Genomic DNA, 54,437 nt, shown 5'->3' with positions numbered 1-54,437 from the left:
CCGGTCAGCCAGGCGTTGTCGACCAGGTAGCGGTGGCCCTCGGGGTTGGCGGTGCGCTGGCCCGGCAACTGCTCGGCGAGTGTGGTCCGTTGGGCCTCAACGCGGAACAGCGCCCGGTCCGCGTACGGGTTGGCGTGCAGCGGCGCCAGGGCCTCGGCGGCCTGCTCGGCGGTGTCGGTCATCGACACGCCCGTGACCAGCAGCACCGGCTCGTCCAGGTCGGGAGGTGTCTGCGTGAGCGCGACGATCTCCACCAGGTCCGAGACCGTGTGGTGCATGCCGTGCAGCCAGGTCATGACCTCGTCGAACAGGTCCAGCGGGTACGCGTGCACGGTGTGACCGAGGTACCTCGGCAGCGGACGGGTGCGGAGGTGGAAGCGGGTGACGATGCCGAAGAAGCCGGGTCCCGCACCGCGCGCCGCCCAGAACAGGTCGCTGTGCCGGCTCTCGTCGGCGCGCACCAACTCGCCCTCGGCGGTCACGACATCGATCGCCACGATGTTCTCCGCCGCCCAGCCCCAGCCGCGCGCGTTCCAGCCCTGCCCGCCCTGGAGCAGAAAGCCCCCGATGCCGACGGAGGGGCAGTGCCCGCCGTTGAAGAAGCGGCCGAACTCGCCGAGATACGGGTTCAGTTCATCCCCACCCTTGACGCTCGGAGTCGCCGTCACGATCCCGGTCCCCGGGTCGTACGCCATCTCGCGGAAGCCCCCGAGGTCGATCAGCAGCGCGTCCTCGCGCACCGACCAGGCGGCCCAACTGTGCCCGCCGGAACGGACGGCGACCTGCCAGCCCCGCTCCAGAGCCAGCCGTACGCCCTCCACGACGTCCTGCTCCGACTCGGCCATCAGGACGGCGGCCGGTGAACGGTCGTACGGGCGGCGGGCGTTGAAGACCCGGCCGAAGCACGCCGTCTCGAAGTCCTCGTCGTCGGGGAGGTGGAGGGTGCCCGAGAAGCGGTTCAGGTTCACGTGGGTACTCACTTGATCGCGATCGGGTTGACGGGGGCGCCCACCGCGCCGGTCACTGGCAGGGGTGCGGCGACCAGCAGGAACTCGAAGACGCCGTCCGCCGCGCAGTCCTCCGCCAGTGCCTCCAGGTCCCACATCTCGCCCAGCGGGAGGCCCATGTTGGGGATCGCTATCTGGTGCAGCGGGGACATCGCGGGCTGCGGGAATTCGTAGGGCCGTACCTCAAGTCCCCAGGTGTCGGAGGCGATCGCCGCGATCTCGGTGCGGTGCAGCCAGCCGAGGGTGGTGAAGGAGAGGCCGGGCGCGTCACCGGCGGCGTAACCGCCCCATGCGCCGAGCCGCCGTACCCGGCCGAGTTGGCCGGTGCGGATCAGGACGAGGTCGCCGCGCCGGACCGAACTCGTCGCACCCTGCGTCTCGATCGTGGCGCGTAGATGTTCCTCCAAGATGGGGAAACCGTCGGGGAGTTCACCGTGTTCGTCGCCGACCGCACGGCCCACGTCGAGCAGGACCCCGCGACTGGTGAAAGCGTCCTTCATGTGCTCGATGCCGGTGACCGAGTCGCCGTCGCCGTTGACGATGGTGCACGGACGGCCGTTCCACGCCTGCTTGTTGTCGTAGATGTGGCCGAGGCCGTCCCACTGTGTGGAGGCCTGCAGGGGCATCACGACGTGGTCGTCGGCGCCGCCGAAGCCGTGCGGGAAACCCTGGGTGCCGGCCGCCGCGTCGGAGCCGGTGTCCTTCATGTAATGGACGGGGTTGATACGGCCGCGGAAACCGCGCTGCGGGCCCGACTCGTTGAACTCCTGGGCGAGCGAGAAGGACCGCCCGCGCCGCACCAGGCCCACCGCGTGGGCGCGGATCGCGTCGTCGATGAAGTTCAGCGTGCCGAGCACGTCGTCCTCACCCCAGCGGCCCCAATTGCGGTAGGCGGAACGGGCCTTGGCAAGTTCTTCCTCGATCGGACCGAGAGCGGGGCGGGTCGTCATCGGGTGTGTCCTTTCAACAGCAGGTCGAGAGCGTTGCCCCCGGCGATCGCGGCCCGGTCGGCGGGAGCGAGCCCGGCCGCGTCCAGGCGGGCCACCGGGTCGTCGACGCCCATGTCGAAGGGATGGTCGGTACCGAGGACTACCCGGTCCGCACCCACCTCCTCGACCAGCCGGCGCAGTGCGCGCGGGCTGTACACCAGCGCGTCGAACCACATCCGCCGCAGATAGGAACTGGGCAACTCGGCGCAGCCACGCGCGTCTTCGCGTACCCGCCAGGCGTGGTCCGAACGGCCGATGTACGTCGGCAGATAGCCGCCCCCGTGCGCCGCCACCAGCTTCAGGCGCGGGAAACGGTCCAGGACTCCGGTGAAGATCAGATGTGAGAGCGCGACCGTCGTCTCCACCGGCTGACCGACCGTGTTTCCCAGGTAGTCGGTCGCCAGGCGTTCGCCGAGGGAGCAGCCCCAGGGGTGGAGGAACACGACCGTGCCCAGCTCCTCCGCCCGCTGCCACACCACGTCGTGTGCGGGGTCGGCGAGTTCGCGGCCGTCGACCGTCGTGGAGACGCTGATGCCGTACAAGCCATGGTCGTTGACCGCCTGGTCCAGCAACGCGACCGCCAGGTCAGGGTGTTGGAGCGGGACGGTGCCCAGGCCGAAAAGACGGTCCGGCGCGGTGGCGCAGTGGGCGGCCACGACCTCGTTGACGGTACGGGCGAGCCGGATCGCGAGGTCCGGGTCCGCCCAGTAGTGGTGCATCGGCATCGGGCCGACCACCTGGATGTCGACGCCCATCGCGTCGAGGTCCGCGAGGCGGGTGGTGACGTCCGTCAACTTGCTTGCCAGGCGCTGGAGTTGGGTGCGGTTGACGGCCAGGGACGCGGGCGAGTGGGCGCGCTGCTCGGCTGCCAGCTCGGCGGCGAGACCCGGGGTTCCCGCGACCAGGGCGTCGGCGGCGGGGACGGCGAGGTGGCCGTGGAAGTCGACCACGGGCGAGCCGGTCACGCCGCCGCCGTCAGGTTGTCCAGCGTCTCCGACATGATGCGGGCCGGGTCGGCGCCGGGCGTGCCGGGATGGATCTCCCAGTCGGCGAGTTGGAGGGAGTTCTCCAGGACCATCCGCACCCGGGGCAGTCGCCTGGCCATGAAGGTCTCCAGGGCCTTCTCCGTCGACTCGTCCCCGGTCACCAGCTCCGCCAGCAGCACCGCGTCCTCCATGCACATCGCCGCGCCCTGCGCGATCAGCGGCGGGCAGGCGTGCACGGCGTCACCGATGACCATCGCGCGGCCCCGGTGCCAGGGCTCGTCGACCAGGATCGCTTCGATCCAGCGGTAGTCGACCGCCGTGTCGTCGGGCAGCGAGGCGAGGATCTTTCCCCAGGTCCCGCCGTACCCGGCCCCGCGCTCGCGCAGCAGGGAGAGTGGGGCGCGCGGGCCGATGAGCGAGGTGTCGAGGTTTTCGTCGAGGAGGTATGCGTAGCACTGGTCCGGCGAGATCGGGCTGTAGCCGGCCTTGAAACGGGGACCGCCGTAGTACACCTCGGAGCAGTCCATCTCGGCCGGGCGCTCCGCCACGACCCGGAAGATCGACATGCCGACGGGGCTGGGCTTGGCGTCGATGCCGATCAGGGCGCGCATCGCCGAGTTGATGCCGTCGGCGCCCACGACGAGGTCGTAGCGGCCGGTCGATCCGTCCGTGAAGGACACGTCCACATGGTCGGGCGACTGGTCGAGCCGGTCCACGCTCAGTCCGAGGCGCACCCGCACCCCGTGCCCGCGCACCGCGTCGCACAGCGCGTCCTGCAGATCCGAGCGCAACGCGCCTGCTGTGGACGGCAGTTCGGGCCCGCCGGTGTGCGGGGTGTTCAACTCGGTGATCAGCCCGCCGTCGGCCGTACGCAGCCGCATGATGTCGAACGGCACCGCCCGGGCCAGCACCCGGTCCAGGACACCCACGGAACGCAGCGCCTTGAGCGCGTTGCCCTGGACGGTGATGCCATGGCCCACACCGAACCACTGCGGAGAGATCTCGACGAGCTCCACCTCGGCGCCCCGCTGGGCGAGCGCGAGACACAGCACGCTACCGGTGATGCCGCCGCCGACGACGAGCACCTTCTGTACGGGCATGGGCGATCCTTGCGAACGTAGAAGATGAGGAGTGGGGGTCACCGGGAGAAGCGCGGCCCGAGTTCGTGGAAGTGCTCGACGGCCGGCGGCCCGGCGAAGAACGGTCCGACCAGGGCCCGCCAGCGCGCGAAGGGCTCGGACTCCCGGAAGCCGACCATGTGTGCCTCGACCGAGTCCCAGCCGACCAACAGCAGGAAGACTCCCGGCCGTTCGACGCCTTGCAGCAACTCGGCCCAGCGGAACCCGTCCGCCTCGGCCAGCACCTCGCGGGCCTTGCCGAACACCTCCGCGAACTCCCGCTCCCGACCCGCCTCGACGGTCAGCTCGGCATGCTCGACTATCACGTTCTTCTCCTCGGGAAAGTGGGTGCTCCGAGCCTGCGTGGGCGGTCGATCCACGGTCAACGGATCGAGGCATCGGCAAGGGGGACGTCATGCATCCCGTACGGCGATGGAGCCCCGGTCGAGGGCCCGCGTGGCCGGCGATGGCAGGCATCGCGGATCGCCATTTCCGCCGGGTCCCCGGGCTGCCTAGCGTCGAGGGCGAGCCCCCACCCGTACGAGGAGAGCGCCGTGCCCGATCCACAGCCCACCCATGCCGGACCCTTCGCGCTCGGCACGTTCGCTGATCGAGGGGACGCGTTCCCCGGCCTCGTCACCGGTTCACGGGTGCGCGACCTCTCCGACCTCGTGGCGTCCGTGCGGGCGCTGGTCGAGGACTGGGGGACCTGGCTTCCCCGGCTGGATGACCTCGCCCGGTCCTCCGACGGCACCTGGCACGACCTGGCCGCCCTGCGCGTCCTGACTCCGATCGCGCCCGGCCAGATCCTGCAGAGCGGCGCCAACTACCGCAAGCACGTGGTCGATCTGGTCGCCGCCGAGAAGGAGAGCGTGCACGGCGCCACCCCCGAAGAGGCCCGCGCCGACGCCGAGTCGATGATGGACGAACGTGCCCGCAACGGCGTTCCGTACGTCTTCCTCGGTTCCCCGCGCGCGATCAGCGGCCCCTACGACGACATCGTGCTCCCCGCGCTCGGCGAACAGCACGACTGGGAACTCGAACTCGCTCTGGTCATCGGGAAGTCGGGGAAGAACATCCCGGCCGAGGAAGCGATGGACCACGTCGCCGGATACACGATCTCGAACGACCTCACCACCCGCGACCGCCTCTACCGGCCGGACCTCAAGGCCATCGGCACCGACTGGTTCACCGCCAAGAACGCCGACACCTTTCTGCCGACCGGGCCCTTCCTGGTACCGGCGGCCTTCGTCGGAGACCCCGGAGACCTGCGGATCACCCTGCGCCACAACGGAGTTGTCCGCCAGGACGAGTCGACGAAGGACATGATCTTCGACATCCCGCGGCTCATCGCGTACGTCTCCACGACCACCACCCTGCGCCCCGGCGACCTGCTGCTCACCGGCTCCCCGGCCGGCAACGGCGCCCACTGGGGCGTCTTCCTGAAGCCCGGCGACGTCGTCGAGTCGGAGATCACCGGCCTGGGCCACCAGCGCAACACCGTCAGGAGCGGACAGTGACCTTCCAGCCCATCACCCATCTGCGCCATGTCGACCTGGCCGTACCGGACTTCGCCCGCCAGCGCGCCTTCTACGGCACCACCTGGGGCCTGACCGAGGTCGCGAGCGACAGCGGTGTCGCCTTCTTCGCCGCGGAAGGCAGCCCCGAGCAGTACATCGTCCGTATCCGCGAGGACGAACGGAAGCGGATGGACCTCGTCGCCTTCGGGGCCGTCTCGCCGGAGGCTGTCGACGAGTTGCACGGACGGCTGGGGCGGGCCGGGGTCCAACTCCTCGGCGAACCGGGCGCGTTGGACACCCCGGGCGGTGGCTACGGCTTCCGGTTCTTCGACCCGGACGGGCGGGTCGTCGAGGTCTCCGCCGATGTCGCCACCCGCACCCACCGGAAGATCGAGGAGCGCGAGGCGATCCCCGTCCGGCTCTCGCACTGTGTGGTCAACTCCCAGGACCCGGAAGGGCTGCGGGACTTCTACGTCCAGCACCTCGGGTTCCGGCTCACCGACACCCTGTACTCGACGCACATGGGCGACCTCATGTACTTCCTGCGGTGCAGCCCGCTCCACCACTCCTTCGCCATCGCCCGGGGACCCCATGTCTCCCTGCACCACGCCTCGTTCGAGATGCGCGGGGTCGAGGAGTACATGCGCGGCACTGGGCGGGCGCTGCGCGCCGGGACCCGGCTCACCTGGGGGCCCGGCCGGCATCTCGCCGGTGACAACACCTTCTCCTACTTCCACGACCCGCACGGCAACACCGTCGAGTACACGACCGAACTCGCCGTCCTCGAAGAGGACTTGTGGCACCCGGGCCGTCATGACGTCGACGACCCGGTCACCCAGGACCAGTGGGGCACCGCCGACCCGATGAGCGAGTCGGTCGCCAAGGAGCAGTTCAACGACCCCGACGTGCTGTTCGAAGCGCCGCCGGTCTGAGCAGAACACCCAACCCGCATGAGAAAGGCCGCAGTTGTGGCAACGATCCTGAAGCACGCCGTGCCCAAGTCGGAGGTGGCCGCCTCCCTCGACCAGGTGCGGGAGACCGTGACCGGCGTCATCGCGGACATCCGCGAGCGCGGCGACGAGGCCGTGCGCGACTACTCCGAGAAGTTCGACAAGTGGACCCCGGAGTCCTTCCGGCTGTCCGACGAGGAGGTCGAGAAGATCGTCGCGTCGGTGCCGCAGCAGGTCATCGACGACATCCGCTTCGTCCAGGACCAGGTGCGCACCTTCGCCCGCCACCAGCTCGACTCCTTGCGGGAGTTCGAGGTGGAGACCCTGCCGGGCGTGCGGCTCGGGCAGAAGCACATCCCGGTGCAGGCGGCGGGCGCCTACATCCCCGGCGGCCGCTACCCGCTCACCGCCTCCGCCCACATGACCATCGTCACCGCCAAGGTCGCGGGCGTGCCCCGGGTCGTCGCCTGTACGCCGCCCATCCACGGCGAGATCCCGGCCGCCACCGTCGCCGCCATGCACCTCGCCGGAGCCGACGAGATCTGGCTGCTCGGCGGGGTGCAGGCGGTGGCCGCCATGGCCGTCGGGACGGACACGATGCGGCCGGTGAACCTCATCGCCGGACCCGGCAACGCCTATGTCGCCGAGGCCAAGCGGCAGCTCTTCGGGGAGATCGGCATCGACCTGTTCGCCGGGCCGACCGAGATCCTCGTCCTGGCCGACGAACTGGCCGACCCGTTCGTGTGCGCCGTCGACCTGCTCTCCCAGGCCGAGCACGGCCCGGACTCCCCGGCCGTCCTCATCACCACCTCCCGCGAGGTCGCCGAGAAGACCGTCGCCGAGGTGGAACGCCTCCTGCCCGGCATGCCCACCCGCGACTTCGCCGGGCCCGCCTGGCGCGACCACGGCCAGGTGCACGTCGTCGACACGCTCGACGAGCTGTACGCCCTCGCCGACGAGTTCGCCTTCGAGCACGTCGAGGTGCTGACCGCCGAACCCCGCCTCGCGCTGGAGCGCATGACCCAGTACGGCGCCCTGTTCCTAGGCGAGGGCACCTGTGTGTCGTTCGGCGACAAGGTCATCGGCACGAACCATGTGCTGCCCACACGTGGTGCCGCCCGCTACACCGGCGGCCTGTGGGTGGGGAAGTACCTCAAGACGGTCACCTACCAGGAGGTCACCGACACCGAATCCCAGACACTGCTCGGCCGGCTCTGCGGACGGGCGGCCCGCGTCGAGCTGTTCGAGGGACACGCGCGCTCCGGTGACGTACGCGCCGCGAAGGCCGCGGGCGACGAGCTGCCCTGGAACACCGCATGACGTTGCACGGTCGTACGGCACTGATCACGGGCGGCGGCGGACCGCTGGGCCGTGCCTTCGCGCTCGCCCTCGCGGACGTCGGCGCCCGGGTGATCCTCGTCGGGCGCAACGAGGCGGCGCTCGCGGAGGCGGCGACCCTGGTGGTCAAGGACGGCGGACAGGCCCGTACGGCCGTGTGCGACGTCTCCGACCCTTCCGCTGTCGGCGCCCTGGCCGCCCAACTCGCCGACGAGGACGTCTCGTTGCTTGTCAACAACGCCGGAGTCGCGGGCCCCGTCCGACCCCTCGTCGACATCGAGCCGGACGAGTGGGACGACGTGTTCGCCGCCAACGTCCGGGGCGTCTATCTGATGTGCCGGGCCTTCCTGCCGCCGATGCTGGCCGCCGGGCGCGGTGACATCGTCAACGTCGCCTCGGTCAGCGGCAAACGCCCGCTGCTCAACCGCACCCCCTACACCGCCTCCAAGATGGCGCTGCTCGGCCTGACCCGGACCCTCGCCGGGGAGGTCGGACCGCGGGGGATCGCGGTCAACTCCCTTTCCCCGGGCCCGGTTCGAGGTCCGCGCATGGACCGCAACTTCCGGCTCACCGCCGAGCTGACCGGCTGCACGGTCGCCGAGGCCGAACGCGACTTCGCCTCCCGGGCCGCCCTCGGCCGCCTCGTGGAGGAGCACGAGGTCGCGCAGGCACTCGTGGCGATGCTCGCGATGCCCGGCCTGTGCGGGGCCGACATCGACCTGTCGGCGGGGATGATCGCCCCGGCGTAGCCGCAGCGCGTACGGGAACGGTGAGGTGGACGGCCGACGAGCCGCCCGCCTCACCGTCGTGTCCGAGCCCGCCCACCCGCTATGACAACTCTGTGTGACCGCCATGAAATGGTCGGCGTGATCCGAGGCATCGGACTCCCATATGTGTGTGCCGCCCGCCTGTTCCCTGATTCTCATGGCTGCTTCACTCCCTCGTGCGCACCTTCGGTGCCTCCGCCGGGCCCGTCCGCACCCCGCGTTCGACGGCCTGCCGGTCACACTGCGCAACGGCGCATCGATCCCTGGGAAGGCAAGCAATGACGCTGATCACCCGACGCTCGGTCCTGATCGCCGGCACCGCCACGGCCGGAGCCGTACTGGTGCCGGCGGTCTCCGCCACCGCCGCGCCGAAGGCCGAGAAGGCTTCGGGCACGCGGATCTCGGTCGCATCCGGTGAGACGTACGAGGTCTCCGCGACCACCCGCGTGAGCGAACTGTCCATCGCGGACGGCGGCAAGATCGTCGCCCCGGACGGTTCCAGCCTCTCGCTGACCGTCGACGGCGTGGAGACCGGCCAGCTGCTCACCGCCACCGGCGCCACGGCCACCCTGATCCAGGCCGGCACCTACCGGGGCGATGTCGTCCTGACCGTCGCCGCGGCCAACGAGGTGACCTACCAGACGCTCACCTTCCCCTTCCGGCAGGCGGTGTACGTCGACGGCGACGGCGTGGTCAAGGACAAGTCCGTCCTCGCGGCCGCCCTCGGCGGCAAGCTCACCGACGCGTACGCCAGGAACGTGTCGATCACCTCGACCGGCGAGTGCTTCGACGGCGTGTACGTCCAGGACGCCACCTACACGCTCGACCGGCCCACCATCTCCCTCACCGGCAACGGCCGTTCGGACTTCGCGGGCTACGGCGCCGCGGTGGTCGGCGACGGCTCGGCCACCACCCTGGTCGTGGACGGCGCCCGGATCGACACCAAGGGAGTCGTCCGCACCGCCGTCATCGCCGACGACGGCGCCAACGTCATCGTCAAGGACTCCGTCCTCCGCGCTCGCAACGGCGTACTGCCCGCCGACTACCAGGCCACCGTGGAAACGCCGTACATGGAGTCCGTGCCCTGGATGCTCGGCCTCGACGGCAACGTCCGCGCCACCAACCTGATCGGCGCGAACAGCAAGGCCACCTACCTCAACTCCACGATCTTCTCGGAGACTTGGGGCGCTCTGTCGGTCGAGGGCGGCAGCGGACTCAAACTGACCGCGATCAACAGCCACTTCGGCAACACGGGGGAGTACGGCTACGGCACGTACGCCATCGGCGACGCGACCGTGCGGGTGCTCGGCTCCCGGCTCGACGTCGGCAGCTACGCGACCATCATCGCGGGCCCCGCCGCGGTCGTGCACTACGGCGACAGCACCAAGGCGGCCGTCTCCGCGCTCAACACCGAGCTGGAACTCGGGCTGTCCAAGGGCGAGTTGGCGTCGATCCCGGTGCGCAACACCGTCGTGAACTCCGGTCACTTCGGCTACATGTTCTTCGGCACCGGCCAACTCACCCTCGACGGCGGCACGGTGATCAACTCCGAGCGGGCGACCTTTCTCAACAAGGGCCAGCAGACCACGATCAGCGTCGACGGCTCCCAGGGCGCCCGGCTCAACCCGCGCGACGGGATCATCCTCCAGATGATCGAGCTGGACGACCCGGGCCCCGTCCCGGTCAACGGCAAGATGATGAACATCGGCGTCTACACCGAGCCGACGGGCGACCCGGCGAAGGACGCGAGCTTCGACCCGACCGCCGTGCACACCACGGACGGCGCCGCCACCTTCAACTCCATAGCCTTGAAGGGCGACTTCTACAACGGCATGCGCAAGGGCAAGAACATGGTCCTCACCTTCGAGGACGCGAGCGTCGAGGGCGTCATCTCCGCGACGACGGCCAAGCACCGCGTCTCCAGCATCGACGCGTCGACCTTCTACGAGCTGGGCATCGTCACCAACACCGTGGGAGCCGCCGTCAACAACGGCGCGATCGTGCAGCTGAACAGCGGCTCGACCTGGACGGTCACCGGTACCTCGTACCTGACCCGGCTCACCCTCGCCGCCGACGCGACCGTCAAGGCGCCCCGGGGCAAGAAGGTCACGCTGACGGTCGACGGGACGGCCACGGCGATCACGGCCGGCCAGACCTACACGGGCGCGCTCACCCTGACTGTCGGGTGAGGCACGCCGGAGGCGCGGTACTCACCCGAGCCGCGCCTCCGCCTCCTTGGCGATCTGCTCGAACTGCGCCGCCATGGCCTCCTGAAGAGCCTGGGCGCCCGACAGCGGACGGACCATGACCGTCAACTCGTCGATCAGTCCTGCCTCGTTGACGTGGATGAAGTCGCAGCCGGTCAGCTCACGGTCGCCGATCCGGGTACGGAACACCAGCGCGTGGTCGGCACCGTCCGGGTCGCCGATCTCCCGCTCGTACCGGAAGTCCTCGAAGACCCGCGCCACCCCGTGCAGGATCGCCGCGGTGATCGCCTTCCCGGGATACGGCTTGAACACGACCGGGCTGGTGAAGACCACGTCCTCCGCCAGCAGCGCCTCGACGGCGTCCATGTCCTGCGCCTCGACCGCCTCACGGAACGCACGCATCAGCTCACCTCATAGTCAATTTGTTGAGTAGGTGTGGATGAGACTAATCAACCGCTGTTAGCGTGTCCACATGTCCCTCAAGTACGCGGTCCTCGCGGCCCTCCTGGAAGGCGAGGCCTCGGGCTACGAACTGGCCAAGACCTTCGACGTGTCGCTGGCGAACTTCTGGCCCGCGACACCGCAGCAGCTCTACCGCGAACTGGAACGCCTCGCCCAGGACGGGCTGATCGCGGCACGGGTCGTACAGCAGGAACGCAGGCCCAACAAAAGGATGTTCACGCTCACCGAGGCCGGCCGGCGCGACCTCGACACCTTCGCCGCCGAGCCGCCCAGGCGCCCCACCGCCATTCGCGACGAGTTCCTCATCAAGATCCAGGCCATGGACGGCACCGATCCCGCCGTCATCCGCGAGCTGGTCGAGGAGCGCAGGTCGTGGGCGCGCGGCAAGCTGGACCGCTACGAGCGGGTGCGCGACGGGCTCCTCGGCGGGCGGAGCGAGGAGGAGTACCTCCGGGACGCCGACCGCATCGGCCCGTACCTCACGCTGATGGCCGGGATCACCTTCGAGGAGGAGAACCTGCGCTGGTGCGAACGCGTTCTGGCGATCCTGAAGCACCGGGTTGCCCTAGGCTGACCCGGATGTTCAGCCCCGAAGGTCCCAGTCTGCGTGAACTCGCCGTCCAGGCACTGTCGTCCGTCGAGCACGGCTACGACCTGCTGGCACCCAAGTTCGACCACACCCCCTTCCGGACACCGGCCCCGGTGCTCGACGCGGTCGCCTCGACACTGCGGCGCATCGGGCCCTTCGATGACGGTCTCGACCTGTGCTGCGGCACCGGCGCGGGCGCCGAGGCGCTGACGACGGTGTGCCGGAAGAGCGTCACCGGCGTCGACTTCAGCGCGGGCATGCTCGCGGTCGCGCGAGAGCGCGTGCAGAGCGACGAACCGAGCGTCTCGTGGGTGCGCGGCGACGCGCGGGCCCTGCCCTTCGGGGCCGACTTCGACCTGGTGGTCAGCTTCGGCGCGTTCGGCCACTTCCTGCCCCGCGAACTGCCGGGGCTGTTCGGCCAGGTGCACTCCGTGCTGCGGCCCGGCGGATGCCTCGCGTTCCCCCTCCTGGCGCCGCCCCGCCCCACCTCGCCCGCGTACTGGATGCTGTCCGGCTTCGACGCGGTGATGAAGGTCCGCAACGCCCTCTGGCGACCGCCCTTCGTCATGTACTACCGGGACTTCCAACTCGGGTTTGTGCGCCGGGAGTTGGAGCGGATCGGCTTCGACGTCGACCTCTACTCCCTGCCCGAGTTCGGGCACCGGGGTGACGGTAGCCCCCGCGTCCGCATGGTCGCGGCGCGACGGCTGCCGTAGCGGCTGGCGTGGGCGTCAACTCGTCGCGGACGCCGCCGACTTGATGACCTTCGTGACCAGGTCGGGGTGGGAGATCATCACCACGTGCGAGGCGTCCACCACGACCGTGTGTGAACCGGCCCGCTTGGCCTCGAAGCGCTCCAGGTCGGGCGCGATCGCCCGGTCCTGCGCCGCCACGACCGCCCACGAGGGGATGTCGTGCCAGGCCGCCGCCGTGGTGACGTCCGTGAACGCCGCCGCGCTGATGGGGCGTTGAGAGGCGCCCAGCAGTGCGGAGGTGGACGCCGGGAGGTCGGCGGTGAAGACCGCGTGGAACTTCGCCGTCTGGATGGCCAGATCGGTACCGCCCGAGCCGTCGGGCAGCGGCTGCAGCGCGTCGTTCAGCTGTGACCCGGGGAACCGCGCGGCGAGTTCGCCCAGTTGCTCGCCCTTGTCGGGCACGAAGGCCGCGATGTACACGAGCGCCTTCACACTCGGGTCGCCAGCGGTCGCCTGGGTGATCACCGCGCCGCCGTAGGAATGTCCTACGACGACCTTCGGGCCGTCGATCGTCTTGAGGAGCGCGGAGAGATAGGCGGCGTCCGAGGTGAGTCCGCGCAGCGGATTGGCGGGCGCCACGACCGTGTAACCCGCCTTCTGGAGGCGGGAGGTCACGGCCGACCAGCTGGACGCGTCGGCGAACGCGCCGTGCACCAGGACCACGGTCGGCTTCGGTGCGGTGGGCTTGCCTCCGGTGGCGGGAGCCGCCGAGGCGGGCAGAGCGGTGGCCGCGAGGGCGCCGGCCGTGGCAGCCGCCCCGAGAAGTAAGGGTCTACGGGAAATCGACATGGGTCAGCTCCGGTGAAGTCGAGGAAGGCGGTCCGGGAGTTCAGGCGTAGCGGCGCACGAACGACAGGGCGGTGTCCGCGACTTCCTGCCAGCCGCTGTCGATGGTCAGCGCGTGGCCCCGGCCCTTGATCTCGGTGATCTCGGTGACGCCCTTGTTGTGCTGCTGCTTCTTGAAGGAGGCGTTGGCGATCGACCAGGGCACGGTGTGGTCCTTCTCGCCCGAGATGATCAGGAGCGGTCCGCGATCGGGGTTGTCGGTGTCGACCTTGGCCTCGGTCCACGGGTTGAGGTTCGCCGTGGCCGCCTGGAACAGTGGGGCACCGGGCGCGGGCACCGCGAACGTCTCGTACAGCTCCCGTGCCTCTTCCTCACTTACGGCGTTGGCGAATCCGTAGCGGAACTGGTCGTAGGTCAGAGGGACCGCGCGATTGCGGTTGGCGGGGTTGCTCAGGACCGGTGCGGAGGAGCGCAGCGCGGACACCGGCAGCGGAAGCACGCCCCGGAAGGGCGCCGGGTCGATGGCCACGGACACGGCGGACAGTCCGCGCCCGGCGAGGATCTGCGTGAGCAGTCCGCCGAAGGAGTGGCCGACGATCGCCGGTTTGCGCGTCAGCGTGCCGATCAACTGCGCCAGATGGTCGGCGACTTGGCCGACCGTCTTGCCCGCCATGACCTCGGGGTGCGCGTTGGCCTCGGCGACCGTCTCCGGGTCGTCGGGCCAGGACAGGGAGACCGGCGCGTACCCGGCCTGCTCGAAGTGGGCTGTCCAGCGGTCCCAACTGCTCGGCAGCAGCCACAGACCGTGGACGAAGACGACCGGCGTACGTTCGACGGAGTTCGCCTTTTCGATCTGTTGTACGTCGATGTGAGTCATGTTCGGAAGTATGCGTCCACGGGTGTGCCGGAGTCCGGCATATGACAGCACTGGGCGGAGGGGACGCCATTGTCGCGACCTGGGTGATCTCCTACGCTGAACGGCGTGTGGCCAAGAGTGCTGTCCGGGAACGGAGTTGCGCATGCTCAGCAAGGGTGAAGCCGGCGAAGCGGTCCGCCTGGCCAAGGTCAAGACCGGTGTCACTTGGGCCCAGTTGGCCGAGGCCGTCGGCAGACCGCTCGCGTGGACCACGGCGGCGCTGCTCGGCCAGCACCCCATGACCAAGGACGAGGCGGCGACCGCCGCGGCCCTCCTCGAACTCGGCGAGGACGCCGCCCTCGCCTTCCAACTCCAGCCGACGCGCGGCGCGTTGGACGCGGCGGTGCCCGTGGACCCCACGATCTACCGGCTCTACGAGGTCATCCAGGTCTACGGCCCCACCATCAAGGAACTGATCCACGAGCAGTGCGGCGACGGCATCATGAGCGCGATCAACTTCCGCCTCGACGTGAGCCGGGTGCCCGACCCGGCGGGCGACCGGGTGGTCATCACCCTCGACGGGAAGTATCTGCAGTACCAGTGGGAGTGATCGTTGCTCCGGACTCAGTGACTCCGGCGGGAGTTGAGCCGGGCCGCCTGCCGCGTCAGATGGTCGCGTTCGGCGAGGTTGGGGGCCCTGTGCGCGGCCTCCGCGTACAGCCGGGCCGCCGTCATCAGGTCGCCGTCGCGCTCATGCAGGTACGCCGCCACCGCCGTGTGGCGGGGGAGTGAGTCGTCCAGGGCCGCCAGCGCGGCCAGACCGGCGCGCGGGCCGTCGGCCTCGCCGACCGCCACCGCGCGGTTGAGGCGGACCACCGGGCTGTCGGTCAGGGCGACGAGTTCGTCGTACCACTCGACGATCTGCACCCAGTCCGTCTCCTCGGCCCTGGGCGCGTCCGCGTGCAGCGCCGCGATCGCGGCCTGCGCCTGGAACTCGCCCAACCGGTCGCGGGCCAGGGCGAGTTGGAGAATCGTGACGCCCTCGGCGATCAACGTGGTGTCCCACCGGCCGCGGTCCTGCTCCGCGAGCGGCACCAGGCTGCCGTCGGGCGCGGTCCGGGCGGCGCGGCGGGCGTGGTGGAGCAGCATGAGCGCGAGCAGCCCCGACACCTCGGGGTGGTCGATCACGCCCGCGACCTGCCGGGTGAGCCGGATGGCCTCGGCAGCGAGGTCGACGTCACCGGAGTAGCCCTCGTTGAAGACCAGGTAGAGGACGCGCAGCACGGTGGCCACATCGCCGGGCTGATCGAACCGCACCCCGGACACGGTGCGTTTGGCCCGGCTGATGCGCTGCGCCATGGTCGCCTCGGGCACCAGACAGGCCTGGGCGATCTGCCGGGTGGTGAGCCCGCCGACCGCGCGCAGCGTGAGCGCGACCGCCGACGACGGGGTCAACGACGGGTGGGCGCACAGGAAGTAGAGCTGGAGCGTGTCGTCCGTCGCGGGCGCGGGGCCGGGTGCGGGCTCCTCGTCCACCAGGTCCTCGCGTCTACGGCGGGCCGTGTCCGCCCGCGTCGCGTCGAGGAACCGCCGCCAGGCCACCGTGACCAGCCACCCCTTCGGGTCGCGCGGCGGATCGTCCGGCCAGACACGGACCGCCTCGACGAGCGCGTCCTGCACGGCGTCCTCGGCCGCCGCGAAGTCTGCTCCGCGGCGGACGAGGATGCCGAGCACGCTCGGCGTGAGGCTCCTCAGCAGGACCTCGTTCACTTGAAGGTGCAGTCTGTGGTGGTCGAGTGCACGCCCAGGAACGGGCGCAGCTCCAGCCACTCGTGGATCGGCTTGCCACCGGCTCCGGGCGCGGCCGACAGCTCACCGGCCAGCTCCACGGCCCGCTCGTAGCTGTCGACGTCGATGATCATCCAGCCGGCGATGAGGTCCTTGGTCTCGGCGAACGGTCCGTCGGTGACCGGCGGGCGCCCTTCGCCGTCGTAGCGGACGAACGTCCCCTCGGGGGAGAGGGCCTGGCTGTCCACGTATTCGCCGGTCTTCTCAAGACGGGCCGCGAAGTCGTTCATGTACTGCACGTGGGCCGTGATCTCCCCGGGCGCCCACTGGTCCATGGGGACGTCGTTCACGGCGGCGGGGGCGCCGCGGTAGTGCTTCAGCAGCAGGTACTTGGCCATGGTCGTTCTCCTCGGTGCCGGCACGACCCATTGTGGTCGCGTTCACCTCGGGGACGGAGCCGGGCGCGGGTTCTCGACATCGGCGAGCGGATTTCTTCGCGCGAGTTTCGCGGGCTCTGCGGGGGAGGGGTGGAAAGGGAGGCGTACTCACTCCTCTTCCCTTCTTAACGTATAGCGCACCGGGGGGCTTGCGGCAAGGCCCCCGGTGTACCGCAGAATGTCCGGCCTGAGGGCATGACCTGCGGAAATGGGAGTCGCGAATGCGTGTGTTGTTGACGACGTGGGGATCGCGCGGGGATGTCGAACCCGTCGCGGGACTCGCGGCCCGACTGCTGGAACTCGGCGCGGAAGTGCGCGTCGCCGCGCCGCCGGACGAGGAGTTCGTGGAGCTGCTGGCCCGGGCCGGTGTGCCGCTGGTGCCGCTCGGTCCGTCGGTGCGCTCGGTGGTGACCGCGGCGAAGCCGCCGACGGCGGCCACCGCGTTCCGGCTCGCACCCGAGCTGGTCGCCGCCCGGTACGAGACGCTGATGCCGGCGGCCGAGGGGTGCGACGTACTGCTGGCGAGCGGTCTGATGCCGACAGGCGCCCGCTCGGTGGCCGAGAAACTGGGCATCCGCTACGTGTTCGCCTGCTTCCACACGGCCGGTCTGCCGTCGTCGAAGCACCGGCCGCTGGCGCGGCCCGGCCATCAGTCCTCGCCGGACGAGACCGACATCAAGGTGCTGTGGGACGAGGACGCCCAGCGCGTGAACGCCCTCTACCGCGAGGCCGAGAACCGGCACCGGGCGGCGATCGGCCTGCCGCCGGTCGGCAACGTCCGCGACCACGCGTTCACCGAGCGGCCGTGGCTGGCCTCGGACCCGGACCTGTTCCCGTGGCAGGACCAGACGGATCTCGACCTCGTCGTGACCGGACCGTGGATCCTGCCCGACGAGCGCCCGCTCCCCGCGGATCTGGAGGCGTTCCTGAAGGCGGGCGAGCCGCCGGTGTACGTGGGCTTCGGCAGCATGGCACTGCGTACCTCGCCCGACATGGCCCGGGACGCCGTCGAAGCGGTGCGGGCGCACGGCCGCCGCGTCGTTCTCGGCCGCGGCTGGGCGGAGCTGGCTCCGATCGACGACCGGGACGACTGCTTCGTCGTGGGCGAGGTCAATCACCAGGCGCTGTTCCGCCGGGTGGCCGCGGTCGTGCACCACGGCGGTGCGGGCACCACGACGGCGGCCACGCAGTCCGGCGCACCGCAGGTGGTCGTGCCGCAGATCGTGGACCAGCCATACTGGGCCGCACGGGTTGCCGAACTGGGCATCGGCGTGGCACACGACGGGCCGACGCCGACCTACGACTCCCTGTCGGCCGCTCTCACCACCGTCCTGACCCCGGAGGTCCGGGCCCGGGCACGCACGGTGGCCGGCATCCTCCGCGCCGACGGGACGACAGTGGCCGCGAAGATGCTCCTCGACCCGGCCGGCGGGGAAAGGCCGCCCACGCGCGCGTGAACCGGCCGAACCCCGCACACGAGAAGCCGAACCCCGAACACGAGAACCCGTACGCACCGGTCCACACGACCTGCCGCCCGCACGGCCGTGCGCGACCTCAGAACGGAATTGATGCCGTGAACCCCCTGACCACCAGCGCCTTCGACCTTCCCGACCGGCTCTCCGCCAAGGCCGACCCGGCGCTGATCGCCGGTGACGAGCGGCACTTCGTGGCCATCGCGGAGTGCCTCGACCAGGCGATCGCGGAACTGACCGAGCAGCTCGACGCCGAGCGCAGGGCGCCGGGCGGCATCGGCCGGGCGGCGATGGACCGGGACACGGAGATCCACCGGCTCACCACACGCCTGCGGACACTGCGTCGCTTCGGCCTGGACCTGTGCCTCGGCCACATGGTCGACGCCGACACCTCCGAGCCCGTCTACATCGGGCGGCTCGGTCTCACCGACAGCACGGGCCGACGGCTGCTGCTCGACTGGCGGTCACCGGCCGCCGAGCCGTTCTTCGGTGCCACCCATGCCAACCCGATGGGCCTGGCGAGCCGCCGCAGGTACCGCTGGACGCGCGGCCGGATCAGCGACTACTGGGACGAGGTGTTCACCGCGGACGGCTTCGCCGGGCACGCCGCGCTCGACGACCAGTCCGCGTTCATCGCCAGCCTCGGCGGCAACCGCTCGGGCCGGATGCGCGATGTGCTCGGCACCATCCAGGCCGACCAGGACGCCATCATCCGCGCGGGATCACGCGGCGCGCTCGTCGTCGACGGAGGACCGGGCACCGGCAAGACCGTCGTCGCTCTGCACCGCTCCGCCTACCTCCTCTACTCCGACCCGCGCCTCGGCCACCGCAGGGGCGGTGTCCTGTTCGTCGGTCCGCACCGGCCCTACCTCGACTATGTCGCCGACGTCCTCCCCAGCCTCGGCGAGGAGGGCGTGCAGACCTGCATCCTGCGGGACCTCGTCGACGAGGGCGCCGCCGCGGGCATCGAGGCAGACCCGGAGGTGGCCCGGCTGAAATCGTCCGTGGAACTGGTGCGGGCGATCGAACCCGCCGTCCGGTTCTACGAGGAGCCGCCCACCAAGGGCATGAACGTCACCACCCACTGGTCCGACATCTGGCTCAGCGCCGAGGACTGGGCCGTCGCCTTCGAGGCGGCCGAACCCGGTACCCCGCACAACGAGGGACGCGAGCAGGTCTGGCAGGAACTGCTCACCATCCTGGTCGAGAAGCACGAGGACACCACCCCCGCCCAGGACGGGGCGGTCACACCCGCCCTGCTCCGCAAGTCCCTGCGCCAGAACCGCGAGTTGCTCACCGCCTTCAACCACGCGTGGCCGCTGCTCGAAGCGGCCGACCTGGTAGGGGACTTGTGGACGGTTCCGGCCTATCTGCGCAAGTGCGCCCCCTCGTTGAGCCGCGAGGACGTCCAGCGGTTGCAGCGCGCGGACGCCCAGGCCTGGACGGTGTCCGACCTGCCGTTGCTCGACGCGGCGCGACAGCGGCTCGGCGACCCGGAGTCGGCGCGCCGCAAGCGCCGGCAGGAAGCGGCCGTGGCGGCCGAGCACTCCCGCCGTACCGACGTCATCGACAGCCTGCTGCAGAACGTCGAGATCGACGAGAGCGAGGGCGCGATGGGCATGCTGCACGGGCAGGATCTGCGCGACGCGCTCATCGACGAGGCCGCCCAGCCCGGCATCGAACCCGACCTGCTCGCCGGGCCGTTCGCACACATCGTCGTGGACGAGGCCCAGGAACTCACCGACGCGGAATGGCAGATGCTGCTCCTGCGCTGCCCGTCCCGCAGCTTCACCATCGTGGGCGACCGCGCCCAGGCCCGGCACGGGTTCACCGAGTCGTGGCAGGAGCGGCTGAAGCGGATCGGGCTCGACCGGATCAACTTGGCCTCCCTGACCATCAATTACCGCACCCCGGAAGAGATCATGACGGAGGCCGAGCCGGTCATCCGCGCCGTGCTCCCGGACGCCAATGTGCCGACCTCGATCCGCGGCAGCGGCATCCCGGTCGTCCACGGACCCGTTGCCGACCGGGAGTTGATCCTCGACACCTGGCTCGCCGAGCACACCGAGGGGATCGCCTGTGTGATCGGGGACCCCGGCTTCCGGGCGACTTCGCGTGTCCGGTCGCTGACTCCCGAGCTGTCCAAGGGACTTGAGTTCGACCTGGTCGTGCTGGTCGACCCGGAGAAGTTCGGCGAGGGCATCGAAGGGGCCGTCGACCACTATGTGGCCATGACCCGGGCGACTCAGCGGCTCGTCGTGCTGACGAGCGCGTAACGCCGGTCGGCGCGCGGCGAGTTCGGCGCCCGGCCCGCCGCGCGCGCCATGCTCCGGCCCGGGGTTCAGCCCGCCGACGGAACCGTGAACTCGTAGATCAGCGCGTCCTGTTGGGCCTCCACGACCAGGTCGGTTATCTCCAGCGGGCGCGCGTACTGGTCGTGCACGCGGCGGGTCACCCGCACCGAGGGCGCGTTCGGGACCTGGGTGATGGCGTCCCGGTGGTGCAGGGTCAGACCGGCCCGGCGCATCCAGTCGTAGGCGCGCCGGAGTTGGGCGGAGGCGGAGCCGTCGGCGCGGTCGCGGTAGCGGGCGAGTTCCTCCACCTCGGCCAGCGCCACCGCCGAGAAGGACGTGACGGCCGTACGCAGTCCGCTGCCGTCGGCCGCCGCGGACGCGTAGCGGTGCACGAGGGTCGGGCGGTGCGGGGCGATCCTCAGGGCCTCGGCGTGTTCGGGCGGGGGAGTCTCCCAGGTCACAGAGGTCCGGTCGAAGCCGGTCGGGTCCATGCTGCGGGCGCCGACCGGGAAGGTGAGGGAGGACGGGGACTCGACCGGCAGACCGGACAGGGTGGCGTGGCTGCCGCGCCGGTCGGTGGCGACCAGACCGTCCCTGCGCAACACCTCCAGCGCCTGTCGTACGGTCTCCCGGCTGACCTGGAACTTTTCGGCCAACTGCCGCTCGCCGGGCAGGCGTTCACCCGGCGGGATGGTGCCGTCGTGCAGCTCGCCGAGCAGTTGGGTGGCGACCTTCCCGTAGAGGGGCTGGTCGTCGGCGGTCGGGTGGTGGGGGGTGGTGCGGGCCATGCCGCGCCTCCTGAGGGTGACAAGACTGAGGGCAGAACTGGTGACGAAACGTGGCCGTGCGGGCTCGTTGCGCGACCAGATCTAGCATTGGTCTAAACCACTAGGGAAGAGCGGCAGGGCAGTTAGGCCGAAACCGACCCGCGCCGATCACGCCTCACAGTGCCTCGTACAGGGCGTCGATCAGCGCCAACTTCCTTGGGTCGTCGGCGATATGAGGCCCCATGCGGTTCATCACGTAGCCCAACGACACCCCTGCGTCCGGGTCGGCCAGACCGCAGGAACCGCCGAAGCCGTCGTGTCCGAAAGCCCTCGGGTCGGGACCGTACGAGCCGTTCGGGCCACTGAGCCACAGACCGAGCCCGAGCTCCGTCTCGTGCGCGAAGCCCGCGCCCAGCACCAGATCACGGCAGCTGCCCTGGCCCTCGCGCACCCGCTCGGCCGCCTCGGGGGAGAGGACGCGGCGGCCGCCGTAGGAGCCGCGTCCGGCGAAGACGCCGTAGAGCGCGGCGATCGCACGCGCGGTGCCGTGGCCGTTCGCCGCCGGGATCTCCGCGGCCCGCCACTCCGGGGTGTTGGCCTCGGCCGCGCCCGCGATCGGGTTGGTCAGCGCGGCGATCGCGGCGGGCGCCAACTGGCTGAAGATCGCGGCCTGTTCACTCCTCGACGCGACAGGCGGATGCACCAGCTCGGCCGCCCGGCCCGCCTCCTTCTCCGGCAGTCCGATGGTGAAGTCGATCCCGAGCGGGCCGGTGACCTCCCGCTCCAGGAAGGCGCCCGGGAGCAACCCTGAGACCCGGCGCACGACTTCGCCGACGAGGAAGCCGTAGGTGAGCGCGTGATACCCGGACCGGGTCCCCGGCTCCCACCAGGGCTCCATGGCGGCAAGTCGACTGGTCGTCAACTCCCAGTCGTAGAGCTGAGCGAGGGAGTGCGGCTCGCGCAGGCCGGCCAGTCCCGCGCGGTGCGACAGTAGGTGTCGTACGAGAATGTTCTCCTTGCCGGCGGCGGCGAACTCCGGCCAGTACGTGGCCACTTGGGCGTCGAGGTCGAGCAGGCCGCGGTCGGCGAGGATGTGGGCGCACAGGGCCACCGGGCCCTTCGTCGTGGACCACACGTTGACCAGAGTGTCCTGCTCCCAGGGGCGGGTCCGTGCGGCGTCGGCCCAGCCGCCCCACAGGTCGACCACGGTCTCGCCGTCCACGGTGACGGTCACGGCGGCGCCCAGTTCGTCCCGGTCCCGGAAGTTCTCCTCGAACGCCGTGCGCACCGCCGCGAAGCGGGGGTCGCAGTGGCCGTCGATGGCTGGCTGGTGCTCGGACATGGTGCCTCCGTGGTCCGCCGTGGCTCCGGGCCGCGACGCTGCGGCCCGGACCCCCTGAACATACCGACTGGTCGGACTGGGTGGAAGGTGTCGTACGTTCAGTCGAGGAACAGCGTGCCCGAAGGCTCCCTGTGACCCGGTTCCGTGTGCCAGTAGTCGCGGGTCTCGACAGCCAGCCCGGACTCGTCGAAACGCGCGAAGACACAGCCGGCGAGCGTGGACGGCTCGCCGTCCTCCTCGGACAGCACCCTGAACTCGGCCACGGCGAGGCCGTGTTGACCGACGACCGGCGCCGAGAACCGCACGTCGCCCACCCGCTCCGCCGCGAACGACCAGCGCAGATACGCGGCCAACTCGGCCCGCCCGCGGTGCGGTTCGCGGAACGGCATCGAGCGGTGGACGCAGTCCTCGGCGTACAGCTCCAGCAGCGCGTCCACGTCGTGCTCCGCCCAGGCGCGGGCCCAGACGCGCACGAACCGTTCGGCGGCCTCACCGGTGTTCATCGCGAGCCCCTCAGACGTACGACCGCAGCCAGTCCAGCTTGGCCGCCTCCTGGTAAGGGCCGCCGCCCTCATGGTCGTTGAAGTCGTACACCTCGATCCGCTTGTCCTCGTGCGCCCAGGCGTTGAACGCGGCGAACACGGTCGAGGGCGGGCAGGTCTCGTCCTCCAGGCCGGTCGAGAAGAGGGCGGGCGCGCGGCCACGGGCGGCGAAGTGGACGCCGTCGAAGTACGAGAGCGTGCGCAGCACGTCCTCGGTGTGGCCACGGTGGGTCTTGAGGTAGTTGCCGATCTCCCGGTACGGGTCGCGATTCGTGAGGGTCACCGCGCGCGGGTAGTCGCACAGGAACGGCACGTCCGGCGCGACGGCGGCCAGGTCCCCGACCAGTCCGCCGACGGCGATCGTGATGCCGCCGCCCTGGCTCGCGCCGAGCGCCACCGTGCGAGACGGGTCGACCGCCGGGTGCGAGCGGGCCGCCTCCACGGCACGCACCCCGTCCGTGAACACCCGGCGGTAGTAGTAGTTCTCGGGGGCGTCGACGCCCCGGGTCATGAAGCCGGGGTATGCGGGCGCCCCGCCCACCGGGTCCGGGGTGCCCCCGCCGCCGCCCCATGCGCTGCCCTGGCCGCGCGTGTCCATGATGAAGTGCGCGCGGCCGGTCGACGCCCACAGCAGGTTCTCGTGCGGGAGCCCCCGTCCGCCGCCGTATCCGACGAACTCCACGACCAGCGGCAGGCGTTGGGCCGCGCCGGCCGGCAGCCGCAGCCAGCCCTTCACCGGGTGACCGCCGAACCCGGCGAACGTCACGTCGTACACCCGCACCGTGGACAGCCCGGTGTCGACCTCCTCGAAGCGGGCGTCGAGATCGTGCTCGCGAGTCTCCTGGAGGGTCTTGGACCAGAAGGCGTCGAAGTCCTCGGGCTCGGCGGACGCGCTGCGGTACTCACGGAGTTCGCCGAGCGGAAGGTCGAACAGGGCCATCGATGACCACCTTTGTGAAGGGTGAGCGCGGATGATCACACCGTACGTGTGACATCGGAGGACTCGCCAGACTCGTGCGGCGCCCCGCGCCTACCATGTCGGCATGTCGTCAGCCGTGGATCTGCTGGTCAAGGACGCCGAACTGCTCGTCGTGGACGGTGAGCGGGAGATCCCGGGCGGCTGGGTCGCCGTCACGGGTGGTCGGGTCACCGCCGTCGGTACGGGAGGGTCCGAGCCCGAAGCCGCCACGACCGTCTCGGCCGCCGGGCGGCTCGTCACCCCGGGCCTGATCAACACGCACCACCACATCTACCAGAACCTCACCCGCTCCTACGCGCCCGCCGTCAACGGCACCCTCTTCGACTGGCTGACCACGCTCTACCCGCTGTGGGCGAGCCTCGACGAGGAGGCCGCGTACGTATCGGCGTACGTCGGTATGGCGGAACTCCTCATGGGCGGCTGCACCACCTCCTCCGACCACCTCTATGTGCATCCGCGCCCCTACCTGGTCGACGCCGAGATCCGCGCCGCCCGCGACATCGGCTTCCGCTTCCACGCGACCCGCGGTTCGATGACGCGGTCCGTCGAGGACGGGGGACTGCCGCCGAGGAGCGTCACCCAGAGCACGGACGAGGTGCTCGCCGACAGCGAGCGGCTGATCAAGGCCCACCACGACCCCGAGCCCGGCGCGCTGATCCGGGTCGCGCTCGCACCCTGCTCGCCGTTCTCGGTCACCAAGGACGTGATGACGGCGACCGCGGAACTCGCCGAGCGGTACGACGTACGGCTGCACACCCACCTCGCCGAGGACCGGGACGAGGACACCTACTGCCTGGAGACCTACGGCTGCCGGCCCGTCGAGTACTTCGAGGACACCGGGTGGATGAGCGACCGCACCTGGGTCGCGCACTGCATCTACCCGAACGACGACGAACTGCGCCGTCTCGCCGCCGCCGGTGTCGGTGTGGCGCACTGCCCCAGCTCCAACATGCTCATCGGCGGCGGCACGGCCCGGGTGAAGGAGATGCGCGAACTCGGTCTGCCGGTCGGCATCGGCTGCGACGGCTCCGCCTCCACCGATCACGCCTCGTTGTGGATGGAGACCCGGGGTGCCCTGCTGCTCGGCCGCTACCGGGGCGGCCCCGGCGCGATGACCGCGCGCGACGCCCTCGACATCGCGACCCGCGGCTCGGCGCGCTGCCTGGGCCGCGCCGACGAGCTGGGGCACCTGCGGCCGGGCGCGTGTGCCGACCTGGTCGTCTGGGACCTGCACGAGGTCGCCCTGGCCGGCGCGCTGAGCGACCCCGTCGAGGCGTGGCTGCGCTGCGGGCCGGCGCGGGCGTGGACCACGGTCGTGGGCGGGCGGGTCCTTGTCGACCGTGGTGAACCGGTGCTGCCCGCGCTGGGGGATGTGCTGCGGGACCATGGGCGGGTCGCACGGCGGATGCAGCGGGGGGTGTAACGGCCGTACATGTGCGGGGCTTCGCTTCAGGGTTCTCGCGTCACGCCCGCCGTCGGGTCCACTGCGGTTCGGTGAGCGCCCAGTCCCGTTCCCACTCGGCCAACCGGTGGCGCAGCGCGACCCGTCGGGTCACCGTCGACGCGAGCAGCACGAGCCCGACCGCACCGCCCGTGGCCCACATGCCGACCGTCAACGTGTGCTGCCAGACGGCCACTTCGCCCGGCGGCGGTGCCACACTGCGGCCCTTGGCGTCGAACCACACGCTCACCACGTCACCGCGACTCGTCCCCGCGGGGACCGTGGCCGTGGCCGTACGGGTTCCCTTGCCCGGTTCCGTCCAGCGCACCGCCACCAGGAAACTGTTCGGGTGACTGCCCTCCACGGCGGGGAGTGCGGCGGGCGGGGCGCCGATCACCTTCGCGTGGACGCGATGGCGGTCGGCGCGCGCGGTCGCGGCGACGGTCCGGGCCTGGTCGTGGGCCCACAGACCCGCGGCGGCCCCGGCCAGGGGCGCACAGACGAACAGCAGGACGGTGACGGCAATCGTCGTCCACTTCTCCACGACATCCGACCGGCGCCGCAGCGGATTGTGCCGGCTGCGCCGACTCCGTACCCGGTTCCGCACGTCGACCTCCTCGCCGTCACCGGAGCCGAGAAGCGCGAGGAATCCCGCTCTCTCGACACCGCGCACGCATGCGAGCGTCCACACAGCAGTCGTACCCCCTCAGGGGCACTTCCCTCAACCGGAGCCGGAGAGATCGCCGGGCGCGAGCCTCAGCCGAAGCGCTCGATGCGGATGCGGTCCACCGGCTGGCCCGCCTCCACCAGCAGTCGTGACGCGTGCTCGGCGAAGCCGTTGGAGCCGCACACATAGGCCTCCCACCCGCCGGGAGGCTGCTCGGCCAGGAGCGGCGCCAGATGTGCGGCGGCCATACGACCCACCGGTACACCCGCCGGCGCGGTGCGCGTGAACACGGTCGTCGTCTCGGCGCCGTACTCCCGCGCGTAGATCAACTCCTCGGGGCCGCGCGCCGACACCACCAGCCGCAGCGGTACGGACAGCCGCCGGGTCCGGTGCTGCCGGAGCATCGACATCAGGGGTACGACTCCGGAACCGGCGCCGAGCAGCAGCGCGGGCCGGTCGCCGGGCCAGGCGAAGAAGCCGCTCAGCGGGCCGCGCACCTCGACCTGGTCACCGGGCTCGGCCACCGTGTGGAACCAGCCGGAGACCTCGCCGCCCTCGACATGGTCCAGGGTCAGTTCCACATGCCCGGTGTCGTCCGGGTGGGAGGCGATGGAGTAGTGGCGCTGCGCCACATAGCCGTCCTCGGCGCGCAGCCGCAGCATCAGGTGCTGGCCCGCCAGATGGCCGCTCCAGGCGGGCACCGCGAACCGGAACGTCGAGGCGTGCGGGGTCTCCCGGCGGATCTCGGTGAGCGTGGCGGTCTGCCACACGGCGGCGGCCCGGTTGCTCACGGCGATCCGTCCCGGCACCGCGAACCTGGTGGTGGGGGCGAAGGTGTCAGTCACCGGAGTACCGCTGTTCCTCCCAGGGGTTGCCCCGCGCGTGATAGCCGTTCTGCTCCCAGAAGCCCGGCTCGTCGTGGTCGAGGAGACGCAGGCCCGCGATCCACTTGGCGCTCTTCCAGAAGTACAGGTGCGGCACCAGCAGCCGGGCGGGGCCGCCGTGCTCGGCGGGCAGCGGCTTCCCGTCGTACTCCCAGGCGATCCAGGCACGGCCGCCGGTGACGTCGGAGAGCGGGAGGTTCGTGGTGTACCCGGTGTGCGAATAGGCGACCACATGTGTGGCGGACACACGGGGCCGCACCACATCGAGGAACGCGTCCAGCGAGACACCCCCGAACCGCACCCCGAACTTCGACCAGCTCGTCACACAGTGGATGTCGCCCTCGTACGCCGACGCGGGCAGTTCATGGGCCTGCGTCCAGTCCCAGGTGTGCGGCTCCGCCACCAGTCCGTCGACACGGAAGGTCCAGTCGGCGGGCGCGAGGTCGGGGGTGACCTCGGCGGACAGGACGGGCCAGTCGTCGCCCGCGTCGTACTGACCGGGCGGCAGGCCGGCGTCGGGGACGCGGGGGCGTCCGGTGAAGCCTCGGGTGACGTGCATACGGGTGGAGCCTCCAGGTCGCTGCGGCGCGGGTCCGCCGGGCGAGCGTGATCAGTGGGTTCTCGTTTCAACGGTACGCGTCCACCGGGTATGCCCAGGTCCGAGGGGTACCGCCGATCATTGCGGCCGTATGAACTCTCCGGGCTCCGGGGAATAGCCGCCCGGCGGGCGACCTTGGTCTTGAGTGCCGGCGATGTGGTGACTGCGAAGGAGAGTGAGGGAGCAGATGCCGAAGGCGTACGTCTTCACGCGTTACGGGGGACCTGAGACGGAGGCGCTCGTAGAGGTCGACCGGCCGAGTCCCGGTCCCGGTGAAGTCCTTGTCGCGGTGCGCGTGGCCGGGGTGAACCCCGTCGACTGGAAGCTGCGCACCGGCTACCGGCGGCCCGGCGAGACGGACACCCGCACGTTCCCCGCGGTCTTCGGCAACGAGGTCTCCGGCGTCGTCGAGGAGATCGGCGCGGGCGTGGACGGCATCGCCGTCGGCGACGAGGTCTTCGGCAACACGGTGGCCGGCGGCTACGCCGAATACGCCCTGCTCCCCGCGACGATCACCGCGCACAAGCCCGCGGAGCTGTCCTTCCGGGACGCCGCCACCCTGCCCGTCGCCGCGGCGACCGCCTACGACGGCGTCCGCCAGCTCGACCTGCCCGCCGGCGCGACCGTGCTGGTCACCGGCGCGGGCGGCGGCGTCGGCTCGGCGGCCCTGCAGATCGCCCGGGCCCTCGGACTGCGCGCCGTGGGCGTGGCGAGCGAGGGCAAGAAGGACTTCGTGGAGTCGCTGGGCGCGGTCCACGTCCCGTCCGGACCGGACCTGGCCGTACGGGTGCGGGCGGTCGCCCCGGACGGTGTCGACGGCGTCTACGACCTCGTCGGCGGCGAGGTGCTCGCCGAGGCCGCGACCCTGCTCACCGACCCCGCGAAGCTGGTCACCGCCGGGGCCCCCGCCCCCGAGGTCGAGAAGCTCGGCGGCGCCCGGGTCCAGCGGGCCCGCGGCACGGCCGTCCTCGACGCGGTCGCGCGGCTTGTGGTGGGCGGCGAGCTGGACCCGCACGTGACGCGGACCTTCCCGCTCGATCAGGCCGGCGAGGCCCTGCGCACCGTCGAGGACGGTCACGCGCGCGGCAAGATCGTGATCGAGGTCACCGCATGAGCACGTTCGACGAACGCGTCCTCGACAACCCCGCACGCGCCGCCCTCACCGGCCCGCACGCCCACTTCGCCGAGCGGCGCGGCCGGGTCCTGCGCTACCCGGTCGACGTGACCCCGTGGCTGGCCCTGCCCGACGAGCCCGACGCCGACGACTGGGCGGACGTCGCCGCGCTCGCCGGGCCCGGCGCGGAGATCCCGCTGCTGGGCTTCCGGGGCCGGGTACCGGACGACTGGGAGATCACGTTCGACATCGACGGTGTGCAGATGGTGGACGACGGGATGGCCGCCGCACCGGATCCCGAGGCGATCGTCCTCGGTCCGGTCGACGTCCCCGAGATGCTCGATCTGGTGGAGCGGACGAAGCCGGGCCCCTTCCTGCCCCGGACCGTGGAACTCGGCACCTACCTGGGAATCCGCCGCGGCGGTGCCCTCGTCGCCATGGCGGGCGAGCGTCTGCACCCGCCCGGCTGGACCGAGATCAGCGCCGTCTGCACCGACCCCGCCGCCCGCGGCGAGGGACTCGCGAGCCGCCTCATCAGGGCCGTCGCCCACGGCATCCGCGAACGCGGCGAGACCCCGTTCCTGCACACCGGCGCGGGCAACGCCACCGCGATACGGCTGTACGAGTCCCTCGGCTTCCGGCTGCGCCTTCACACCGCGTTCCTCGCGGCACGGGCGCCGGAGCACCTGACCGAGACCCGGGCCGTCGGGGTGTCGTAGGAACGGCTCCTCAGCTCTTCTCGGCGGGAGCCTCGCCCGACCACGCGTTGTAGCGCTCCAGATAGCCGGCGAACCGCCGCAGATCCTCCTCCGGCCAGTCCGCCAGCCGCTCACGGAAGGCGGCCTGGCGGTTCGCCGTGACCCGGGCGAGGATCCGGCGGCCGGCCTCGGTCAGATGCAGGACCTGGACCCGGTGGTCCTCGGCATCGGGACGCCGTTCGATGAGGCCGGCCCGCTCCAGGGCGGCGACCTGACGGCTGACCGTGGACTTGTCCAGGGCGTAGTGCGCGGCCAGGTCGGTGGCCCGACGGCCGTCGCGCTCCTCCAGATGACTGAGCAGGGTGTACGACACCAGGGACAGCTCGGGGTGCAGCCGGCCCGCCGAGGCCCGGGCGCGCCGCGCGAAGGCGGTCATCTCGCGCTGGATGGTCTCCACGGCCCGGTCCGCTCGCACTGCGTCTCCTTCGCTCTCCTGGTTGCACAGTACAACTCGGTGCGGAGCCCGGCTCCTCGTCGGCCCGGTCCTTCGGGTACTGTTGCGCTCCGTCGCGGACGTCCGCGACCCTGAACTCCTTGGAGGTGAGACCCATTTCCGCTGTGTCATGCCGGGTGCTCTCACCTCAGGACAGCTCGGATCACCGCTAGCAGGTGACCGCGAGAGCGCCCTTCGGCCACCTTCCGAAAGGCTCTCGGCTTCCATGCCTTCTCCTTCCCCCGTTTCCCCCGCCTCCGTCGTCGCCGCGCTCCGCGCCGCGGGCTGTGTCTTCGCCGAGGACGAGGCGCGGCTGATCCTCTCCGCCGCCCGCACCCCGGACGAGGTCGCCGCCATGGTGGACCGCCGCGTCGAGGGTCTCCCTCTCGAACTCGTCGTCGGCCACGCCGAGTTCAGGGGGCTGCGCATCACCGTGGAACCCGGTGTGTTCGTGCCCCGCCGCCGTACCGAGTTCCTCGTCGAGCAGGCCCTCGCGCAGTCCCCGGACGCGTCCGTCGTCGTGGACCTGTGCTGCGGTTCCGGCGCGGTCGGCGCGGCCCTGGCCGCCGCCCTCGGCCAGGTCGAACTGCACGCCGCCGACATCGACCCCGCCGCCACGCGCTGCGCCCGCCGCAATGTCGCCGCCTTCGGCGGGCACGTCCACACGGGCGACCTGTTCGCCGCGCTGCCGGGCGAGTTGCGCGGACGCGTCGACATCCTCGCGGCCAACGTGCCCTACGTCCCCAGCGGCGAGGTCGGCTTTCTGCCCGCGGAGGCCCGTGAGCACGAGCCGCTGGTCGCCCTCGACGGCGGCGCCGACGGCCTCGACGTACTCCGCGAGGTCGCCGCCGGCGCACCCGACTGGCTCGCCCCCGGCGGCTGTCTGCTCGTCGAGACCGGCGAACGTCAACTCCCCTCAGCGGTCGAGGCGTTCAGGAGCGCGGGCCTTGAGACACGGTCGGCCTACTCCGAGGAGCTGTACGCCAACGTCGTGATCGGCGTCGCGCCGGCCGGCTCCGTCAGGTCGTAGCGCCGCTGCCGGACGGGCTGGGCGAAGGTGAACCGCTCGGGCCGCCGCGTCCCCACGGGCCGTGGCCGCCCCGGAACCCGCCCGGCCCGTCCTGGCCTTGGCCCTTGCGGTCGAAGGTGCCCGTGAAGGCCCGGTCGGCGGTCCTGGTGCCGCTGTCGGAGCGGGTGCCGATCAGGGAGGCGGTGTCGCCCTTCTTGAGGGCGGCGGAGTTCTGGGCCGTGGCGTCGGAACCCACGGTCCAGGTCCACGAGGTCCCGTCGTCGCTCTTGACGGTGACCTGGTCGCCGTCCACCTTCGTGACCGTTCCGCGCTGCCAGATGCGTACGACCCACTTGCCGGTGGAGTCGTCCTTGACCGTCGCCTCGCCGTGCACGGCCTTGCCGCCGACGCCGAAGCCGAACCACATGCCGCCTCCGTGCCGGAAGCCGGGCCCGCCGGGCGACGGCGAACCGGACGGGGCGGAGGACCCGGCCGCGGCGGGAATCGCGTCGCTGCCCGAACCTCCGGAGGTCGCCGCGTAGGCGACACTGCCGCCCAGTGCGAGCACACCCACGGTGACCGCGGCGATCACCGCCCGGGCCCGCTTCGAACGCTGCCGCCACAGCCGGTCGAGACCGTGCTCCCGCTCGGCCCCGCCGGGTCCGGTGAGTACCTCCCACTCGGGTGCGTGGTCCGGCATCGGCGGTATCGCCCCGGCGCTGTGGTCGTCGTGTTCAGGGTCGTGCGTCACGGCTCGCTCCCTCGGCCCGGGCGTACGGCATCCCGCGGCACGCCTCCCTGTGATTCTCGACTCCCCCCGATAAGGAACAGGTAACGGCTCCCTGTGAATCGCCCTGTGAATCCGGGGACCGGCCCGCCGGAGCCATTGTGCAACTAGTTGCACAAACCTCGTTCCGTCCTCTACAAAAGAGGCACGACACCGCGCACGGAGGGCCCGATGAGCCGTTACCCGCACCTGCTGAACCCCCTCGACCTGGGCTTCACCACACTGCCCAACCGGGTCCTCATGGGCTCCATGCACATAGGCCTGGAAGAGGCCGAGCGCGGTTTCGAGCGCATGGCGGAGTTCTACGCGGCCCGGGCGCGGGGCGGTGTCGGCCTGATCGTCACCGGCGGCATCGCGCCCAACGAGGCCGGACGGCCCTACGAGGGCGGCGCCAAACTGACCACCGACGCCGAGGCCGCGCAGCACGCCGGGATCACCGCCGCCGTGCACCGCGAGGGCGGCCGGATCGCGCTGCAGATCCTGCACTTCGGCCGGTACGCCTACCACCAGGACCTCGTCGCGCCGAGCCCCCTCCAGGCGCCGATCAGCCCCTTCCCGCCCCGCGCGCTCACCGACGCCGAGGTCGAGCAGACCATCGAGGACTACGTCCGCACCGCCCGCCTCGCCCGGCAGGCCGGCTACGACGGCGTCGAGATCATGGGCTCCGAGGGCTACCTCATCAACGAGTTCATCGCCGCCCAGACCAACCACCGCGACGACCGCTGGGGCGGCTCCTACGAGAACCGGATGCGCTTCCCCGTCGAGATCGTGCGCCGGGTGCGCGAGGCGGTCGGCGAGGACTTCATCATCGTCTACCGGCTGTCCATGCTCGACCTCGTCCCCGGCGGCTCCACGCTCGACGAAGTCATCAGCCTGGCCAGGGCAGTTGAGGCTGCCGGGGCGACCATCATCAACACCGGCATCGGCTGGCACGAGGCCCGCATCCCCACCATCGCGACCTCGGTGCCGCGCGGCGCGTACACCTGGGTGACCAAGAAACTGATGGGCGCGGTGTCCATCCCGCTCGTGACCACCAACCGCATCAACACCCCTGAACTGGCAGAGCAGTTGCTCGCCGACGGGTACGCCGACATGGTGTCCATGGCCCGCCCGATGCTCGCCGACCCGGACTTCGTCGCCAAGGCCGCCGCAGGCCGTTCCGACGCCATCAACACCTGCATCGGCTGCAACCAGGCCTGCCTCGACCACACCTTCAGCGGGAAGATCACCTCCTGCCTGGTCAACCCGCGCGCCTGTCACGAGACCGAACTCGTCCTCGCGCCAACCCGGTTGCGCAAGCGCGTCGCGGTCGTCGGCGCGGGCCCGGCCGGACTCGCGTGCGCGGTCTCCGCCGCCGAACGCGGCCACCAGGTCACGTTGTACGACGCCGCGAGCGAGATCGGCGGACAGCTCAACGTCGCCCGACAGGTCCCGGGCAAGCAGGAGTTCGACGAGACGCTGCGCTACTTCCGCACCCGGCTCGCCGAGCACGAGGTCGACGTACGCCTCAACACCCCTGTGACGGCAGGTGACTTGGCGGACCACGACGAGGTCGTCGTCGCCACCGGTGTCACCCCGCGCACCCCCGACATCCCCGGCGTCGACCACCCCAGCGTCGTCGGCTACCTCGACGTCCTGCGTGACCGCGTCCCCGTCGGTGAGCGCGTCGCGATCCTCGGCGCGGGCGGCATCGGCTTCGACGTCGCCGAATTCCTCACGGACGGCGGCGACAAGGCGAGCGAGGACCCGGAGACGTACTTCCGCGCCTGGGGCGTCGACATGGACTACGCGGCCCCGGGCGGCCTCGCCGCACCCGAACGGCCCGCCCCGCCGCGCACCGTCCACCTCCTCCAGCGCAAGGAGACCAAGGTCGGCGCCGGACTCGGCAAGACGACCGGCTGGATCCACCGCGCCGAACTCAAGCACCGGGGCGTCACCATGGTCCCCGGCGTGCGGTACGACCTGATCGACGACGCCGGACTGCATGTCACCGTGGGCGAGGAGAGCACGGTCCTCGCCGTCGACACGATCGTGCTGTGCACCGGACAGGACCCGCGCCGCGACCTGTACGACCGACTGGCCGCCGCCGGACGCAGCGTGCACCTGATCGGCGGTGCCGACGTCGCCGCCGAACTGGACGCCAAACGGGCCATCAAGCAGGGCACCGAGGTCGCCGCCGCCCTCTGAGAGCCGTCCCTAGGATGACCCCATGTCACTCCCGCACGCGATCCTCACCGCCCTTCTGGAGAAGCCGTCCTCGGGCCTTGAGCTGACCCGGCGTTTCGACAAGTCGATCGGCTACTTCTGGTCTGCCACGCACCAGCAGATCTATCGCGAGCTGGGAAAACTGGAGGCCGAGGGCCAGATCCGGGAGCTCACCCCCGAGCAGCCGGCCCGCGGCCAGAAGAAGAGCTACGAGGTGCTGCCCGCGGGCCGCGCCGAACTGGCCCGCTGGACCGCGTCCGCCCAGGACCCCAAGCCGCTGCGCGACACGATGCTGCTGCGGCTGCGCGCGGCGGCGGTGGTCGGCACGGACGGCATCGAGGCCGATCTGCGCCGCCATCTCGACCTGCACCGGCGGCAGTTGGCGGAGTACGAGGAGATCGAGAAGCACGACTTCCCGCCGGACAGGGACAGCCCGCAGGACCGGCTGCGGCACCTCGTGCTGCGCGCGGGCATCGACCTGGAGACCTTCTGGACGCAGTGGCTCACGCACGCGATCGAGGAGTTCGCCGAGTTGCCGTAGGACATGGACACGGACATGGACACGGATGAGGGGCCGCCCGATGACCGGGCGACCCCTCATCCGTGGGGACAATGAGGACGGTCAGAGCCGGTAGGGCTTCGCGCGTCTGCGGAGGAACCAGGCCGTCGCGATGACACCGGTTCCCACCAGGCCCGCGCCGACTCCCAGGGTGAGCGGGCCGTAGTCCTTCGTGGCCCCGCCGAGCCCGCCCATGACACCGCGCGAGGGCGAGGCAGTGGCGGTGGCCCTGGGGGTCGCGGCGGCGGAGACGATCACGGTCTGGGTGCCCACGGGTGTGGTGGCGTTCTGGCACATGACGATGACGGTGTAGGTGCCCGGAGTGACGTTCGTCCAGGCGGTGGACTGGCTGACGGTGGTGCCCGCCAGGGTCGCCTTCCGCCCCTCGGCGAAGCTCGCCTGACTGCTGGTGAGCAGTGAGCCGGTACCCCAGACGCCGGTGGTGCGGTTCTGGGAACACGCGCTGGTGGTGACCGAGACGGTGGTCCCGGTCGTGCTCACGGAGATCCCCGAAGCCGCGCCGGCCGGGCCGGCGGTCAGGGCGAGGGGAAGAGCGGCGGCGGCTGTCACGGTCAGGCCGGAGCGGAGTAGTAGCTGAGAAATGCGCATGGGACTGCCCTCCAACGGCACGGTTGGCGGAACATCCCTTGCGCCGCCGGGATCGGGAAACGGCCGTGCTGCCTCCAAGGAAGCCAACGCGCCCCCGGCCCGTCCCGCACCCGGACGGCCACCGGGCAGGTGACGGATTCCTTCGTCCGGCTCAGGGAGGGACGCGGCCAGGAGCACGCGCGCACTCACCAGGCGGGCGCCGCCCGCAGCAGTCGCTCCCGTACGAGCGTGACGTGCGGATTGTCCGGAGAGCCGGGGCGGCGGGTGAGATACGAGGTGTTGATCGGCGGGTCCTCGGGCGTCAGCAGTGGCACCAGCGCGCCGGACGCCAGCTCGTCGAGGCAGAGATACCGGGGGAGCACGGTGACACCGGCACCCGCCACGACCGCCGCCAGCACCCCGCGCAGATCGGGCACCGTGATCGCGGCCTGCCCGCCGAGCCGGGTGCCGAACACGTGCCGCCAGTAGCGCCGGGCGATCGGCAGATCCTCCGCGTACGACACGAGGGGCACCCCGCGCAGCGCGGCGGGCCCCTCTGCCGCGACCCGCCCGGCACCGATGTACTCGGCCCACGCGGGCGCGGCGACCAGCACGAACTCCTCGTCGGCCAGCGGCTCCCAGGTCAGCGTCCGCCCGCGCGGCCGGGCGGTGGCGATCACCAGGTCGTAGCGGCCGCCCCGGAGCCCGTCGAGGAGGTCGTCCGTCAGTCCCGGGCTGACCCGGAGCCGTACACCCTCGCCGGTCAGCGGTGCCAGGGCGGGCAGTACCCGGGTGCACAGCAGCTCGGCAGGGCCCGCCAGCTGCACGGGCTCCGGAGTCTGGTCCGCGCCGAGGGCGCCGCGGTCCGCCACGACGGCGAGCTCGTCCAGCGGCGCCGCGACCTGCGCGGCCAACTGGTCCGCCACCGAGGTCGGCACGACACCGCGCGACCGCCGCTCGAACAGCTCCCGGCCCAACTGCTCCTCCAGTGACCGGATTTGAGTCGTCACCGTCGGCTGCGACAGCCCGAGCAACCGCCCCGCCGCCGTGAACGAACCGGCCCGGTGCACGGCGAGGAACGTGCGCAGGAGGGAGAGGTCGAGCGGTGCGGCGGCGGCCGGGGCGGAGTGCGCCGAGCCATTGGAATTCCCATGGGCCATGAGACGGATCCTACGGTTCGCTTATGGTTTGGCCTCGCCCGTCGTCACCGTCCGCTCCGCCGAGAACCCTCCCCACGTACCGTCGGGCAGCCGTGCCCTGAGCCGCACCCGATGGCTGTCCCCGGCCTCCCGACCCACGTAGAAGCTGTACGTCGCCCGGTCGCGCGGCGCGGTCCCGCCCCAGACGAGGGAGGTGGCCGGCTGCCCGTCGAGGTTGATCTGATACTCCGTGACCACCCCGTCCGTGCGCGGCGGCACCCAGGACAGGTCGATGTAGTACGCCCCGTCGTCGCCCCGGTGGGTCTTCGCGCTGAACTCCGTGGGGGCCGTACCCTCCCCGTCGTCGCTGCCCGGTGCCGTGGTCAGCGGGACGGCCGTACTCGCGGGGGAGAGGTTGTCGGCGGCGTCCCGGGCCCGGACGGTGAAGGAGTAGCGCGTGCCGGGCCGCAGCCCCGTGACCACGGTCGCCGTCTGGGCGCCGCCCACACTGTGGATCTTCGCCCCGCCCTGGTAGACGTCGTACGACACCACACCCCGGTCGTCCGTGGAGCCGCCCCAGGACAGCTGGACCGCCCGGCTGCCGATGACCCGGCCCTGCGGCGCGCTCGGGCGGGTGGGTGGCGAGTGGTCCGCCGCGACGGCGACCGGTGTGCGCGCCTTCACCTCTCGGCTGCGCGGTCCCAGGCGGCCGTCGGTGTCCCGGGCCCGCACGGTGAAGGCGTACATGGTGGCGGGCTTGAGCCTGGTGACGTCCACCATGTGCTCGGAACCCGGTACTTCCTTCACCTTCGTGGTGCCGCGATAGATCTCGTAGGTGCCGACGGCTGGGGTCGCCGTCACCGCGTCCCACATGACGTGCACGCTGGTCGCGCTCCCCGCCGCGGCTGTGACGCCGACCGGGGCGCCGGGCGCGTGACCGTCTCCGTCACCACCCGTGCCGCAGGAGGCGAGCAGCAGTAGCGCGGCGCAGGTGAGAGTGAGGGTGGCCCGGACGCGTCGCACGATTCTGCCTCCCCGGCATTGCACGGGCATCACACGAGCTGAAAGGTCCGGACCAATATGGCGCGGGTGGGGCGATCGCATCAAGAGGGGCGTCGTTGAAGATCCGTCGCGAACGTTACGTATGCTGAGCTCCTCACGGCTGAACTCACCCCTGTGAGCGGGGAGTTCATGCCGGTGGCGCGGACCGCTGTCGTCGCTGATCCCGCGCCGGCGCGGGTGGTCGGGCGGCCGGAGCCGATGTGGGCTCCGGCCCCCGGCCCCCGTCGGAAGCGATCCGGACTCGCCGGGATTCGGGGGCGTGCACCGTCCGGCCCCCTATCAGTGGCCGCGTGATCGGACCGGTACCAGGGTGGGCTGAGTGTCCGTCAGATCCCCCAGGAGAGGGTCCTCATCGTGCGTGTCCAGACGCTGACGCTGGTCGCGGCCGGCGCCGCCCTGCTCGCCCCGACCACGCTGCCCGCCTCACCGGCCGCATTCGCCCGACCCCAAGCGGGGCCGGCGGCGCTGCGTGAGGGCGATGTCGCGGCGGCCGACCTGCTGGCCAAGGTGCGTGACTGCGCCCCCGTCTCGCGCGGCCGGTACCGCACCGACGACGGGGAACCCGCGTCGGTCCCGGTCTGCGGCACCAAGGAGGCCGTCTACTGGAAGGCCGACATGGACATCGACTGCGACGGGCAGGCCGGTACCCGCTGCAACGCGCGCACGGACCCGCTCTTCTCCGCCATGACGGCGTACCAGCAGTCCGACGGCCGCTATCTGGATGCCGAGCGGCTCCCGTACATCGTGGTCCCGGCCGCCAGCACCCTCTGGAACCACCGGGACCACGGGATCGGCGGCGGTTCGCTCGCCGCAGTCGTCTACCGGGACCGGGTGCAGTACGCCGTCGTAGGAGACGTCGGCCCGCACGACATCATCGGCGAGGCCTCGTACGCGACGGCCAAGGCCCTCGGTATCCGTGCCGATCCGCGCGGCGGCGGGACGGACACCGGGGTCACCTACATCGTGTTCAAGGACTCACGGGTGAAGCCCATCGAGGACCATGCCGCCGCCGTGGAGAAGGGGCAGCGGCTGGCGCGGCTGTTCGTGGGGGGAGCGGTCGCGCGGGAGGGTCGTAGGGCATCGGGCGGCTGACGGCGTCAGACCGCCGACCAACCGTCGTCGACCGGCAGGATCACACCGTTGATGTTGCTCGCCGCGTCCGAGGCGAGGAACACGATCGCGGCGGCCTGCTCCTCGGGCTGGGCCACGCGGCCGACGTTGACGAAGTGCGGGCCGAGCGCCGCCGGGCCGAGGGCGGTCCGGTCGGCGTCCACGCTGATGTTGGTCGCCGTGCCGCCCGGGGCGATGGCGTTGGCGCGGATGCCCTGCTTGCGGTACATCACCGCAAGGGACTTCGTCAGGCCCACGACCCCGTGCTTGGAGGCCGTGTAGGCGGCGCCCGCCGCGCTGCCGCGGAAGCCGGCCTCCGAGGCGGTGTTGACGATCGCGCCCCGGCCCGCCGCCAGCATGTGCGGCAGCACGGCCCGGGTGAGCAGGAAGGGCGCGGTCAGATTGACCCGGATGACCCGCTCCCACTCCGCGTCGGCCACGTCTGCCACGGCCGACATGCGGTCCATGATCCCCGCGTTGTTCACGAGGACGTCGACCCCGCCGAACCGTTCCACGGTGGTCGCGGTCACCTCGTCGACGACCGCCTGCTCGCTCAAGTCGCCCGTGACGGCGACAGCGATCCCGCCCGCCTGCTCGATCTCCTTGACGACCGCCTCGGCGCCGTCGGCGTTCAGATCCGCCACCACGACCTTGGCGCCCTCCGCGGCGAAGGCGAGCGCGGCGGCGCGCCCGATGCCCGAACCCGCTCCGGTGACGATGACGCTGCGTCCGTCGAGTCCACTGGTCATGACGTGCTCCTGTTCGTCGTGCGAGGCCTCTGGGCCCGTTGTGCGCTCACCATACGACTTAATGTCTGCGAGTGACATAAAGTCGGCGGGTGGGTCATGGTGCAGAATCCCGGGAGGTCACGACCGCAGCCGGAGGGGAACTGATGACCGCATCCAGCGGACGCACGGGACGACCGCCGCTCACCGAGGCGCGCAAGGCCGAAATCCGGCTGGAGATCGCCCGGGCGGCAGTGGAACTGTTCGTCGCCCAGGGCGTGGCGGCGACCACCGGCGAGCAGATCGGACAGGCGGTCGGCGTCTCGGCACGCACCGTGTGGCGATACTTTCCGAGCAAGGAGAGCTGCATACGACCGCTGTTCTCGGCCGGTATCGACGTCATCGCCGCCCGGCTGCGCGAGTGGCCGCCCGGACTCCCCCTGGAGGACCTCTGCGACCCGGACCTGGCGACCGGCCTCCTCACCGCGACCAGCCCCGACGGCGCGACCGGCAGCGCGCTGGTACGCCTCACCCGCACCGAACCGGGCCTGCGCGCGATCTGGCTCCAGACCTACGACGAGGCGGAACCGGCGTTCGCCCGCGCACTCGCCGACCGCGCCGGCCTGCCCGCGGGCGACCTGCGCCCCATGATCCAGGCGGCGATGCTCAACGCGGCACTGCGCGCGGCGGTCGAACGGTTCGTCTGGAGCCCGCCCGGGACCGCGCCGGACGCGGTGACCGGGGAGACCGAGGTGGCGGAGACGCTGCGCGCGGCGCTGGCGATCGCGGCGGAAGGGGTGTCGTGACGGTCGTGACGTAGGAGGGGGTTTCGGGGTGGGCCCTTCAACAGGTGGGTGTCTCACACCTTCCGATAGGTGTACGCCTCCGCGGCCGCCGCCTCCACCGCGTCGAGGTCCGCTCCCGTCGACGCCGTGACGACCGCGGCCACCGCACCCTCGACGAACGGGGCGTCCAACAGGCGGGTGCCGGGCGGGAGTTCGTCGCCCTCGGCGAGCAGGGCCTTCACGGTGAGTACGGCGCTGCCCAGGTCGGTGAGGACGGCGACCCCGGCGCCGCGGTCGACGGACGCGGCAGCGGCGGCGATCAGTTCGGAACTGGTGCCGAGCCCGCCGCCCTCGGTGCCGCCGGCCGGAGCGAGCGGCACGGCCGCGCCGCCGCCCGCGAGGCCTCGCGCCAACTCGGCCACAGAAGCGGCGACTTGAGCGCTGTGCGACACCAGCACGATCCCGACGAGCTTCTCGTCACTCACCGGTCGCCTCCGCGGCTTCCTGGAGCGCGGCGATCAGCAGCGCGGACGAGGTGGCGCCCGGGTCCTGGTGCCCGATGCTCCGTTCCCCGAGATAGCTGGCCCGGCCCTTGCGGGCCTGGAGGGGAGTGGTGGCCACGGCGCCCGCCTCGGCGGCGGTCCGCGCCGCGTCGAAGCCCTCCGGCAGCGCGGCGACCGCCGGGACCAGCGCGTCGATCATGGTCTTGTCCCCGGGCGCGGCTCCGCCGAGGGTCATGACCGCGTCGACTCCGGTGCGCAGCGCGCCGGCGAACTCCTCCTCGCTCACCTCGGCGGCGTCCCCGAGCGCCTTGCCGGTGCGGCGCAGCAGCGTGCCGTAGAGCGGTCCCGAGGCGCCGCCGACGGTGGATATGAGCTGTCGCCCGGCGAGGGTGAGGACGGCGCCGGGGGTGTCCGGCGCCTCCTTCTCCAGGATGGCCGCCACGGCGGTGAACCCGCGCTGCAGGTTCGCGCCGTGGTCGGCGTCGCCGATCGGCGAGTCGAGTTCGGTGAGCCGTTCCGCCTCGCGGGCGACGGAGGCTGCGGTCGCCGTCATCCAACGGCGGAAGAAGTCGGCGTCGAGCACGGGATCTCCTTGCGTGGTGGGTGAGTTGGCCGAACGCGCCGACGTGTCACACGCCCCAGCGCAGCCCCGGCGTCTTCACCGGCGCGTCCCACAGCCGCAGCAGCTCCTCGTCGATCTGGCACACGGTGACCGAGGCGCCCGCCATGTCGAGGGACGTGACGTAGTTGCCGACCAGCGTGCGGGCGACGGCGACCCCGCGCTCGGCGAGCACCCGGTGCACCTCGGCGTTGAAGCCGTACAGCTCCAGGAGCGGGGTCGCGCCCATGCCGTTGACCAGCACCAGCACCGGATTGCTCGGCGGCATGTCCTCCAGGATCGCGTGCACGGCGAAGTCCGCGATCTCGCCGGAGGTCATCATGGCCCGCCGCTCCCGGCCCGGCTCGCCGTGGATGCCGACGCCCAACTCCAGCTCGCCCGGCGGCAGATCGAAGGTGGGGCTGCCCTTGGCGGGGGTGGTGCAGGCGCTGAGCGCGACGCCGAAACTGCGCGAGTTCTCGTTGACCTGCCGGGCGATCGCCGTCACCCGGTCGAGCGGCTGCCCCTCGGCCGCGGCGGCACCGGCGATCTTCTCGACGAACAGGGTGGCCCCGGTTCCGCGCCGCCCCGCGGTGTAGAGGCTGTCGGTGACGGCCACATCGTCATTGACCAGCACCTTGGCGGTCCGGATGCCCTCGTCCTCGGCCAGCTCGGCCGCCATGTCGAAGTTGAGGACGTCCCCCGTGTAGTTCTTCACGATGAAAAGCACCCCGGCCCCGCTGTCCACCGCCGCCGCGGCACGCACCATCTGGTCGGGCACGGGGGAGGTGAACACCTCGCCAGGACAGGCCGCGGACAGCATCCCCGGACCCACGAACCCGCCGTGCAGCGGCTCGTGCCCCGACCCGCCACCGGAAACCAGCGCGACCTGCCCGGCCACGGGGGCGTCCCGCCGTACGATCACCCGGTTCTCGACGTCCACGGTCAACTCGGGGTGGGCGGCAGCCATGCCCCGCAGGGCGTCCGTGACCACGGTTTCCGCGACGTTGATCAGCATCTTCATCGGTACCTCCTGGCGAGACTGGCAGATGTGTCTCCGACCTTGGTCTTCGCTGGTCAGAGTGGGGTGCGGCGGCTTTTGGTCCTGGCGGTCCTTGGCGGTTCTCGTCGGTTCCGGCAGTCGCGAGCGGGTTGTGTCGGGGCTGATGCTGACTTGGTGCTGACTTTGAAAGTATCGACCTTGAGGCAGCGAAGGTCACGGGCTGGGACGCTCAGGCCGTAGGTGCCGGCATGATGGTGGTCATGTCCATGTACCGAAAGGTCCATGCCGCGTAAGCGGCCCGGCGCGTTGCGCGCCGAACAGTCTCTCCGTGTCGCCCGGGGCTTGCCTCCGGAGCGGATCCACGGGCTCTCCGCCCGAACCAGCGCCGCCATAGAGCGAGTGGAGAGGTTCTCGGGCGACTACTACGTCTGAGATGCCCTCGGTGTCACCATCACGGGTCGTTTCACTTACAAGTCCCGGAACGGAAGGGCGATACGGCAGTCCCCCCAGCTCGACGCCCTTCGGGCAGCAACCGTGCGATGCCTGCCGCGCCGAACGTGTCCTGGGTGGCCGGCGGAGGACATCTCGACCTCGACTGGTTCAAGCTCGTGATGCGGACAGTGAAGCTGAACTTCCACATCTCACACCTGCGCGCCGTCATCCCGTACGCGCTGCAGACCACGGCGATCGAACTCCCTGTCAGCGGCAAGGGCGGCTGACGGCATGGCGGCAGAGATCAGGCGCCCGGAGGTCGGCGATGGCTGGTACTCGATCTTCACCTTGAGCGCCGCGCCGGGTTCGACACCGGCCGTTGGTAGCGTCGGCACCGTGCGCCTGCCGACAGGCACATGACGCTCGACCGGAGAGAGACGTGATGTCCCCGACGATTCGCAGGGCCGTGATTCCCGCCGCAGGGCTCGGCTCCCGGCTGCTGCCGCTGACGAAGGCGACACCGAAGGAGATGCTGCCGGTCGGCGACAAGCCGGTCATCGAGCACACCGTCCGCGAGCTGGTGGACTCCGGCATCACCGACATCACCATCGTCGTCTCGGGCGGCAAGTCCCTGATCCAGGAGCACTTCCGCCCCAACCCCGCCCTCGTCGACCAGCTCCGCGAAGACGGCAAGACGGCCTACGCGGACGCGGTGGAGGAGGTCGCGGAGCTGGCCCGGCAGGGCCACATCACCTACCTCGACCAGTACGGCCCCTACGGCAACGGCACCCCCGTGCTGAACGCCGCCCGGGCCTTCGGCAACGAGCCGGTGCTCGTGCTGTGGCCCGACGACGTGTTCGTGGCCGAGGTCCCGCGTGCCCAGCAACTGGTCCGCGCGTATGAGCAGACCGGCTGCCCGGTGCTGGCCCTCATGCCGATGGACCCCGTCGACTCCCAGCGCTACGGGGTGCCCATCGTCAAGGAAGATCTCGGGGACGGGCAACTGCGCATCACCGGCCTGGTCGAGAAGCCCGAGCCCGCTGCCGCGCCGTCGTCGTACGCGGCCATCGGCGGCTATGTCGTCACCCCCGGGATCATCGACGAACTGCGCGAGCAGACCCGCCGCTGGTACGAGCGCAGGACCGGCGAGGTCTACCTGACCGACGCCATCAACGCCTACGCGGCCACCCGCGCGGTGTACGGACAGGTCATCCAGGGCCGCTGGTACGACACCGGCAATCCGGCCGCCTACATGGTCGCCCAGATGGCGTTCGCGCTCGCCCATCCCGAGTACGGCCCCGTTCTGCGCGGCATGGTCGCCGAACTCGACGTCGACCGTGCCGCCGTGAGCCAGGCGAAGACGACCTAGCTGACCTGCGCGGCGGTCGCGCCGTCGTGGAACCTGCCGAGCGCGATCGGCGAGGGAGGGCCGCCGTACCATGAGCAGGCGTTTGCGCGAAACGGGTCGGAACTGAAGGCGGCACGCATGGGTATCGGGGACGACACCGGCTCCCTCGACGAGGCGGCGAACGTGTTCATGGCGGCCCGTCCCCAGCTCTTCGGCATCGCCTACCGCGTGCTCGGCAGCGCCACCGAGGCAGAGGACGTCCTCCAGGAGGCGTGGCTGCGGTGGCAGAACACCGACCGTGACGTCGTCCGCGAGCCGAAGGCGTTCCTCGCCACCGTCACCGCGCGGCTGGCGCTCAACGTCGCCCAGTCCGCGCGGGTGCGCCGCGAGTCGTACGTCGGACCCTGGCTGCCGGAGCCGGTCGACACGCGCGCGGATCCGCAGCTGGGCGCCGAGCGGGCCGAGGCGCTCGACACGGCGGTGCTCTTCCTGCTGGAGCGGCTCAACCCCGTGGAACGGGCCGCCTATGTGCTGCGGGAAGCCTTCGACTACCCCTACCAGCAGATCGCGGACATGCTGGAGACCAGCGAGACCAACACGCGTCAGTTGGTGAGCCGTGCGCGCAAGCACCTCGCGTCGGAGCGCCGCAAGCCCGTCGAGGCGACCGAGCACCGACGGCTGATGGAGGTCTTCCTCGCCGCGGCGCAGACCGGCGATCTGGCCGTGCTGGAGAACATCCTCGCCGAGGACGTGGTCAGCTACACCGACGGGAACGGGCTGCGCGGGGCGTCCAGGATCCCGGTCGTCGGCCTGGTGCACGTCTCCAGGTATCTCGCCGCGTTCGCGCCGCGTTTCTGGCCGGAGAAGGAGATCCGCTGGGTCGAGGCCAACGGCGGCCCTGCCGTCCTCGTCACGGCCGAGGGGACGGCGGTGGTGCTGCTGACCCTCGACATCTCGGAGCGCGGCGTCGAGCGGGCCATGTGGGTCATGAACCCGGAGAAGCTGGCACCCTACGCGGCCTCGCTGGGCGGCGGCGCCACGTCCTGAGCTGTCACAGATCGCCGGGCTGCCCGGTCGTACGGGGTGAAGACCCCAGTGATCGGAGTGGACCGTGGCTGTCACCGAACAATGTCTCGCGACCATGGTGCTGGTGATCGGCACCGGAGGAGCCGGCTTGCGGGCGGCGATCGAGCTGGCCGAGGCCGGCGTCGACGTCCTCGCCGTCGGCAAGCGCCCCAAGGACGACGCCCATACGGCGCTGGCGGCCGGCGGCATCAACGCGGCGCTGGCCACCATGGACCCCGAGGACAGTTGGCAGCAGCACGCCGCCGACACCCTCAAGGAGAGCTACCTCCTCGCCGACCCCCGCACCGTGGAGATCGTCACCCGGGGCGCCGCCCGGGGCATCGAGGACCTGGAGCGCTACGGCATGGACTTCGCCAGGGAGGAGGACGGCCGGATCTCCCAGCGGTTCTTCGGCGCGCACACGTTCCGCAGGACCGCCTTCGCCGGCGACTACACCGGCCTGGAGATCCAGCGCACCCTCATCCGGCGCGCCGAGCAACTGGACATCCCGGTGCTGGACGGCGTGTACATCACGCGGCTGCTGGTGCACGAGGGTGCCGTGTTCGGCGCGTACGGTTTCGACCTCACGAGCGGACGGCGCTACGTCATCCACGCCGACGCGGTGATCCTGGCCGCAGGCGGCCACACCCGCATCTGGCGGCGCACCTCCTCGCGGCGCGACGAGAACACCGGGGACTCCTTCCGCCTCGCCGTGGAGGCCGGGGCCCGGCTGCGCGACGCCGAACTGGTGCAGTTCCACCCGTCCGGCATCATCGAGCCGGAGAACGCCGCCGGCACCCTGGTCAGCGAGGCCGCCCGCGGTGAGGGCGGCATCCTGCGCAACGCGCTCGGGGAACGCTTCATGGCCCGCTACGACCCCGAGCGCATGGAACTCTCGACCCGCGACCGAGTGGCCCTGGCCGCGTACACGGAGATCAAGGAAGGGCGCGGCACGCCCAACGGCGGCGTGTGGCTCGACGTCTCGCACCTGCCCCGGCAGAGGATCATGACGCGGCTGCCCCGCGTCTACCAGACACTGCTGGACCTGCAGATGCTGGACATCACCCGCGATCCGATCGAGATCGCGCCCACCGCGCACTACTCGATGGGCGGGGTGTGGGTGCGCCCCGAGGACCACAGCACCGACGTACGCGGCCTGTACGCCATCGGCGAGGCGGCGAGCGGACTGCACGGCGCCAACCGCCTGGGCGGCAACAGCCTCATCGAGCTGCTGGTGTTCGGCCGCCTCACCGGTCGGGCCGCCGCGGCGTACTCGCAGTCCCTGACCGCACAGCCGCGGTCCGCGTCGGCCGTCGCGGAGGCCCGTGCCGAGGTCGACGGACTCCTTGTCTCCGACGGGCCCGAGAACGTGCGGGCCCTGCAACGCGCCATCCGCGACACCATGACCGAGCACGCCGGTGTCGTACGCGACGAGGACGGCCTGCGTGCCGGACTCGCGGAACTCGCGGTGATCGAGAAGCGCATCGAGGCCGTCGGTATCCACCCGGACATCGCGGGCTATCAGGATCTGGCGCACGCCTTCGATCTCAAGTCGGCCGCGCTCGCGGCCCGGGCCACCCTCGAATCGGCGCTGGAGCGCCGCGAGACGCGTGGCTGCCACAACCGCAGCGACTATCCCGGCCCGGATTCCGCTCTGCGCGTGAATCTCGTGTGGTCCCCGACGACGGGCGTCACCCGCGAGGACATTCCGGCCGTGCCCGACGAGATTTCCGCCCTGATGCAGGAAGTCTCGACCGCGGGGAAACTCGTCGAATAGGTCGAGCAGGGGGTGTCACAGACAGAGCCGGTGCCCGGTCACTACTGGTGCAGGCATCAGACAAACCCGAAAGGAATTCCGTCATGAAGGTCGTAGTGATCGGTGGAACCGGACTCATCGGCTCGAAGGTGGTCGCCGGGCTCGGCGAGCAGGGACACGAGGTGGTCGTGGCTGCGCCCAGCACCGGAGTCGACACGTTGACGGGCGAGGGCCTGGCCGAGGTCCTGAAGGGCGCGGCGGTGGTCGTCGACGTGTCCAACTCGCCCTCGTTCGAGGACCAGGCGGTCATGGACTTCTTCCGCACCTCGACGACGAATCTGCTGAAGGCCGAGACCGAGGCGGGCGTCGCGCATCACGTGGCGCTGTCCGTCGTCGGCACCGATCGCCTCCAGGGGAGTGGGTACTTCCGCGCCAAGCAGGTCCAGGAAGACCTGATCAAGGCGTCCGGCAACCCCTACACGATCGTCCACGCCACCCAGTTCTTCGAGTTCGCGAAGGGGCTCGCCGACGGGGTCACCGTGGGCGACACCGTGCACCTGCCCGACGCCAGGATCCAGCCCATCGTCTCCGACGACGTGGCCGAGGCCGTCGCTCGCGCCGCGGTCGGGGACCCGGTGGGCGGTGTGGTGGAGGTAGCCGGTCCCGAGGCGTTCCAGCTGGAGGAGTTCATCCGCATGGGACTCTCGGCCCAGGACGACCCCCGCAAGATCGTCACAGACCCGCAAGCCACGTACTGGGGCGCCGAGTTGGAGGAGAACACGCTTCTGCCGGGGCCTGACGCGCACATCGCCGGGACGCGGTTCGCCGACTGGCTCACCCGCCAGAAGTAGAGACCGCTCCGGGTGGCCCTTTCTTCGGAAAGGGCCACCCGATTTTTTTGCCGCATGCGCCGTGGCGCCGCTCACCGAAGGCGGACTTCTTCGGCCGGCCGGTGCTGGTCCTCGTATTCCCGCGCAGTCGGTTTGGTGATCTGTGCGCCCTCGCCGTAAAGGCTCTTGCTGAGACGGGCGCGCAGGATGCGGGCGAGGCGGAGGGCGGCGCTCGGATTCGCGGTGCCGGGACCGATCGGACGGTACTGGTCGTGCTGGGTGAGCAGGTGGAGTTGTGCCTGGCCGAGCGGCTCGTGCAGCTCGACGAACTCGCCGTCGGGCAGGCGTTTGACGATGCCGGTCTCGCGCCCGTGCAGTACCTTTTCGCGGTCGCCGCGCTGAAGTCCGAGCGCCCATCGCTTCGTCACCGAATAGGCCGCGACAGGCACGACGAAGAGACCGATGCGGACAGCCCAGGTCACCGACTCGACCGCGACATGCAGACGGACGGCGATGACGTCGTTCCCCGCGCCGATCAGGGCCACGGCATAGAAACTGAGCCATGCGACGCCAACTGCCGTTCGTACGGGGCGGTTACGCGGTCGGTCCAGCAGATTCTGGTCGCGCGCATCACGGGTCACCCAGGACTCGATGAACGGATACACGCCCAGGGCGAGGAAGAAACCGACCCCCGCGGTCAGCGGAATCAGGTTGTCGAGCGCCAGGGTGTGACCCCAGAAATTGATCTCCCAGCCAGGCATCACCCGCAGCAGTCCGTCCGCCACGCCCATGTACCAGTCGGGCTGCGAACCGGCCGAAACCTGGTCGGCGCGGTAAGGGCCGTACTGCCAGACGGGGTTGATCTGCGCGACCGCGGCGATGACGAAGACCGCGCCGGTCACCAGCAGGAAATACCCGGCTGACTTGACGGCGCGGACCTTGGCCGGAATGCCCACGACATTGCTGTTGGTACGTCCGGGGCCCGGGTACTGGGTGTGCCGGTGGTGGAGCACCAGGGCGAGATGGGCGGTCAGGAGGCCCACCATGAGGGCGGGGATGATCAGCACATGGATGGTGTTGAAGCGGGCCACGAGGTCATGGCCCGGGAACTCGCCGCCGAAAAGGAACATCGACAGATACGTTCCGACGATCGGAATGGAAAGGATCGTTCCGTTCACGACGGCGAGGCCGGTTCCGGACAGCAGATCGTCCGGGAGGTCGTATCCCGTCAGTCCCGCGAACATGGCGAGGACCAACAGCAGGAATCCGAATACCCAGTTGACCTCGCGCGGCTTGCGGAAGGCGCCCGTGAAGAACACCCGCATCATGTGGGCGAGCAGGGAGGCGACGAAGATCAGCGCCGCCCAGTGGTGAGCCTGCCGGATCAGCAGACCGCCGCGGACGTCGAAGGAGATGTGCAGGGTCGAGGCGAACGCCTCCGACATCATCTGGCCGCGCAGCGGCGCGTAACTGCCGTTGTACTGAACCTCCTTCATCGACGGATGGAAGTAGAAGGTCAGATACACGCCCGTGACGACGAGAATGACGAAGCTGTAGAGACAGATCTCGCCCAGCAGGAACGACCAGTGGTCCGGAAAAACCCGTCGCGACTTCTCTCCGACCAGGCGCCGGACGCCCAGGCGTCCGTCGGCCCAGTCGGCCACCTTTTCACCCTTGCCCACACCGTTCGCCTGCTTCACGTGCATGGCATGGTCACCTCGTTCGGAAGTCGAAGAAAAAATGCGGTGTTTCCCGGTAAGACCGGACAGCCGCCGAATGTGTGACATGCGCTCACCGCGGGCCCATGTCACAGAACCCCGGAGTTCCCGGTCTCAAGGGGTGAGCCCATGCCCCTGCCGCGTGCGGGGCCGTGCGAGCGAGAAGGCGGGTGCGCCATGGACCAGGGTGATGCGGTGCCGCTCGCCGAGCTGTGGGAGGAGCGCCGCTATCTGCTCGATGTCGCCCACTGGATGCTGGGCGACCCGGGAGCGGCGGAAAACGTCGTCGACGAGGCCTATCAGCGGTGGTACGGGCTGTCCGGCGCGGCGCGGCGGCGGGTCGCCGTTCCCCGGTCCTGGCTGGCGGGGACCGTCGGCGGGATCTGCCTGGGCCGGCTCGCGCTGCCGACGGCCGAGCGCGCCGCGTTCGTGTTCCGGGCCCTCGGGGCGGCCCCCGGCACGGTCGCCGACATCGTGGGCCGCACGGAGCCGGAATTCGCCGCACGGGCAAGGCAGTTGTTGCAGTGGCAGCGCACCCGCTCCACCGCACCGCACCAGCACGACACCGTCGTCCGCGCCGTACGCCGGGCGTGTGTCACAGGAGACGGCGACCTGCTCACCTCGTTGCTGTGCCCGGACGCCACGGCGTTCTTCGACGGCGGCGGCAAGATACGGGCGCCGACCGGACCGGTGCACGGCAGCCGGCCGGTCGCCGACAACCTGCTGACGCTCCTGGCCCGCCGCCCGCACACCACCCTGACCACCCACTCCGTCAACGGCCGGACCGGCCTCGTCGCCCGCTACGGCAGCCAGGTCACCGCCGTCATCAGCGTCGACGTCGCGAACGACCGGGCCGCCCGGTTCTGGGTCATGCTCAACCCCGACAAACTCCGGCGCTGGAACCGGTCGGTCAGCGCGCCGATTCCACGATCACCACGACGACGGCGCTCATCGCCAGGGTGACCAGGACCATGGCGATGAGTGTGCCCCGCAGCCAGTGCCGGATCCGGGCCTGGTGCCGCGACTCCATCGCGTCGAGGCGTTCGGCGATGTGGTCGGTCACCATGCGGGCGACGTGCCGCTGCTCGTCGACGTACCACTTCCCGATGTCCCGCTGCTGCTCGGGAGTCAGCCCCTCCACCCGCGTGGTGAGGTCCGCGACGCGGCGGTACGTCGCTCCCATATGGGCCTCCTGGTACAGGAACCCCTCGATCTCGCTCAGGCCGCGAGCGGCCTCCTCACGTGCGGTCATGGCGTACCCCCGGTGGAATCGAGAACCCCGCGTGTTCATGCCGTGCTCCGTTCCTTCGTACGGCCGGCCGCCTGGTCCTGTGTGCGCTCACCCGTGACGAACGCGTCCCGCGGATGCTGCACCGAGGCGAGCGACACGAGGTCCCGGCCCGTCAGAACCGCGGTGAGCCAGACCGCCAGCACGCGGATCTTCCGCTCCCAACTCGGCACCGCCAGCACGTGATAGCCCCGATGCATCAACCATGCCGGGAATCCCTTGATGACGATGCCCTTGTACTGGAAGATTCCCCGCCCGAGCCCCAGTGTCGCCACCACACCGAGGCTGCTGTGGCGGTAGGGGCGGACGCGTTTTCCGCGCAGATCGGCCACGAGGTTCTTCGCGAGGAGCCTGCCCTGCCGTACGGCGTGCTGCGCGTTCGGCACCGTGCGCGCGCCCGGCACCGGCGAGGCGAGGTCGGGAACGGACGCGTCGTCGCCGGCGGCCCATACGTCGGGCACCGGTTCGCTGTCCGTGCCCACGCGCAGATCGGCGCGGACCAGCAGCAGGCCCCGCGCGTCGACCGGCAGGTCCGTGTGGTTGTGCACGACCGGGTTCGAGGCGTTGCCCGCGGTCCAGACGATCAGCGTGGAGTCGTACTCCTCCCCGTCGGAGAGGACGACATGGCCGCCCTCGACGGACAGCAGCTGTGTGTTCAGGTGGACATGTGCGCCACGGCGTTCCAGATCGCGCACCACCCAGGCACCGGGTCTGTCACTCACCTCGGGCAGGATGCGGTCCCGGGCCTCGACCAGGTGGAAGGACAGGTCGTCGGCGGTCAGTTCCGGATAGGACCTGAGCATCGCGGTCGCCAGCGAGAGCAGTTCACCGAAGCCCTCGACGCCGGAGAACCCGCCTCCCACGAACGTGACGGTCAGCAGCTTCCGCCGCTCGCGGCCGGGCGGCAGCGACGCGGCCTGGTCGAACGCGGTCATCAGCCGGTCACGGATCGCCACCGCCTCCTCGACGTGCTTGAGACCGATGGCCTGCCGCGCGAGTCCGGGGACGGGGAAGGTACGGGTCACGGCGCCGGCGGTGACCACGAGGATGTCGTAGCGCAGTTCGTAGGCGTCGCCGCGCACCGGGCGGACGGTCACCGTGCGGTCCGCCGCCCGGATCCCGGTCACGGTCCCCGCGATCAGCCGGGTGCCGGTCAGGTGCCGCCGCAGTGAGACGACGGCGTGCCGGGCCTCCACCGAACCGGCCGCCACCTCCGGGAGGAAGGGCTGATAGGTCATGTACGGGCGCGGGTCGACGACCGTGACGCGCGCCTCGCCCCGACGCAGCTTCTTCTGCAGGCCCCATGCGGTGTAGAAGCCCGCGTAGCCGCCGCCGACGATCAGAATCTCTCGCATGATTCCCTCTGCTTCGTTGTCCGTCACCACATAGACCGTGCGGGCGGCCCGGATGTGACATGCGAGGCGGTCACGGACACCGCGGGGGGAATCCGCGGGCGTGAAGGAGGAATGGGCGGGCACACGGAGGAGCGGAGGTTGAAAACTATGATTCCCCTGCTTCTTGTTCTTCTGCTGGCCCTGATTCTCTTCGGTGCTGGTTTCGCGCTGAAGATTCTCTGGTGGGTCGCGATCATCGTGCTGGTGCTGTGGCTCGTCGGCTTCGTGGCCCGCCCGAAGGGCGGGAGCGGCCGCTGGTATCGCTGGTAGCGCTGCTTTTCGGCACGTGGAAACAATTCCCGTGCAAACGAAATGGAAAAGGGGACCGGCGGATGTCCGCCGGTCCCCTTCCGCGCCGCATCGCCTGTCGGGTCCGGCGTACCCTACGGTGCGGATGCCGACAGGGTGGGGGATGCATGGGCGACATGGTCGTGGTCGAGGACCTGCGTCGTACCTACGGCAGCGGTGACACCGCCGTGCACGCCCTGCGCGGTGTCTCCTTCAGCGTGCCGCGCGGTGAACTCGTCGCCCTCAGAGGCCGATCCGGCTCCGGCAAGACCACCGTGCTCAACCTGGTCGGCGGTCTCGACATCCCCGACGGCGGCCGGATCACCCTGGACGGCACCGACCTGGCCGGCCTCGGCGAGGACGATCTGCTGGCGCTGCGCCGCGACCGTATCGGCTTCGTCTTCCAGTCCTTCGGGCTCATCCCGATTCTCACCGCGGCCGAGAACGTCGGGGTCCCGTTGCGGCTGCGGAAGGTTCCGGCCCGCGAGCGCGAAGCCCGCGTCGCCCTTCTGCTCTCTCTCGTCGGGCTCTCCGACCATGCCGACCAGCGTCCCGGCGAACTGTCCGGCGGCCAGCAGCAGCGCGTCGCCATCGCCCGCGCGCTCGCCAACAATCCGGCCCTGATCATCGCCGACGAACCCACCGGCCAACTCGACGCCGACACCGGTCTCACCGTGATGGACCTGCTGCGTGCCGTCGTCCGCAGCGAGTCCGTCACCGCTCTCGTCGCCACCCACGACGCCCAACTCCTCGCGCTGGCCGACCGCGTACTCGAACTCCGCGACGGCAGCATCGTCGAGGACGCCTGACGGCACCCGCCGCCGCGCGCTCCATGCGCCGTTCCGCATTAGCCTGGCCGTTGTCCCACCGCGTCAGCGCCAGCCCCCTACCTTCCGGGAGACCGTGTGGCAGTTCCTCAACAGCGCACTGTGGCACCGGACTTGGACGAGCTACGGCGACGGGCCACCGCGGCTGCCGCTCCGCGCCGCGAAGAGGGGCTGGTCGTCTGCGAGAACCTGGTGCGGATCTACCAGACCGAGGGCGTCGAGGTGCAGGCCCTCCAAGGGCTCGATCTCGCCGTGGCCGAGGGCGAGATGATCGCGGTGATCGGGGCCTCCGGCTCCGGCAAGTCCACGCTCCTGGGCATCCTCTCCGGTCAGGACGTGCCGACCGCCGGTGCCGCGGAGGTCGCCGGACACGACCTGCTCGCAATGAAGCGCCGCGACCGGCTCAACTACCGTCGTGCCACTGTGGGTTTCGTCTGGCAGCAGACTTCCCGCAATCTGCTGCCCTATCTCTCGGCGGCCGAGAACGTGATGCTCCCGATGACGTACACCGGGGTCAAGCGCTCCCAACGGCGGGCCCGCGCCGAGGAGTTGCTCGATCTGCTGTCCGTCGGCCACTGCCGGGACCGCACCCCGGACACGCTCTCCGGCGGCGAGCAGCAGCGGGTCGCCGTGGCCGTCGCCAACGCCAACGAGCCCCGGGTGCTGTTCGCCGACGAACCCACCGGCGAGCTCGACACCGCCACCAGCGACGAGGTCTTCGCCGCGCTGCGCCGGGCCAACGAGGACCTGGGTGTCACCGTCATCGTGGTCACCCACGACGCGTTGGTGTCCGAGCAGGTCCAGCGCACCGTCCTGATCCGCAACGGCCGCACCTCGACCGAGGTGCTGCGCCGGGTCGCGACCGGCGAGGACGGCGTCGACGTGCTCACGGCCGAGGAGTACGCGGTTCTGGACGCGAGCGGCCGGCTGCAGTTGCCGGGCGAGTTCACCGAACGCCTGCACATGCGCAAGCGGGTGCGGCTCGCGTTGGAGAGCGACCACATCGGCGTATGGCCGGACGAGGCCGCCCGGCGCGCGAAGTCCGAGGCCGAGGACGGGATGTGACGGGCGTTCAGGTCAGGCGCAGTACCGCCGCCAACCGGCGTCGGCGGGCCAGGACCGTCTCGGTGGCGGCCGCCGTCAGGATCAGCGCGGTCACGCCGGCGACCAGCGCGAGGGTCAGGGAGTAGTCGGTCCGCAGTGCCGGCTGGGCGGGCCCGCCGGTGAACTGCCGTAGGTCCAACGTCCCTGCCATGAGCCGCGGTTCGAGCAGTCCGAGCAGCGTGCCGCCCACCGCCGAGGCCACCGCCAGCGGGAGCAGTTGGAGGAAGTGCAGCGCTCCTGCTTCTTTGCCGCCGAGCCCGAGCGTGCGCAGGAACGACGTGGTGCGGCTGCGTTCGTCGGAGGTGAGGGTGAGTTCCAGGGCGAGCGCGAGCAGGCCCGTGAGCGCGGCGAGGATCGAGGCGACGGTGTAGATCGTGCCGAGTCCTTGCGTCAGGCCGTCCGAGCGCAGGGCGTTGAGCGTTTCGGAGCGGACGCGAATCCGGGCCAGCGGCCCGAGCGCCCTGGCCG

Annotated in this window: 57 protein-coding genes (2 of these 57 cut by a window edge); 27 read left to right on the top strand and 30 right to left on the bottom strand. The window is 70.9% G+C overall.

Features of this window, described 5'->3' with window-relative positions:
• The 5 genes in view from ACIBJH_RS25510 to ACIBJH_RS25490 are tightly spaced (at most 38 nt apart) and all read right to left on the bottom strand, a layout consistent with a single transcriptional unit that may run on beyond the window.
• A protein-coding gene (locus ACIBJH_RS25510; protein ID WP_399119312.1) for an FAD-binding oxidoreductase crosses the window boundary here: on the bottom strand, positions 1-968 show its 5' portion. Its footprint begins 403 nt before the window's first position; 968 of the gene's 1,371 nt are visible here — the first part of the coding sequence; the start codon lies at positions 966-968; its stop codon lies beyond the left edge, outside the window.
• 8 nt (positions 969-976) lie between these two features.
• Complete coding sequence (locus ACIBJH_RS25505) at positions 977-1,957, bottom strand: cyclase family protein (protein WP_399119164.1); 981 nt, start codon at positions 1,955-1,957, stop codon at positions 977-979.
• The gene (locus tag ACIBJH_RS25500; RefSeq protein WP_399119162.1) at positions 1,954-2,961 is read right to left on the bottom strand and encodes an amidohydrolase family protein; all 1,008 of its coding nucleotides are present in this window, start codon (positions 2,959-2,961) and stop codon (positions 1,954-1,956) included. The genes ACIBJH_RS25505 and ACIBJH_RS25500 overlap by 4 nt, the downstream gene beginning before the upstream one ends.
• On the bottom strand, positions 2,958-4,082 hold the full coding sequence (locus ACIBJH_RS25495) for an FAD-dependent monooxygenase (protein WP_399119161.1): 1,125 nt from the start codon (positions 4,080-4,082) through the stop codon (positions 2,958-2,960). The genes ACIBJH_RS25500 and ACIBJH_RS25495 overlap by 4 nt, the downstream gene beginning before the upstream one ends.
• 38 nt (positions 4,083-4,120) lie before the next feature.
• The gene (locus ACIBJH_RS25490) at positions 4,121-4,426 is read right to left on the bottom strand and encodes an antibiotic biosynthesis monooxygenase family protein (protein ID WP_399119160.1); all 306 of its coding nucleotides are present in this window, start codon (positions 4,424-4,426) and stop codon (positions 4,121-4,123) included.
• Positions 4,427-4,654: 228 nt separating this feature from the next.
• Between ACIBJH_RS25490 and ACIBJH_RS25485 the strand changes: the two genes are divergently transcribed.
• The 5 genes from ACIBJH_RS25485 to ACIBJH_RS25465 all read left to right on the top strand — a co-directional run bounded on the left by ACIBJH_RS25485 (position 4,655) and on the right by ACIBJH_RS25465 (position 10,864).
• On the top strand, positions 4,655-5,620 hold the full coding sequence (locus tag ACIBJH_RS25485) for a fumarylacetoacetate hydrolase family protein (RefSeq protein WP_399119159.1): 966 nt from the start codon (positions 4,655-4,657) through the stop codon (positions 5,618-5,620).
• Positions 5,617-6,552 carry a VOC family protein gene (locus ACIBJH_RS25480; RefSeq protein WP_399119158.1) on the top strand — a complete coding sequence of 312 codons (936 nt, stop codon included), beginning with the start codon at positions 5,617-5,619 and terminating at the stop codon, positions 6,550-6,552. Before ACIBJH_RS25485 ends, ACIBJH_RS25480 begins: the two co-directional genes overlap by 4 nt.
• Before the next feature lie 18 nt (positions 6,553-6,570).
• The gene (gene hisD, locus ACIBJH_RS25475) at positions 6,571-7,890 is read left to right on the top strand and encodes a histidinol dehydrogenase (RefSeq protein ID WP_399119157.1); all 1,320 of its coding nucleotides are present in this window, start codon (positions 6,571-6,573) and stop codon (positions 7,888-7,890) included.
• On the top strand, positions 7,887-8,657 hold the full coding sequence (locus ACIBJH_RS25470; RefSeq protein WP_399119156.1) for an SDR family NAD(P)-dependent oxidoreductase: 771 nt from the start codon (positions 7,887-7,889) through the stop codon (positions 8,655-8,657). The genes hisD and ACIBJH_RS25470 overlap by 4 nt, the downstream gene beginning before the upstream one ends.
• A 296-nt stretch (positions 8,658-8,953) precedes the next feature.
• A complete protein-coding gene (locus ACIBJH_RS25465) occupies positions 8,954-10,864 on the top strand; it encodes a hypothetical protein (RefSeq protein WP_399119155.1) in 1,911 nt (636 codons plus the stop codon).
• 21 nt (positions 10,865-10,885) lie between these two features.
• Here ACIBJH_RS25465 and ACIBJH_RS25460 read toward each other — a convergent pair whose 3' ends face one another.
• Positions 10,886-11,284, bottom strand: a complete 399-nt coding sequence (locus ACIBJH_RS25460) for a nuclear transport factor 2 family protein (RefSeq protein ID WP_399119154.1) — start codon at positions 11,282-11,284, stop codon at positions 10,886-10,888.
• Between the two features lie 70 nt (positions 11,285-11,354).
• Here ACIBJH_RS25460 and ACIBJH_RS25455 point away from each other — a divergent pair, with 70 nt between their 5' ends.
• Both ACIBJH_RS25455 and ACIBJH_RS25450 read left to right on the top strand, forming a co-directional pair.
• The gene (locus tag ACIBJH_RS25455; protein WP_399119153.1) at positions 11,355-11,918 is read left to right on the top strand and encodes a PadR family transcriptional regulator; all 564 of its coding nucleotides are present in this window, start codon (positions 11,355-11,357) and stop codon (positions 11,916-11,918) included.
• Positions 11,919-11,923: 5 nt separating this feature from the next.
• Positions 11,924-12,649 (top strand): class I SAM-dependent methyltransferase, encoded by a 726-nt coding sequence (locus ACIBJH_RS25450; RefSeq protein WP_399119152.1) that lies wholly within the window; start codon positions 11,924-11,926, stop codon positions 12,647-12,649.
• 15 nt (positions 12,650-12,664) lie between these two features.
• Here the strand turns inward: ACIBJH_RS25450 and ACIBJH_RS25445 are convergent, their stop codons facing one another.
• The gene (locus ACIBJH_RS25445; RefSeq protein WP_399119151.1) at positions 12,665-13,477 is read right to left on the bottom strand and encodes an alpha/beta fold hydrolase; all 813 of its coding nucleotides are present in this window, start codon (positions 13,475-13,477) and stop codon (positions 12,665-12,667) included.
• A 40-nt stretch (positions 13,478-13,517) separates the two neighbouring features.
• Entirely contained in the window at positions 13,518-14,351 is an 834-nt protein-coding gene (locus ACIBJH_RS25440; protein WP_399119150.1) for an alpha/beta hydrolase, read from the bottom strand.
• Between the two features lie 142 nt (positions 14,352-14,493).
• Between ACIBJH_RS25440 and cynS the strand changes: the two genes are divergently transcribed.
• The gene (gene cynS / locus ACIBJH_RS25435) at positions 14,494-14,940 is read left to right on the top strand and encodes a cyanase (RefSeq protein ID WP_200679243.1); all 447 of its coding nucleotides are present in this window, start codon (positions 14,494-14,496) and stop codon (positions 14,938-14,940) included.
• Between the two features lie 14 nt (positions 14,941-14,954).
• On the opposite strand, the gene ACIBJH_RS25430 is transcribed toward cynS, so the two are convergent.
• Positions 14,955-16,100, bottom strand: a complete 1,146-nt coding sequence (locus tag ACIBJH_RS25430; protein ID WP_399119149.1) for an RNA polymerase sigma factor — start codon at positions 16,098-16,100, stop codon at positions 14,955-14,957.
• Positions 16,097-16,516 carry a YciI family protein gene (locus tag ACIBJH_RS25425; protein WP_399119148.1) on the bottom strand — a complete coding sequence of 140 codons (420 nt, stop codon included), beginning with the start codon at positions 16,514-16,516 and terminating at the stop codon, positions 16,097-16,099. Before ACIBJH_RS25425 ends, ACIBJH_RS25430 begins: the two co-directional genes overlap by 4 nt.
• 260 nt (positions 16,517-16,776) lie before the next feature.
• Between ACIBJH_RS25425 and ACIBJH_RS25420 the strand changes: the two genes are divergently transcribed.
• A complete protein-coding gene (locus ACIBJH_RS25420; RefSeq protein ID WP_399119147.1) occupies positions 16,777-18,012 on the top strand; it encodes a glycosyltransferase in 1,236 nt (411 codons plus the stop codon).
• Between the two features lie 116 nt (positions 18,013-18,128).
• On the top strand, positions 18,129-20,303 hold the full coding sequence (gene helR / locus ACIBJH_RS25415) for an RNA polymerase recycling motor ATPase HelR (protein ID WP_399119146.1): 2,175 nt from the start codon (positions 18,129-18,131) through the stop codon (positions 20,301-20,303).
• Positions 20,304-20,368: 65 nt separating this feature from the next.
• On the opposite strand, the gene ACIBJH_RS25410 is transcribed toward helR, so the two are convergent.
• The 4 genes from ACIBJH_RS25410 to ACIBJH_RS25395 form a co-directional block, all read right to left on the bottom strand.
• Positions 20,369-21,109 (bottom strand): GntR family transcriptional regulator, encoded by a 741-nt coding sequence (locus tag ACIBJH_RS25410; protein ID WP_399119144.1) that lies wholly within the window; start codon positions 21,107-21,109, stop codon positions 20,369-20,371.
• Positions 21,110-21,263: 154 nt separating this feature from the next.
• Positions 21,264-22,430 carry a serine hydrolase domain-containing protein gene (locus ACIBJH_RS25405; protein ID WP_399119143.1) on the bottom strand — a complete coding sequence of 389 codons (1,167 nt, stop codon included), beginning with the start codon at positions 22,428-22,430 and terminating at the stop codon, positions 21,264-21,266.
• A gap of 98 nt (positions 22,431-22,528) precedes the next feature.
• A complete protein-coding gene (locus ACIBJH_RS25400) occupies positions 22,529-22,933 on the bottom strand; it encodes a nuclear transport factor 2 family protein (RefSeq protein ID WP_399119142.1) in 405 nt (134 codons plus the stop codon).
• A gap of 10 nt (positions 22,934-22,943) precedes the next feature.
• Positions 22,944-23,912, bottom strand: a complete 969-nt coding sequence (locus tag ACIBJH_RS25395) for an acetylxylan esterase (RefSeq protein ID WP_399119141.1) — start codon at positions 23,910-23,912, stop codon at positions 22,944-22,946.
• 103 nt (positions 23,913-24,015) lie between these two features.
• Between ACIBJH_RS25395 and ACIBJH_RS25390 the strand changes: the two genes are divergently transcribed.
• A complete protein-coding gene (locus tag ACIBJH_RS25390; protein ID WP_399119140.1) occupies positions 24,016-25,374 on the top strand; it encodes an 8-oxoguanine deaminase in 1,359 nt (452 codons plus the stop codon).
• Positions 25,375-25,414: 40 nt separating this feature from the next.
• Here ACIBJH_RS25390 and ACIBJH_RS25385 read toward each other — a convergent pair whose 3' ends face one another.
• From ACIBJH_RS25385 to ACIBJH_RS25375, 3 genes are all read right to left on the bottom strand, one after another.
• On the bottom strand, positions 25,415-25,999 hold the full coding sequence (locus ACIBJH_RS25385) for a hypothetical protein (protein WP_399119310.1): 585 nt from the start codon (positions 25,997-25,999) through the stop codon (positions 25,415-25,417).
• A gap of 149 nt (positions 26,000-26,148) precedes the next feature.
• A complete protein-coding gene (locus ACIBJH_RS25380) occupies positions 26,149-26,904 on the bottom strand; it encodes a ferredoxin reductase (RefSeq protein ID WP_399119139.1) in 756 nt (251 codons plus the stop codon).
• Positions 26,897-27,502 carry a sulfite oxidase-like oxidoreductase gene (locus ACIBJH_RS25375; protein WP_399119138.1) on the bottom strand — a complete coding sequence of 202 codons (606 nt, stop codon included), beginning with the start codon at positions 27,500-27,502 and terminating at the stop codon, positions 26,897-26,899. The genes ACIBJH_RS25380 and ACIBJH_RS25375 overlap by 8 nt, the downstream gene beginning before the upstream one ends.
• A gap of 226 nt (positions 27,503-27,728) precedes the next feature.
• Here ACIBJH_RS25375 and ACIBJH_RS25370 point away from each other — a divergent pair, with 226 nt between their 5' ends.
• Complete coding sequence (locus tag ACIBJH_RS25370) at positions 27,729-28,655, top strand: NADP-dependent oxidoreductase (protein WP_399119137.1); 927 nt, start codon at positions 27,729-27,731, stop codon at positions 28,653-28,655.
• Positions 28,652-29,374 (top strand): GNAT family N-acetyltransferase, encoded by a 723-nt coding sequence (locus ACIBJH_RS25365; RefSeq protein ID WP_399119136.1) that lies wholly within the window; start codon positions 28,652-28,654, stop codon positions 29,372-29,374. Before ACIBJH_RS25370 ends, ACIBJH_RS25365 begins: the two co-directional genes overlap by 4 nt.
• Positions 29,375-29,384: 10 nt before the next feature.
• Here ACIBJH_RS25365 and ACIBJH_RS25360 read toward each other — a convergent pair whose 3' ends face one another.
• Positions 29,385-29,789 (bottom strand): MarR family winged helix-turn-helix transcriptional regulator, encoded by a 405-nt coding sequence (locus ACIBJH_RS25360; RefSeq protein ID WP_399119309.1) that lies wholly within the window; start codon positions 29,787-29,789, stop codon positions 29,385-29,387.
• Positions 29,790-30,072: 283 nt separating this feature from the next.
• Here ACIBJH_RS25360 and ACIBJH_RS25355 point away from each other — a divergent pair, with 283 nt between their 5' ends.
• Entirely contained in the window at positions 30,073-30,876 is an 804-nt protein-coding gene (locus ACIBJH_RS25355) for a putative protein N(5)-glutamine methyltransferase (protein WP_399119134.1), read from the top strand.
• Here ACIBJH_RS25355 and ACIBJH_RS25350 read toward each other — a convergent pair.
• Positions 30,866-31,606, bottom strand: coding sequence for a hypothetical protein (locus tag ACIBJH_RS25350; RefSeq protein WP_399119133.1), 741 nt, complete (start codon positions 31,604-31,606; stop codon positions 30,866-30,868). The genes ACIBJH_RS25355 and ACIBJH_RS25350 overlap by 11 nt on opposite strands.
• 207 nt (positions 31,607-31,813) lie before the next feature.
• Here ACIBJH_RS25350 and ACIBJH_RS25345 point away from each other — a divergent pair, with 207 nt between their 5' ends.
• Both ACIBJH_RS25345 and ACIBJH_RS25340 read left to right on the top strand, forming a co-directional pair.
• Positions 31,814-33,829 carry an FAD-dependent oxidoreductase gene (locus ACIBJH_RS25345; protein WP_399119131.1) on the top strand — a complete coding sequence of 672 codons (2,016 nt, stop codon included), beginning with the start codon at positions 31,814-31,816 and terminating at the stop codon, positions 33,827-33,829.
• 22 nt (positions 33,830-33,851) lie between these two features.
• Complete coding sequence (locus tag ACIBJH_RS25340) at positions 33,852-34,388, top strand: PadR family transcriptional regulator (protein ID WP_399119130.1); 537 nt, start codon at positions 33,852-33,854, stop codon at positions 34,386-34,388.
• 81 nt (positions 34,389-34,469) lie between these two features.
• Here the strand turns inward: ACIBJH_RS25340 and ACIBJH_RS25335 are convergent, their stop codons facing one another.
• The 3 genes from ACIBJH_RS25335 to ACIBJH_RS25325 form a co-directional block, all read right to left on the bottom strand.
• Positions 34,470-35,015, bottom strand: a complete 546-nt coding sequence (locus ACIBJH_RS25335) for a hypothetical protein (RefSeq protein WP_399119129.1) — start codon at positions 35,013-35,015, stop codon at positions 34,470-34,472.
• Positions 35,016-35,200: 185 nt separating this feature from the next.
• Positions 35,201-36,154, bottom strand: coding sequence for a LysR family transcriptional regulator (locus ACIBJH_RS25330; RefSeq protein ID WP_399119128.1), 954 nt, complete (start codon positions 36,152-36,154; stop codon positions 35,201-35,203).
• Positions 36,155-36,175: 21 nt separating this feature from the next.
• Positions 36,176-37,156, bottom strand: a complete 981-nt coding sequence (locus ACIBJH_RS25325) for a fibronectin type III domain-containing protein (protein WP_399119127.1) — start codon at positions 37,154-37,156, stop codon at positions 36,176-36,178.
• Positions 37,157-37,549: 393 nt separating this feature from the next.
• Here ACIBJH_RS25325 and ACIBJH_RS25320 point away from each other — a divergent pair, with 393 nt between their 5' ends.
• Positions 37,550-38,287, top strand: a complete 738-nt coding sequence (locus ACIBJH_RS25320; RefSeq protein WP_399119126.1) for a glycoside hydrolase family 75 protein — start codon at positions 37,550-37,552, stop codon at positions 38,285-38,287.
• A 5-nt stretch (positions 38,288-38,292) separates the two neighbouring features.
• Here the strand turns inward: ACIBJH_RS25320 and ACIBJH_RS25315 are convergent, their stop codons facing one another.
• Positions 38,293-39,054 carry a glucose 1-dehydrogenase gene (locus ACIBJH_RS25315; RefSeq protein ID WP_399119125.1) on the bottom strand — a complete coding sequence of 254 codons (762 nt, stop codon included), beginning with the start codon at positions 39,052-39,054 and terminating at the stop codon, positions 38,293-38,295.
• Between the two features lie 143 nt (positions 39,055-39,197).
• Here ACIBJH_RS25315 and ACIBJH_RS25310 point away from each other — a divergent pair, with 143 nt between their 5' ends.
• Positions 39,198-39,836, top strand: a complete 639-nt coding sequence (locus ACIBJH_RS25310; RefSeq protein ID WP_399119124.1) for a TetR/AcrR family transcriptional regulator — start codon at positions 39,198-39,200, stop codon at positions 39,834-39,836.
• A 53-nt stretch (positions 39,837-39,889) separates the two neighbouring features.
• Here ACIBJH_RS25310 and ACIBJH_RS25305 read toward each other — a convergent pair whose 3' ends face one another.
• From ACIBJH_RS25305 to dhaK, 3 genes are read right to left on the bottom strand one after another with little or no spacing between them, the layout of a single operon-like run.
• The gene (locus tag ACIBJH_RS25305; protein ID WP_200708717.1) at positions 39,890-40,300 is read right to left on the bottom strand and encodes a PTS-dependent dihydroxyacetone kinase phosphotransferase subunit DhaM; all 411 of its coding nucleotides are present in this window, start codon (positions 40,298-40,300) and stop codon (positions 39,890-39,892) included.
• Entirely contained in the window at positions 40,293-40,901 is a 609-nt protein-coding gene (dhaL, locus tag ACIBJH_RS25300; RefSeq protein WP_399119123.1) for a dihydroxyacetone kinase subunit DhaL, read from the bottom strand. Before dhaL ends, ACIBJH_RS25305 begins: the two co-directional genes overlap by 8 nt.
• 46 nt (positions 40,902-40,947) lie before the next feature.
• On the bottom strand, positions 40,948-41,940 hold the full coding sequence (gene dhaK, locus ACIBJH_RS25295) for a dihydroxyacetone kinase subunit DhaK (RefSeq protein ID WP_399119122.1): 993 nt from the start codon (positions 41,938-41,940) through the stop codon (positions 40,948-40,950).
• A 518-nt stretch (positions 41,941-42,458) separates the two neighbouring features.
• Here dhaK and ACIBJH_RS25290 point away from each other — a divergent pair.
• The 5 genes from ACIBJH_RS25290 (at position 42,459) to ACIBJH_RS25270 (ending at position 47,371) form a co-directional block, all read left to right on the top strand.
• Positions 42,459-42,638: a hypothetical protein gene (locus ACIBJH_RS25290; protein WP_399119121.1), complete on the top strand. Its 180-nt coding sequence runs from the start codon at positions 42,459-42,461 to the stop codon at positions 42,636-42,638.
• Positions 42,639-42,793: 155 nt separating this feature from the next.
• The gene (locus ACIBJH_RS25285; protein WP_399119120.1) at positions 42,794-43,720 is read left to right on the top strand and encodes a UTP--glucose-1-phosphate uridylyltransferase; all 927 of its coding nucleotides are present in this window, start codon (positions 42,794-42,796) and stop codon (positions 43,718-43,720) included.
• A gap of 117 nt (positions 43,721-43,837) precedes the next feature.
• Complete coding sequence (locus tag ACIBJH_RS25280) at positions 43,838-44,746, top strand: RNA polymerase sigma-70 factor (RefSeq protein ID WP_399119119.1); 909 nt, start codon at positions 43,838-43,840, stop codon at positions 44,744-44,746.
• A 94-nt stretch (positions 44,747-44,840) separates the two neighbouring features.
• Positions 44,841-46,541: an L-aspartate oxidase gene (locus tag ACIBJH_RS25275; protein WP_399119308.1), complete on the top strand. Its 1,701-nt coding sequence runs from the start codon at positions 44,841-44,843 to the stop codon at positions 46,539-46,541.
• A gap of 83 nt (positions 46,542-46,624) precedes the next feature.
• On the top strand, positions 46,625-47,371 hold the full coding sequence (locus ACIBJH_RS25270; protein ID WP_399119118.1) for an SDR family oxidoreductase: 747 nt from the start codon (positions 46,625-46,627) through the stop codon (positions 47,369-47,371).
• A 71-nt stretch (positions 47,372-47,442) separates the two neighbouring features.
• On the opposite strand, the gene ACIBJH_RS25265 is transcribed toward ACIBJH_RS25270, so the two are convergent.
• Positions 47,443-49,056: a cytochrome bc complex cytochrome b subunit gene (locus ACIBJH_RS25265; RefSeq protein WP_399119307.1), complete on the bottom strand. Its 1,614-nt coding sequence runs from the start codon at positions 49,054-49,056 to the stop codon at positions 47,443-47,445.
• Positions 49,057-49,245: 189 nt separating this feature from the next.
• Here ACIBJH_RS25265 and ACIBJH_RS25260 point away from each other — a divergent pair, with 189 nt between their 5' ends.
• On the top strand, positions 49,246-50,031 hold the full coding sequence (locus tag ACIBJH_RS25260) for an RNA polymerase subunit sigma (protein ID WP_399119117.1): 786 nt from the start codon (positions 49,246-49,248) through the stop codon (positions 50,029-50,031).
• Here the strand turns inward: ACIBJH_RS25260 and ACIBJH_RS25255 are convergent.
• Both ACIBJH_RS25255 and ACIBJH_RS25250 read right to left on the bottom strand, forming a co-directional pair.
• The gene (locus tag ACIBJH_RS25255) at positions 49,979-50,320 is read right to left on the bottom strand and encodes a hypothetical protein (RefSeq protein ID WP_399119116.1); all 342 of its coding nucleotides are present in this window, start codon (positions 50,318-50,320) and stop codon (positions 49,979-49,981) included. The two genes, ACIBJH_RS25260 and ACIBJH_RS25255, sit on opposite strands and share 53 nt — an antisense overlap.
• 35 nt (positions 50,321-50,355) lie before the next feature.
• Complete coding sequence (locus tag ACIBJH_RS25250; RefSeq protein WP_399119115.1) at positions 50,356-51,711, bottom strand: NAD(P)/FAD-dependent oxidoreductase; 1,356 nt, start codon at positions 51,709-51,711, stop codon at positions 50,356-50,358.
• 147 nt (positions 51,712-51,858) lie between these two features.
• Here ACIBJH_RS25250 and ACIBJH_RS25245 point away from each other — a divergent pair, with 147 nt between their 5' ends.
• The 3 genes from ACIBJH_RS25245 (at position 51,859) to ACIBJH_RS25235 (ending at position 53,930) form a co-directional block, all read left to right on the top strand.
• The gene (locus tag ACIBJH_RS25245) at positions 51,859-52,020 is read left to right on the top strand and encodes a hypothetical protein (protein WP_026178601.1); all 162 of its coding nucleotides are present in this window, start codon (positions 51,859-51,861) and stop codon (positions 52,018-52,020) included.
• 146 nt (positions 52,021-52,166) lie between these two features.
• Positions 52,167-52,847 (top strand): ABC transporter ATP-binding protein, encoded by a 681-nt coding sequence (locus tag ACIBJH_RS25240; RefSeq protein WP_399119114.1) that lies wholly within the window; start codon positions 52,167-52,169, stop codon positions 52,845-52,847.
• A 96-nt stretch (positions 52,848-52,943) separates the two neighbouring features.
• Positions 52,944-53,930, top strand: a complete 987-nt coding sequence (locus ACIBJH_RS25235; RefSeq protein ID WP_399119113.1) for an ABC transporter ATP-binding protein — start codon at positions 52,944-52,946, stop codon at positions 53,928-53,930.
• A 7-nt stretch (positions 53,931-53,937) separates the two neighbouring features.
• On the opposite strand, the gene ACIBJH_RS25230 is transcribed toward ACIBJH_RS25235, so the two are convergent.
• Positions 53,938-54,437 carry the final stretch of a hypothetical protein gene (locus tag ACIBJH_RS25230; protein WP_399119112.1) on the bottom strand. It continues 2,314 nt past the right edge of the window, so only the last 500 of its 2,814 coding nucleotides appear in the window; its start codon lies beyond the right edge, outside the window; the stop codon is at positions 53,938-53,940.

It is taken from the genome of Streptomyces sp. NPDC050548, assembly GCF_044457385.1.
Taxonomy (GTDB): domain Bacteria; phylum Actinomycetota; class Actinomycetes; order Streptomycetales; family Streptomycetaceae; genus Streptomyces.
The sequence above is the reverse complement of the archived record's forward strand: the minus strand, read 5'-3'. Positions and strand labels throughout refer to the sequence as shown.

Bases quoted from the DNA above. Each gene is read 5' to 3' on its own strand.
- ACIBJH_RS25505 (WP_399119164.1), bottom strand. From the start codon at position 1,957: ATGACGACCCGCCCCGCTCTCGGTCCGATCGAGGAAGAACTTGCCAAG.
- ACIBJH_RS25495 (WP_399119161.1), bottom strand. From the start codon at position 4,082: ATGCCCGTACAGAAGGTGCTCGTCGTCGGCGGCGGCATCACCGGTAGC.
- hisD (WP_399119157.1), top strand. From the start codon at position 6,571: ATGAGAAAGGCCGCAGTTGTGGCAACGATCCTGAAGCACGCCGTGCCC.
- ACIBJH_RS25470 (WP_399119156.1), top strand. From the start codon at position 7,887: ATGACGTTGCACGGTCGTACGGCACTGATCACGGGCGGCGGCGGACCG.
- ACIBJH_RS25465 (WP_399119155.1), top strand. From the start codon at position 8,954: ATGACGCTGATCACCCGACGCTCGGTCCTGATCGCCGGCACCGCCACG.
- ACIBJH_RS25460 (WP_399119154.1), bottom strand. From the start codon at position 11,284: ATGCGTGCGTTCCGTGAGGCGGTCGAGGCGCAGGACATGGACGCCGTC.
- ACIBJH_RS25455 (WP_399119153.1), top strand. From the start codon at position 11,355: ATGTCCCTCAAGTACGCGGTCCTCGCGGCCCTCCTGGAAGGCGAGGCC.
- ACIBJH_RS25450 (WP_399119152.1), top strand. From the start codon at position 11,924: ATGTTCAGCCCCGAAGGTCCCAGTCTGCGTGAACTCGCCGTCCAGGCA.
- ACIBJH_RS25445 (WP_399119151.1), bottom strand. From the start codon at position 13,477: ATGTCGATTTCCCGTAGACCCTTACTTCTCGGGGCGGCTGCCACGGCC.
- ACIBJH_RS25440 (WP_399119150.1), bottom strand. From the start codon at position 14,351: ATGACTCACATCGACGTACAACAGATCGAAAAGGCGAACTCCGTCGAA.
- cynS (WP_200679243.1), top strand. From the start codon at position 14,494: ATGCTCAGCAAGGGTGAAGCCGGCGAAGCGGTCCGCCTGGCCAAGGTC.
- ACIBJH_RS25425 (WP_399119148.1), bottom strand. From the start codon at position 16,516: ATGGCCAAGTACCTGCTGCTGAAGCACTACCGCGGCGCCCCCGCCGCC.
- ACIBJH_RS25420 (WP_399119147.1), top strand. From the start codon at position 16,777: ATGCGTGTGTTGTTGACGACGTGGGGATCGCGCGGGGATGTCGAACCC.
- ACIBJH_RS25410 (WP_399119144.1), bottom strand. From the start codon at position 21,109: ATGGCCCGCACCACCCCCCACCACCCGACCGCCGACGACCAGCCCCTC.
- ACIBJH_RS25405 (WP_399119143.1), bottom strand. From the start codon at position 22,430: ATGTCCGAGCACCAGCCAGCCATCGACGGCCACTGCGACCCCCGCTTC.
- ACIBJH_RS25400 (WP_399119142.1), bottom strand. From the start codon at position 22,933: ATGAACACCGGTGAGGCCGCCGAACGGTTCGTGCGCGTCTGGGCCCGC.
- ACIBJH_RS25395 (WP_399119141.1), bottom strand. From the start codon at position 23,912: ATGGCCCTGTTCGACCTTCCGCTCGGCGAACTCCGTGAGTACCGCAGC.
- ACIBJH_RS25390 (WP_399119140.1), top strand. From the start codon at position 24,016: ATGTCGTCAGCCGTGGATCTGCTGGTCAAGGACGCCGAACTGCTCGTC.
- ACIBJH_RS25375 (WP_399119138.1), bottom strand. From the start codon at position 27,502: ATGCACGTCACCCGAGGCTTCACCGGACGCCCCCGCGTCCCCGACGCC.
- ACIBJH_RS25370 (WP_399119137.1), top strand. From the start codon at position 27,729: ATGCCGAAGGCGTACGTCTTCACGCGTTACGGGGGACCTGAGACGGAG.
- ACIBJH_RS25365 (WP_399119136.1), top strand. From the start codon at position 28,652: ATGAGCACGTTCGACGAACGCGTCCTCGACAACCCCGCACGCGCCGCC.
- ACIBJH_RS25360 (WP_399119309.1), bottom strand. From the start codon at position 29,789: ATGACCGCCTTCGCGCGGCGCGCCCGGGCCTCGGCGGGCCGGCTGCAC.
- ACIBJH_RS25355 (WP_399119134.1), top strand. From the start codon at position 30,073: ATGCCTTCTCCTTCCCCCGTTTCCCCCGCCTCCGTCGTCGCCGCGCTC.
- ACIBJH_RS25345 (WP_399119131.1), top strand. From the start codon at position 31,814: ATGAGCCGTTACCCGCACCTGCTGAACCCCCTCGACCTGGGCTTCACC.
- ACIBJH_RS25340 (WP_399119130.1), top strand. From the start codon at position 33,852: ATGTCACTCCCGCACGCGATCCTCACCGCCCTTCTGGAGAAGCCGTCC.
- ACIBJH_RS25335 (WP_399119129.1), bottom strand. From the start codon at position 35,015: ATGCGCATTTCTCAGCTACTACTCCGCTCCGGCCTGACCGTGACAGCC.
- ACIBJH_RS25330 (WP_399119128.1), bottom strand. From the start codon at position 36,154: ATGGCCCATGGGAATTCCAATGGCTCGGCGCACTCCGCCCCGGCCGCC.
- ACIBJH_RS25315 (WP_399119125.1), bottom strand. From the start codon at position 39,054: ATGACCAGTGGACTCGACGGACGCAGCGTCATCGTCACCGGAGCGGGT.
- ACIBJH_RS25310 (WP_399119124.1), top strand. From the start codon at position 39,198: ATGACCGCATCCAGCGGACGCACGGGACGACCGCCGCTCACCGAGGCG.
- dhaK (WP_399119122.1), bottom strand. From the start codon at position 41,940: ATGAAGATGCTGATCAACGTCGCGGAAACCGTGGTCACGGACGCCCTG.
- ACIBJH_RS25290 (WP_399119121.1), top strand. From the start codon at position 42,459: ATGCCTGCCGCGCCGAACGTGTCCTGGGTGGCCGGCGGAGGACATCTC.
- ACIBJH_RS25285 (WP_399119120.1), top strand. From the start codon at position 42,794: ATGTCCCCGACGATTCGCAGGGCCGTGATTCCCGCCGCAGGGCTCGGC.
- ACIBJH_RS25280 (WP_399119119.1), top strand. From the start codon at position 43,838: ATGGGTATCGGGGACGACACCGGCTCCCTCGACGAGGCGGCGAACGTG.
- ACIBJH_RS25275 (WP_399119308.1), top strand. From the start codon at position 44,841: ATGGTGCTGGTGATCGGCACCGGAGGAGCCGGCTTGCGGGCGGCGATC.
- ACIBJH_RS25270 (WP_399119118.1), top strand. From the start codon at position 46,625: ATGAAGGTCGTAGTGATCGGTGGAACCGGACTCATCGGCTCGAAGGTG.
- ACIBJH_RS25265 (WP_399119307.1), bottom strand. From the start codon at position 49,056: ATGCACGTGAAGCAGGCGAACGGTGTGGGCAAGGGTGAAAAGGTGGCC.
- ACIBJH_RS25260 (WP_399119117.1), top strand. From the start codon at position 49,246: ATGGACCAGGGTGATGCGGTGCCGCTCGCCGAGCTGTGGGAGGAGCGC.
- ACIBJH_RS25255 (WP_399119116.1), bottom strand. From the start codon at position 50,320: ATGACCGCACGTGAGGAGGCCGCTCGCGGCCTGAGCGAGATCGAGGGG.
- ACIBJH_RS25250 (WP_399119115.1), bottom strand. From the start codon at position 51,711: ATGCGAGAGATTCTGATCGTCGGCGGCGGCTACGCGGGCTTCTACACC.
- ACIBJH_RS25245 (WP_026178601.1), top strand. From the start codon at position 51,859: ATGATTCCCCTGCTTCTTGTTCTTCTGCTGGCCCTGATTCTCTTCGGT.
- ACIBJH_RS25240 (WP_399119114.1), top strand. From the start codon at position 52,167: ATGGGCGACATGGTCGTGGTCGAGGACCTGCGTCGTACCTACGGCAGC.